This window comes from Sorangium sp. So ce834 (genome assembly GCF_051521425.1).
Classification (GTDB): Bacteria; Myxococcota_A; Polyangia; order Polyangiales; family Polyangiaceae; genus Sorangium; species Sorangium cellulosum_D.
In genome coordinates this window covers 13,468,845-13,525,063 of sequence record NZ_CP150351.1, presented here as the reverse complement: position 1 = coordinate 13,525,063, position 56,219 = coordinate 13,468,845, and the positions used below count along the sequence as shown (strand labels likewise).

The following is a 56,219-nucleotide window of genomic DNA, read 5'->3' as shown; positions in this document are numbered from 1 at the left end:
GTGGGGCAGCCCCCGGATCGAGCCGTTGTACCCGGTCGCGAGGATGCTCTTGTCGCGCACGATCACCGCGCCGACGTGCTTCCGGTCGCAGGTCGCCCGGGACGCGACGACCTCGGCGATGCGCATGAAGTATTCATCCCACGAAGCCCGGTGAGTCATCGCTCGTCTCCACGGCGGGGATCCGCGCCCGCTGCCCCCTCGGTGCCGAGGCTCGCGCCCGCTGTCCCCTCCAGAATGTTCAGGGATCCGCCCTCCGGTCCCCGCGCGAGGAGGCCCGGCGGCGCGCGCTCGCGGCCCTGGCCGAGCCGCGCCACGCGCCCTGCGGGCGCTTCTATCACGATGTCGGGCGCCGCGGGGCCCCTCCCGGACGGGCGACCGCGCGAGGCGCCTCGACAGCGAGGGCCGCCGCGTGGTAGCGCGCGTGCGTGAGCTCCACTGCCAAACCACGCCGGTCAGATCGCCGCATCCTCGTGCTCGGCTCGGGGGGGCGCGAGCACGCCCTCGCGCGCGCGCTCGCCCGATCGCCCTCGGTCGCCGAGGTCATCGTGGCGCCCGGGAACGCCGGCACGACGGCGCAAGGCGGCCCCGGCCGCGCCCCGATCCGCCGCGCCGACCTCGCCTCGCTCTCGCCCGACGAGGCGACCCGGCTCGCCGTCCGCGAGCGCGCCGACCTGGTCGTCGTCGGCCCCGAGGCGCCGCTCTGCGCCGGCGTCGCCGACGCGCTCGCCGCCGCGGGCGTCGCCGTGTTCGGGCCGAGCCGCGAGGCGGCGCGCCTCGAGGGGTCGAAGGCGTTCCTCAAGGAGTTCGCCGCCCGCCACCGGATCCCGACCGCGCCGTTCCAGATCGCGCGCTCCTTCGACGAGGCGGCCCGCATCATCCGCGAGCGCGGCGCGCCCATCGTCGTGAAGGCCGACGGGCTCTGCGCCGGCAAGGGCGTCGTCGTCGCGGCGACCGTCGACGAGGCGCTCGCGGCGGCGAAGGACATGCTCGTGGATCGCCGCTTCGGCGACGCCGGCGCGACCGTGATCCTCGAGGACGCGATCGTCGGCGAGGAGGCCAGCCTGCACGCCCTCAGCGACGGCGAGGCGATCTTCGTCCTGCCGGCGGCGCGCGATCACAAGCGCGTCGGCGAGGGCGACACCGGGCCGAACACCGGCGGCATGGGCGCGTTCGCGCCGACCGCCCGCGTCACCCCCGAGCTCACCGCCCGCGTCGAGCGCGAGATCCTCCGGCCGACGATCGACGGCATGCGGGCGGAGGGGAGGCCCTTCCGCGGCGTGCTGTTCGCGGGCCTGATGATCACGCCCGCGGGGGACCCCATCCTGCTCGAGCACAACGTCCGCTTCGGCGATCCCGAGTGCGAGGCGCTGATGGAGCTCCTCGAGGGCGACGTCGCCGAGCTCTGCGCGTCGGCCGCGGCGGGCGCGCTCGACCCCGGGGCGGCGCGCGTCGCCCCCGGCCGGCACGCGCTCACCGTGGTCCTCGCGGCGCGCGGCTACCCGACGGCGCCCGTGGCCGGCGACGTCATCCGCGGCCTCGACGCCGCGGCCGCGGTCGAGGGCGCCTTCGTCAACCACGCGGGCACGGCGGAGCGGGACGGCGCGATCGTGACCGCAGGGGGCCGCGTGCTCGCCGTCACCGCCGCGGGCGACTCGCTCGCGGAGGCGCGGGAGCGCGCGTTCCGCGCCGCGAGCGCCATCGACTTCGACGGCAAGGTGCTCCGCCGCGACATCGGGGTGGACGGAGCGCGCGCCGCCGGGTGAGGCGCGGCGCCCGCGCGGCGCCGCGCTTGACCCTCGGCCGCCCGTCGTGCCTATCGTCTCACAGGGCGCGCCACCGCCGCCCAGGCCGTCCGCCGGGGTGCGCGCGGCGACGCGGCTTGCCGGAGAGCGCATCGGCCACAGAGAGACGGGGGGCGGCGCTGCGCCGCTCCCGACGCGAGAGCGCGACACCATGGAGCCCATCGTCGATCTTGCCCCGGGCGCGGAGGACAACGCGCTCGCCGCCCACTTCGGCCGGCTCATCCGCGAGCACCTCGGCCGCGATCCGAGGCGCGTGTCCGATTTCCGGGCGCTGCGCGGCTCGGTGCTCGTCGTCGCGCAGGACACCGCCACGTCGATGACGATGCGCTTCGATCACGGGCGCCTCACCATCCACGACGGCGCCATCGGCATCCCCTCCGTCACGTTCTGCGGCGACGAGGCGGCGCTGCTCCGGCTCCCGGACATCGCGTTCCACCGCTGGCTGAGCTTCCCGAAGCTCGGCCTCTTGCACCGCCGCCAGAGCGGCCCCCTGCGCGAGCTCGCGCGGCTCGTGGCCAGCGGAGACCTCAAGATCTACGGCCTGCTCGCCCACCCGCGGCTCATCCTCACGCTGCTCCGGGTCCTCTCGAGCCACCGCTGAGGTCCGACCAGGTCGATCGCGCAGCGCCCGCCGGTGTGATACTGTACGACGGTAACGGACTTCACCGTCCGCGTTCAACGGGCGTTCTTGTGGGCTTGCAAACCTTTGCAACGCGGCCCAGAAGCTGGCTTTTGACGGCCTGTTGGGCTGTTGGTATGGCTCGATCATGGGCATCCGATTGCGCTACCTCGCCCACGATCTCGAGGTGCCGCTCGGCGAGTTCTTCATCGGACGGAGCGCCGACTGTCAGCTGTCGCTCGACGACCCGCTGGTGTCGCGCAGGCACGCGCTCTTGACCGTCGGCGAGGGCGGCGTCGCGATCGAGGATCTCGGCAGCCGCAACGGCGTGCTCATCAACGGGACCCGGATCACGGGCCGCCAGATCCTGTCGGACGGCGACAAGATCGCGATCGGGGGGCAGGAGATGTTCCTGCTCGGGGCGATCGAGCCGAGCTCGACGCACTCGCCGCGGAGCGCGCCGCTGTGGACCCGGCAGCAGAACGCGCGCACGGTCGACATGAGCGAGATGTCCTCGGGCGAGGACGACGGCGCGACGGCGATCGCCTCGCGCAGGTCGCTGCCCGGGCTGATCCCGCAGCACCCCGACAAGCGCGTGCACGCGCTGAGCCTCATCGGCAGCGTCGCCGACAAGGCGCTCGCCCTGGGGCGGGTCGACGAGGCCGAGCGCATCCTCCAGCGCTCGCTCAACGACATCCTCACCAAGGCGCGGGAGGGGGGCGTCGGCGCCGTCCAGCCCGAGCTGGTCGAGAAGGCCAGCACGTACGCCGCCCGCCTCGCCGCCGCCACCGGCCGGGGGTCGTGGATCAACTATATTTTCGAGCTGAACACGCGGCTCGAGCTCCTGCTCCCCGCCTACCTCGTCGATGAGCTGTATAGTGTCCTGCGCAAGGTGAAGGCCGTCGACATGTCCATCCTTCGTGGCTACGCGAAGCGGCTCCGCGAGCGTGCGGGAGAACGTACCCCGGCGGAGCGGTTCATCCTCCAGCGAATCGAAGGGCTCGAGCGCCTCGGCGCACTGAAATAGACCATGCCTTTCCGCCTCCGGTACTTGGCGCACGATTTCGAGCTCCCCGAAGGGCCCTTCGTGATTGGCCGGAGCGGCGACTGCCAGCTCTCGCTCGACGATCCGCTGGTGTCCCGGCGCCACGCCACGCTGCAGGTGCGCAGCGACGGCGTGGCCGTGCTCGATCTCGAGAGCAGGAACGGCGTGTACGTGAACGGCACGCGCATCTCCGGCCAGCGCGAGCTGGTCGACGGCGACCGCATCATCATCGGCAGCCAGGAGATGCTGCTCTACGGCGGCGAGGAGTCGCGGCCCCACGACGCCTACGGGGTCGAGTTCCGGCGCGCGACCGCGACGCTCGGCGCGATGGCGCTGACCGAGATGCGCAAGATGTCGGACGACCCGACGGAGCTCACGAGCCCGACGGGCGACGGCGGCTCCAAGGGCTTCCAGTCGCTGCGCCTGCTCGCGAGCCTCGCCGACAAGGCGCTCGCGATGGGGCGGAGCGAGGAGGCCGAGCGCATCCTGCAGACCGTGCTGATCGACATCCTGAGCCGCGCGCGGACGAACGTGCCGCTGGAGATGCCGGCCGCGGAGCTCGCCGCGCGCTACGCGGCCCGCCTCGCGGGCGCGACGACCAAGGGCACGTGGGTCAACTACGCGTTCGAGCTCTTCACGATCGCGCGCCGCCCCCTGCCCGGCCCCGTCGTCGACGAGCTCTACACGGTGGTCCGCCGCGTGAAGTCGCTCGATATCCAGCCGCTCAGGATCTACCTCGACGACCTGCGCCGGATGGCTCCTTCGTTCGGTCCGACCGAGCGGTTCTTGATGCAGCGGATCGAGGGTCTCGAGCGGCTCGTCGCGGCGAAGTAGCCGCCGCCTCGTCGTCCGGCGCGGCGGTCGCCGGCGCGGCGGCCCGCGGTGACGCGCGCGGGCCCGGCGGCGCGGCTGCGCGCGCGGGCGCCCGAGAGGTCGCCGGCATCGACGACGTCGGCGGCGCCGGCGCCGGCGCCCGGGAGGGCTGCGGCGGGGCCGCGGCGGGGGCCGGCGGCTCGTTGCGAGGGGCCGGCGGCTCGTTGCGAGGGCGCGCGCTCGCGCTCGCCTCTGCTTCCTGCCAGCCGAGGTTCCTCGCGGCGGCCTTCGCGATCGCGTCGCGCAGCTCGGAATCGGCGACCTTCCCGAGCTCCTGCCGCACCTCGACCGGGAGCGGCGCCTCCTTCGGCGCGGGGCGGACCTCCTCGCGCCACGGCGGGCGCGCGACCGGCTCCACCTTGCCGACGCGGAACCGGAGCGACTGCACCGCGAGGCCGCGCGCGCGGAGCTGCTCGGTGATCACGTCGCCGAGCATCGAGAGCTCCTGCGCCCACGTCGAGCTCGCCGCGCGGACGTGAAGGACGCCGCGCTCCAGCTTGAGCGGCCGCGCGCGCGCGGCGATCCGGGATCCGACGGCCGCCTCCCACTCGCGGAACGGCATCGGCGCGGTGTCGACCTCCGTCGGCGCCGAGAGCGACGACTCCCGCTGGATCAACGCGCCCAGCCGCTCGATGCCTCGGGTCCGACGCGACATGCGCGCCGAGCGTAGCAGCCCGACGGCGGCTTGTTCCGGCGGACCGCGGCGTTCAGGATCGCCCGACGTCACGGACGGCCGGCCCCCGCCGCACCGTGGCCCCGCCGCGCGCCGCGCGACAAAGACAGCCGACGGTCGACCGCAGGCGCCCTCACCCCGCCGGAACGGCCCGGAGCCGCAAGCGCGTTCACCAGCAGAAGACGAGCCCCGCGCAGAGGCGCCTCGTCCAGGGATTCCGCATCGGTACCGAAGGTGGGACTCGAACCCACAAGCCCGTGAGGACAGCGGATTTTGAATCCGCCGCGTTTGCCATTCCGCCACTTCGGCTCAGCGCTCCGAGGAGCGTGCGCTCCGGGAACCGTAGATCACCCGGCGCGATCCTGGCAACGGTCGTCGACGGTCTGACAACGGTCCGAGAGCGATCGAAGCGCGGTCCAGGCGCGGCGAGGCGCGCGCGAGCGACGGGCGAGGCGCGGCGAGGGCGCGCGGCGGCCGCGCGGCGCGAGATCACACCACGAAATCCAGCATCTGGAGGCGCGTCAGGTAGTCCTGGAGCGCGGCGGCGTACTCGTCGATCAGGAGATCGAGCCGCACCACCGCGCCGTGATCGTCGATCGCGTCGATGGTCCCGCTCACCGGGATTTCGCGCGCGGGCAGGATGAGCACGCCGCTCCAGTGCGCGCCCTTCTCGGCGTCGCGGAGGCCGGCGAGGCGCAGCCAGCCGTCGGAGAGCTCGACCACGGGGACGAGCGCGCCGCTGTCCAGGCGGACGGAGCTCTTCAGCGTGTGCGCCGGCTCGACCATGTAGTGCGAGCGCCGGTTCTTCTCGATGAGCTCCTCGAGCGTCGCGCAGATGACCTTGCTGAGCGGCGTCTCCTCGCTGTCGAGCACGAGCTCGAGCAGCCGCTTCATCGCCCGCTGCGTGCGGATGAGGTTCGCGCGGACCTCCTCGAGCCGCCGCGCGTCGCGGCGGATCTTGCCGGCCACGACGTTGAGCAGGTTGTTGTAGAACGGGTAGGCGACGTCGCCGTGCTCCTCGAAGAAGTCCTGCAGCGCGGCGACGCCGATGCGCCAGATCTCCGAGGGCTGCGTGGTCACCGCGGTCGTCGTCCGCCGGAAGCCGGTGAGCGCGCCGAGCTCGCCGATCGGCGAGATGGGGCTCAGGCGGAAGCGCGTCTCGCCCCCCTCGAGCAGCGCGACCTCGCCCTGGACCAGGAGGAACAGGTGCGCCGGCGCGCTCCCGGCCTCGAAGAGCACGTGGCCGGACGGGACCTCCTGGCGCTGGAACGCCCTCATCAGCTCGTCGAGGTGGTCCTCCGTGATTCTCTCGAACAGGGGGATCGCGTGCAGGTCGGAAGGACGGACCGCCATGGGGTGACACTCCTCTTCAACGTGGGTCGGGCCCCGCGTCCGCGGCGTTGCGAGACACGGATCCATGCGGCGCGCACGGGCTCGGCGTGGACCGCGGGGAGGGGCATCCTACTCCAGGTCCCGTCGCGAGGAAGAGGGATGGCCGCCTCGCCGAGCGGCGCGCGCCCGCGGAAGAGGCTTGCCCGGCTGGCAGGATCGGGTGGGTGCCGGTAACGTCGCGTGGGTGATGTCGTCCGTTCGTCAAGGGCTCTTCGCCGCGATGCGCCTCCTGCCGCTGCGGCTCCTCGCGCTCGGCCTCGCCCTCGCCGCCGTCGCGTGCGGCTCCGCGCCCTCGGCGGCGCCGGTCGGCGCGGAGGCGCCGCCGCCGCCGAAGCCGCGCAACGCGGCCGCGATCGCGCAGTCGATCGCCGGGGGGAAGGTCTCGGTGCTCGTCTTCGCCGACCGGACCCGGGGCCACCCGATCATGGCGCGGCTCGCGGCGCTCGACCTGTGGGGCCCCGTGCTCGCCGGCACGGGGCTCGATCCGGAGCGGGACCTCGAGCGCGCCTTCGTCACCGCGCCGCGCGCGGACGCGGCCCACGAGGCGGTGATCGTCCTCGAGCACAACGTGCCGCCGGAGCGGCTGGAGGCGGGGCTCGACACGCTCCTCTCGCGCAGCCAGCCGCCGGGCGCCGAGGAGGGCGGGCTCGGCGTGCCGGCCGTGCGCGTGACCCTCAAGGGGCACACCCGCGTGGTGGCCACCGTGGAGCCGAACTTCCTCGTGGTGCTGCCGGTCTCGCGGGCGCGCGAGGCGCGGCGCTTCATCGGCACGGGCGGCTTCCCCGATCCGGTCGGCGAGGAGGCCGCGCTCGCCGCGGCCATCGACCCGGCGCGGACGCTGCGGGGGCCGCGCGAGGCGCCCCGCGTGCCGCCGACGCTGAGATCGCTCGAGGCCGCCGTGACGCTGACCAAGGACGGCGGCGCCACGGTCGCGCTCGACGGGGCGAGCGCGAGCCCCGAGGACGCCGCCCGCGACGCGGCCTTCCTCAACGAGGAGATCGAGCGCGCGACCTCGTTCCGCATCGCCGTCGTGACGGTCCGGGTCGTCGACCCGGTCGAGTTCTTCGCCGAGGGAGACCGGGTGAAGGCGAACCGGCGCGTGACGCCCGGGGAGATCGACAAGCTCTTCGCCCTGCTCAGCGCCGTGCTGCCGCGCTAGGCTGCCGCCCGATGCGACTCGTCAAGATCGGAATCGCCAACGTCAACGCGACCGTCGGCGCCGTCCGCTCGAACACCGACCGGTGCCTCGCGCTCGCCCGCTCGATGGCGCGCGACGACGTCACCCTGGCGGTCTTCCCGGAGCAGGTGATCGGCGGCTACGCGTCCGAGGACCTCGTGCAGTGGCCCGCGTTCATCGCGAGCCAGCAGCGCGAGCTCCGCCGCTTCGCCGAGGAGACCGCGTCGCTCCGCACCGTGTTCGTCATCGGCGTGACCGTCGGCGTGGGGGGCGACCTCTTCAACGCCGGCGCGATCGTCCACGCCGGCCAGGTGCTCGCCTTCTCCCCGAAGGAGAAGCTGCCCACGTACAACATCTTCTACGAGGCGCGCACGTTCTCGCGCGGCATGCCGTTCATGGAGCTCGACGCCGACGGCGTGATCTGCGGCGACCGCATCCTCGCCTTCGATTTCGGGACGATCGCCGTCGAGGTGTGCGAGGACATCTGGTCGCCCGATGGGCCGATGCGGCGCCGCTGCTACGCGGGCGCCGAGATCATCTGCAACATCTCGGCGTCGCCGTTCCGCGCCGGGGTGACGGGCACCCGGCGCGAGATGATCGCGACCCGCGCGGCGGACAACCAGTGCACCATCGCCTACGCGAACCTGGTCGGCGGCAACGACGGGCTCGTCTTCGACGGCGGCGGGTTCATCAACCAGAACGGCCGCCCGATGCTGGAGGCGCCGCGCTTCCGCGAGGGGTACGCCGCGGCCGTGGTCGACCTCGACCGGACGACGCGCTGCCGCCGCGAGGCGAGCACCTGGCGCAGCGACCTCGAGGAGTTCCGCCGCGCCTCCCCGCACATGGTGGAGGTCCTCCGGGCGCCCGGGCAGACCGCGGACCGCTCGCGGCTCGCCTACCCCGCCCCGCCGCCGGGCACGACGCCGTTCTTGCCCTCGGCGGCGCTGCCGGCGATCTCGGCGCGCGACGAGCTGCTCGACGACTTCTACGAGGTGCTCGCGCTCGGCGTCGCCGACTACTACCGCAAGATCGGCGCCTTCAAGGGCATCGGCCTCGCGCTCTCGGGCGGCCGCGACTCGCTCCTCACGCTGCTCGTCGCCTGGCGCGCGGTGCAGCTCCTCCACCCGGGCCTCGAGGGCGAGGCGCTGCGGGCGCAGATGAAGGCGTCGCTCCACGCGTTCTTCATGCCCTCGCGCTACTCCAGCGACGCGACGCACCGGGCCGCCGCGCAGATCGCCGACGATCTCGGCGCCTCGTTCGCGGTGATCCCGATCGAGGACGCGTTCCCCCGGGAGCTCGAGGCCGCCCAGGCGATGGTCGGCGAGGGCCGGCAGCTCACCGAGCTCACGCGGCAGAACGTGCAGGCGCGCATCCGCGGCGGGCGCATGTGGAACTGGGCGAACACGAGCGGCGCGCTGTTCCTGCAGACGGGGAACATGAGCGAGAAGGCGCTCGGCTACACCACGGTGGGCGGCGATCTCGAGGGGGCGTTCAGCGTGATCGCCAACCTCCCGAAGACCGTGGTCATCGCCCTGATCGAGCGCCTCTCGCAGCGCTTCGGCTTCAAGGGGATCCAGCAGACGCTCGCCACGACGGCGGGGCCGGAGCTCGCCGAGAACCAGTCGGGGGAAGCCGAGCTCATGCCGTTCGAGGTCCTCGACGCGTGCCTCTATCTCTACGGCGCCGAGAAGCTCGCCGCCGACGAGCTGGCCGCGGCGCTCCCCAGCCTGTTCCCGGACAAGGACCCGGCGGCGCTGCGGGCGTGGGCCGAGAAGTTCGCGACCCTGTTCTCGAGATCGATCTTCAAGTGGGTGCAGGCGCCGATCGCGATCCACCTCGGCTCGCTCGATCTCGACCGGGAGCGCGCGCTGCAGCTGCCCGTGGTGCAGCGGACCGAGTGGAAGGGCGGCTGAGCCCCGCCCGGGTGCGCCCCGCGGCCGCCCTCGCCGCGCGGGGAGGCCAGCGCGTCAGTTGGGGGCCTTCTCGACCGGCGTCTGCGCCCCCTGCCGGCCGTCCTTCCCGTCCATCGGGGTGAGCTCGAGGATCTCGTGGCCAGGGGGCGCCGGCGGCGGGGCGGGGCGGATCGAGCCGTCGGCGGAGAAGCGCTCGAGCTCCTCGGTCACGCGGCGGAGGTAAGCCTGCTTGATGTGGAACGGCAGGAAGGCGCTCTTGAAGCCGGCCACGATGGTCGACTTGATCTCCTTCAGGCCGAATCCCATCTTCGTGTGGCAGTGCCAGAGCTCGTGCGACACCGTCGTGTCGGTGACGAGCCGGTTGTCGGTGTTGACCGTCACGCGCAGCCCGAGGCTCTGGTAGAGCTTGAGCGGGTGCGAGGCGAGGTCGCGGACGGCGCCGGTCTGCACGTTCGAGGACGGGCAGCACTCGAGCGGGATCCGGTGATCGTTGATGTAGTGGAGCAGGCCCCCGTCCTCGCGCAGGCGGCAGCCGTGGCCGATCCGGTGCGCGCCGCAGACGTGCAGCGCCTGCGCGATCGACTCGGGGCCGTAGGCCTCGCCGGCGTGGATGGTGCAGTTGATGTTGTTCTGGCGCACGAGCTGGAACGCCGCCTTGTGGTGCTTCGCCGGGTGGTCGTACTCGGCGCCGGCGAGGTCGAACCCGACCACGCCGCGGCTCTTGTAGGCCACCGCGAGCTCCGCCATCTCCAGCGACGACTCCGGTGAGATGTTCCGGATGCCGCAGACGATGACGTTGCTCTCGATGCCCAGCGCGTCGCGCGCCGCCCTGAGCCCCGAGAGCACCGCCTCGACGACGCTCGTGAGGCGCAGGCCGAGGCGGGTGTGCAGCATCGGCGAGTAGCGGACCTCCATGTAACGGACGTTCTCGCGCGCGGCGTCCTCCGCGAGCTCGTAGGCGACGCGATAGAGCGCCTCCTCGGTCTGGAGGACGCGCAGCGTGATGTCGAACGCCTTGAGGTACTCGACCAGCGAGCCGCAGTTCTGGCCCAGGTTCATCACCCGGCGCAGTTCCGACGGCTCGTGCGTCGGGAGCTCGACGCGGTTGCTGCGGGCGAGGTCGATGATCGTCTCGAGGCGCAAGGAGCCGTCGAGGTGGACGTGCAGATCGGTCTTGGGTAGTTGCCGGAAGAACTCCAGCGGGAGCTTGCCGGCTAGCTCGGGATGATCACTCATGAGCTATTCTGTCACCCGCCGACCGGCCGCGAAAGGCGGCGGACGGGCGCGGCGCGGCTTACGGCGCCGCCGCCGACGACGGGGGCGCCGCGGCGGACCCGCCCGACGCGCCGCGCGAACGATCCCGGCTGCCCACGACCACGGCGGCCGCGGAGACGCCGAAGAGGGCGACGAAGAGCAGCGGGAGCGGCAGGCTGAGCGGATCTCCGGCGGCCTCGCGCCGCAGCGCATCGCGGAGGCGATCGGGGTTGTAGCCGACCACGAGCCGCCGCCCGACGTAGGTGGCGGGGAGCCCGCGCGCCTCCATCCGCCCATACAGCGCGACGTCCGCGTCGATCGTGGCCTGGGTCTCCGGCGCGGCGAGGCACGCCTCGAAGCCGGCGGGGAGCCCGAGCGGCGAGAGGACGGACGCGACGCGGTCGTCCGTGAGCTTGCTGGGCGACGCGCTGTAGAGCAGCGCCGCGGCCTGCTCGCGCTTGTCCGCGGGCGCGCAGACGTAGGCCTTCGCCGCGGGGAGCGCGCCGGGGTGGCTGGGCAGCGGCACCATCTTGCGCACGTGGCGCAGCCGATCGCCGTAGGGCTCCTCCATCTGGCTCAGCTCGGGGTGCAGCCGGCGGCAGAAGGGACACTCGAAGTCGGTGAAGGCGACGACCGTGATCTTGCCAGGCTCCTGCAGCGCCGCGAGCTCCGGCGGGAGCGGCGGGATGACCGGGTAGCTGCCCCAGAGGAACGGCAGGCCGACCGCCGCCACGGCGGCCGCGCCCCACGCCGTGGTGGCCGGCAGCCCGCCCTGCGCGGCGCGATCGAACGCGGCGCGCGGCATGCGCCACGCCTGCCAGGCGACGAGCGCCGACGTGATCGCGGCGGCGAGGGCCGCGACGTCGACCGCGACGCACCACGCGCAGAACGCGCCGATCGCGAAGGCCTGCAGCCCGAGGAGCACCGTGGCGGCGAGGCCGCCGGCGGCCGAGGCCGCCGCGATCGCGACGTGGTGCCAGCGCTCCCGCGCGAGCAGCGAGGCGGCGAGGAGCGTGGTGAAGGCGGCGAGGCCGAGGTTCGGCAGCGGGACCCCGAGCAGCCGGCTGTACGGCGACACCCGGACGGCGAAGCAGCCCGAGCTGACGCCGCAGAACGCCGGGTCGCCGGCGTTCTGGTACTCGACCACGAGCGCCGCGCTCGCCGCGATGGCGACGAACAGCGCGAGCCGGAAGAGCGTGACGACGAACCGGGCGCGCCCGGCCTGCGCCTCGCCGGTCGAGGTCGCGGGCCCCTCGGCCTGGGTCGCGGGTCCGTCGCGGGGGGGCACCTCGGGGCCGGCCCGAGGCGCCTCCGCGGATTCACGCGCGCCGTGTCTGCCGCGCGCCGGACGCACCGCGAAGACGTTGCCCCTCCCGGCGAGGAAGACGAGGAGCATCAGCGCGAGGAGCAGGGCGATCGAGTTCAGCAGCATCGGTCCGTGGCGGCGCCAGAGGCGCGGGTTCGAGGCATACCGGACCCGGGCGGCGACAGCCAGCCAGAGGAGACTCGTGCTAGTCGAGTTTCATGCGTTCCCCATCTCGCGGAGATTCCCCGACGACCGGCTCCGGCGCGCGCCGCCGGGAGGCCGTGGTCGATCTGTTGTCGTCGTTCAAGCGCGCCCTGCACGCCAACGAGATCGCCGAGCGCCTCGGGGTCGAGCCGAGCCGCTACACGAAGCTGCAGCGGTTGCTCGAGGAGCTGTCGACGGAGGGAAGCATCGTCGCCCTCCCCGGCCAGCGGTTCCGCGTGAGCCGCCAGCAGGTCGAGGCGCGCGGCGCCGAGCGCGAGGGCACGCTGACCGTGCACCCGCGCGGCTTCGGGTTCGTGTCGCTCGGAGGAGCGGCCGAGGACGTCTACATCTCGCCCGAGGCGATGGGCGGGGCGCTCCACGGCGACACCGTCGCGGTGCGCATCGCGACGCGCTCGCGGCGCGGCGTGGAGGGGGAGATCGTCCGCGTGGTCAAGCGGCGCCACGCGCGCGTGGCGGGCGTGCTCAGGCGGCGAGGCAGGAGCGCCTGGCTCGAGCCGGACGACGGGCGCGTCCGCGGGCCGATCGTGATCGTGCCGCGCGAGCCGGGCGGGCCGCTCGCGCCGCCCGACGCGGAGGACGGCGCCGCGGCGGTCGTGTCGATCGCCCGCTTCCCGGACCTCCCCGACGAGAACCCGGAGGGCGTGCTCGAGGCGGTGCTCGGGACGCCGGGCGACCCGAACGTCGAGGTCGCCAAGATCCTGATGCGCGAGGGGATCGAGGAGGAGCATCCGAAGGAGGCGATCGCCGAGGCCGAGGCGTTCGGGGGCGAGGTGCCGGCCGAGGCGCTCGAGGGGCGCACCGACCTCACCCACCTGCCCATGCCGACGATCGACCCGGAGGACGCGCGCGACCACGACGACGCGGTCTGGGTGATCCGCGAGGACGACGGCTCGTACCGGGCCTGGATCGCGATCGCCGACGTGTCGCACTACGTGCGGCCGGGCAGCGCGCTCGACCAGGCGGCGCTCGGGCGGGGCAACTCGATCTACCTGCCCGATCGCGCGATCCCGATGCTGCCGCGGGCGCTGTCGTCGAACCTCTGCTCCCTCCTGCCGGGCGTGATCCGGCTCTGCCTGTGCGTCGAGGTCGAGCTCGACCCGACCGCGACGGTGCGGCGCGCCCGCGTCATCGAGGGGTACATCCGGTCGATCGCGAAGCTCACCTACCCCGGCGTGGCGCGCGCGCTCGGCTTCACGCCCGATCCGCCGCGCAGCCCGGAGGCCGAGGCGCTCAGGAACGACCTCCAGGTGATGTGGGACCTCGCCCGGCTGCTCCGCGGCCGGCGGATGCGGCGGGGCGCGCTCGACCTCGACCTGCCCGAGGCGAAGGTGGTGCTCGATCCGTCGACGGGCGCGCCGGTCGACGTGCAGAAGCGCAGCCACGACCCCGGGGTGGCGAAGGCCTACCAGCTCATCGAGGAGCTGATGCTCCTGGCGAACGAGACCTGCGCGCAGTTCGTGGTCGACCAGGGCATCCCCACCGTCTTCCGGTACCACGCGCCACCGGACCAGGCGAAGCTCGAGCGCTTCGCGACGATGTGCGGGGAGCTCGGGCTCGCGTTCGATCCGGAGGACGCGGCCGATCCGAAGCGGCTGTCGTCGTTCCTGAGGAAGCTCGACGCGCACCCGCAGAAGCAGGTGCTGCACATGCTCCTGCTCCGCGCCATGAAGCAGGCGGTGTACGACGTGGCCAACGTGGGCCACTTCGGGCTGGCCTCGAGCGCGTACCTGCACTTCACCTCGCCCATCCGGCGGTACCCGGACATCACCGCCCACCGCGCGATCCGCGCGGTGCTGCGCGGCGAGCGCGTCGACCGGAGCGAGGCGGCGCTCGAGCGGCTGCGCGAGGCGGCCATCCTGGCGTCGGAGCGCGAGCGCAAGGCGATGGAGGTGGAGCGCGAGGTGGTCGACCTGCACCGCGCGCTGGTCATGCGCTCCCGGCTCGGGGACACCTTCGAGGGCACCGTGACGGGCATCGTGGGGACGGGCGTTTACGTCAACATCGAGGATCCCTTCGTCGACGTGCTCGTCCGCATGGAGTCGCTCGGCCCGGACGATTACGAGATCGACGACGAGGGGCTGCGCGTCATCGGCCGCCGGTCGGGGGACCGGATCGCGATCGGCGACGCGATGCTCGTGCAGATCGAGGACGTGGCCATCCTCCGGCGCACCATCTACGGCCGACGGCTCGCCGGAGACGCGATGTCGGACGAGCCGAAGCCGCGCCGGCAGCGGCGCGACGCGGACGCACGGACAACTCGTCGTGTCAAGGCCAGCAAGAGCACGAAGCCCGCCAAGGGCATGAAGGCCGGCAAGGGCGGCAAGGGCGGCAAGAGCGCGAAGGGGCGAAAGAAGCAGCGATAGCAGGGCGCCCGAGGGCAGGGCGCTCCGCCGGCATTCCCGCCGGCATTCCCGCCAGCGAGTGCCGCTCGGACGCACGAGCCCGCAACACCGATCGAGCCGCGCTCACGCGCGCGGACAAGCGCGCGAAACCTCCTCGAAATCACCGAGATAGGCCCTCGAAACCAACGAGGCCGGCCCGCGGCGCGCGCGGCTCGGTTCGCCCGCGGCGCGCGTCGACGCGAGATCCACAATCGCACATCCTCCGCGCCTCCTTCGAGCCTCCGTCGAGCCTCCGTCGTGCCTCCGTCGTGCCTCCGTCGTGCCTCCGTCGTGATCGAGTCGCGACCAAAAAAGGGCGGGTTCCTGCATTTCCCTTGCATTCAGAAAATCGCCATGGTCTCAACTTATTCATTCTAGGAGAGAGGTAACCAATGCCGAAGCCGACGTATCCCGCCTACAACGCTGGTGACTTCCTGGTCGATTACGAGGAGAAGGTCTTCGAAGACGTCAAGGCGAAGCCGGGCGAGAAGGCGCTGGTCACCTTTCACACCGTGGCCTTCGAGGGCTCGATCGGCCTCGTCAACGTGCTGACGGCGATCCGCCTTCAGCGTAAAGGGTTTGAGACATCCATCTTGCTGTACGGCCCGGGCGTCACGCTGGGGCTGCAGCGCGGGTTTCCGAAGCTCGGCAGCGAGGCGTTCTCCGGGCACCTCGCCGTGAACCAGCAGATCGGGCGGTTCATGGAGGAGGGCGGCAAGGTGTACGCGTGCCGGTTCGCGCTGCAGGCGCTCTACGGCCACGGCGAGCACGCGTTGATCCCGGGAATCAAGCCCATCAGCCCGCTCGACGTGCTCGACATCCAGCTGATCCACCGCCGGGAGAACGCGTTCATGGTCCACTCCTGGACGCTCTGACCCGAGCGCCGTCCATGGAGTACAACCGCAAAGTCCGGGCGGCCGCGGTGCAGGCCAGTCCCGTCCTTGGCAGCAGGGACGGGACGACCGAGCGAGTCGTCGCCGCGATCGCCAGGGCCGCGAAGGAGGGCGCCGAGCTCTGCGTCTTCCCCGAGGCGTTCGTCCCGTATTATCCCTACTTCTCCTTCGTGCTCCCGCCGCCCGCCATGGGGAAGGAGCACATGCGCCTTTACGACGAGGCGGTCACCGTCCCCGGCCCGGTGACGCGGGCCGTGGCCGCCGCCGCGCGCGCGCACGGGGTGGTCGTGGTGCTCGGCGTGAACGAGCGCGATCACGGCACGCTGTACAACGCGCAGCTCGTCTTCGACAGGGACGGCGCGCTCGTGCTCCACCGGCGCAAGATCTCGCCGACCTACCATGAGCGGATGATCTGGGGGCAAGGCGACGGCTCGGGCCTCAGGACCGTGGACACCGCGGTCGGGAGGCTCGGCGCGCTCGCGTGCTGGGAGCACTACAACCCGCTCGCGCGGTTCGCGCTCATCGCGCAGCACGAGCAGATCCATTGCAGCCAGTTCCCCGGCTCGCTGGTCGGGTCCATCTTCGCCGAGCAGATGGAGGTGACCATCCGGCACCACGCGCTGGAGTCGGGCTGCTTCGTGGTGAACGCCACGGCCTTCCTGACGCCGGAGCAGGTCCGGGAGATCGCGCCGAACGAGCAGATCCAGGGCGTGCTGCGCGGCGGGTGCATGACGGCGATCGTGACGCCGGAGGGCGCGCACGCGTGCCCGCCGGTGACCGACGGCGAGGGGATGGCCGTCGCGGACCTCGACTTCGCCCTGATCACGAAGCGAAAACGGATGATGGACGCGGCGGGGCACTACGCCCGGCCCGACTTGCTGCGGCTTTGGATGGACACGGCAGAGCGACCGATGATGCTCGGCGCGGGCAGCTCCAAGGCCTCCTCCCTCGATCCTGCGGCGGTGGACCATGGATACCCAGACGCTGATCACCGAGCTCCAGTCGTTCGGCCTGAGGCTGGCTGAGGCCCCCGAGGGCGCCCCGGGCGCGGGCGCCGCGGCGCCGGGCGAGCCCGCGCCGCCGACGTCGGAAGGCGGCGAGGGCGGCCGCGCGGCGTGGACCTCGCGCCGCGGCGGGGCGGGGCCGACCCAGCACGTGGCGGCCACGCTCCGCGGCGCCACGGTGATGATCCCGATCCACACCGACCAGGCCGCGGCGTCGCCGTTCGTGGCGCGGATCGGGCGCGACGGCGCGGGCATCGTCGAGCGCGACGGCGACGAGCTCGCGCCGATCGCCCTCGTGAAGGCGCCGCGCTTCTACGCCCTCTCGACCAAGGACGGCATCCCCTACCCCAAGATCGCGCTCTTGCACGGGGCGGACGTCCTCGCCTCGACGGTGCTCCAGACGTGCATCCGGTACTCGGAGCGCGACAAGGCCTGCACGTTCTGCGCGATCGGGCAGTCGCTCGCGGCCGGGCGCACCACCGCGAAGAAGACGCCGGAGCAGCTCGGCGAGGTCGCCGAGGCGGCGGCGCGGCTCGACGGGGTGCGGCACGTGACGCTGACCACGGGCACGCCGCGGTCGCCCGATCGCGGGGCGGCGCACCTCGCCGACTGCGCGCGCGGCATCAAGGCGCGCGTCGACCTGCCGGTGCAGGCGCAGTGCGAGCCGCCCGACGATTTCGCCTGGTTCGAGCGGATGCGCGCGGCCGGCGTCGACAGCCTGGGCATGCACCTCGAGGCGGTCGAGGACGAGGTGCGCGCGGCCGCGATGCCGGGCAAGGCCGAGGTGAGCGTGGCCCGGTACTTCGAGGCGTTCGAGGTGGCCGTGCGCGTGTTCGGCCGCGGCCAGGTGTCGACCTACCTCATCGCGGGGCTCGGCGACTCGCCGTCGTCGCTGCTCGACGCGAGCGAGCGGCTCATCGCGATGGGGGTCTATCCGTTCCTCGTCCCGCTCGTGCCCATCCCGGGGACGCCCGCGGCCGATCGCGCGCCGCCCTCGGGGGAGCTCATGCGGGCGCTCTACGCGCACATCGGCCCGCTGCTCGCGCGGGCGGGGCTGCGATCGACCGACGTGAAGGCGGGCTGCGCCCGCTGCGGCGCCTGCTCGGGGCTCTCGGGCTTCGAGGCGGAAGGCCGGGCCGCGGCGCCGCCGGACTCCGGCGCGGCATGGACACCAACCTCGGAGAGCTCCGATGACGCCTCAGTACAGCTTCGAGCTTGTGCAGACGCGGGACACGTATCTCGCGTACCTCCGCTTGCGCCGGGCCACCTTCTGCGACGAGCAAGGGCTGTTTAAGACGACCGACGAGGACGACTGGGACGCCTCGGCGTTCCCCATCGCGGCCGTGCTGCGCGGGGCGCCGGGCGGCGAGGCGGTCGTCGGCGCGGTGCGCATCTACGAGGCGGAGCCCGGCCTCTGGTACGGCGGCCGGCTCGCCGTCGAGCGCGCCCACCGCAAGCAGGGCGTGGTCGGCCGCGGCCTCGTCCACAAGGCGGTCACCACCGCCCACGGCTGGGGGTGCCAGCGGTTCCTCGCGCTCGTCCAGGCGGCCAACGTGCCGTTCTTCGAGAGCATCCACTGGCGCTCCCTCGAGGAGCGGTCGTTCCGCGATCGCCCGCACCACCTGATGGAGGCCGACCTCGCGAGCTATCCGCCGAGCGACGAGCCCCGCCCGCCGCCCGGGCAGAGGTTCCGTTGATGCTCGCCGGCATCGCGGCCGAGCTGCGGGGCGCCCTCGGCATCCTCGCGAAGCGGGACGTGCAGCTCCCGGCGCGGTACCTGTCCGGCGAGCCGTGCGCGGGCGGCGCGATCGGCGCAGGCGGCGCGATCGGCGCGGTCCATCGGCCCGCCGCGCTCGGCGACGACTGCGCGGCCATCCCCGACGGCGACGGCTACCTGCTCCTCGCCGCCGAAGGGATCTGGCCGACGTTCCTCGAAGGAGACCCGCGGTTCGCGGGCTACAGCGCCGTGATGGTCAACGTCAGCGACGTCTACGCGATGGGCGGCCGCCCCATCGCCGTGGTCGACGTCGTCTGGGGGACCTCGGCCGGCGCGCTGGAGCCGGTCTGGGAGGGCATGGTCGCCGCGTCGCGCGCCTACGGGGTGCCGATCGTCGGAGGCCACACGAGCGCGCGCAGCCCGTACAACGCCCTCGCCGTGGCCATCGCGGGGCGGGCGCGGCGGCTCATCACGAGCTTCGCCGCGCGCCCCGGCGACGTGCTCGTCGCGGCGATCGACCTGCGCGGCAGGATGCACGCGGAGCACCCCTTCTGGAACGCCTCGACGGGGACCGACCCGGCGCGGCTCCGCGGCGACCTCGAGGTCCTGCCCGCCCTCGCCGAGGCGGGCCTGTGCGACGCGGGCAAGGACATCAGCATGGGCGGCGTCGCGGGGACGCTGCTCATGCTCCTGGAGACGTCCGGCGTCGGCGCGGTGCTCGACGTCGCGGCCGTCCCGCGGCCGGGCGACGTGCGCGATCCGTCGCTCGCGCGCTGGCTGCTCGCGTTCCCGAGCTACGGCTTCCTGCTCAGCGTGCGCCCCGACGCCGCCGGCGCGGTCCTCGCGGCCTTCGCCCGGCGCGGCATCGCGAGCGCCGCGGTCGGCGCCGTCGACGGCTCGCGGCGGCTCACCCTCGAGGCCGCCGGCGAGCGGCAGACGCTGTGGGACCTCTCGGCCGAGCCGCTCACCGGCTTCGCGGGCGAGGGCGCGCGATGAGCGCCGGCGACGCGCCCGGCGCGCCGCTCTCGGTCGCGCTGCTCACCTACTCGACCAAGCCGCGCGGCGGCGTCGTGCACACGGTGGAGCTCGCGGAGGCGCTCCACGACCTCGGCGTCTCGGTCTGCATCTACGCGCTGAACAAGGACCAGGGCGGCTTCTACCGGCCGCCGCGCTGCCCCGCCGTCCTCGTGCCCGCCGCGCCCCCGCCGGAGGGGATCGACGCGGTCGTGCGGCAGCGCATCGCGGAGTTCGAGGCCGGGCTGCGCCGCCTCGGGGCGCGGCACGACATCTGGCACTCCCAGGACTGCATCAGCGCGAACGCGCTCGCCGCGCTGCGCGCCGAGGGGCGCGTCCCCCACTTCCTCCGGACGGTGCACCACCTCGACGACTACGACAGCCCCTACCTGCGCGACTGCCAGGAGCGCTCGGTGCGCGAGGCGGACGCGTGCCTCGTCGTCAGCGAGGCGTGGCGGAGGACGCTCCGGGCCGATCTCGGCGTCGACGCGGCGATCGTCCCGAACGGCGTGAGCCTGCGGCGGTACTCGCCGGCGCCGGACGCGCGCGACGCGGAGCTCCGGGCGCGGCTCGACGCGACCGGGTCGCCGCTCTACGTGACCGTGGGCGGCGTCGAGCCGCGCAAGAACTCGATCGGCCTGCTCAAGGCGTTCCTGTCGGTCCGGAGGCGGCTGCCCGGGGCCCAGCTGATCATCGCGGGCGGAGAGACGCTGTTCGATTACGCGCCCTACCAGCGCGAGTTCGAGGCGATCGCGCGGGAACACGGCGTCTTTCCCGCGCCCGCGGGCGCGCCTGCGGCGGGGGCACGGGCCGCGGGCGCGCCGCCGCCGCTCGTCCTCGCGGGCGTGCTCCCCGACGCGCTGATCCCGCCGCTCTACCGCATTGCCGACGCGTTCGTATTTCCGTCCGTCCGCGAGGGGTTCGGGCTCGTCCTGCTCGAGGCGATGGCGTCGGGCGCGCCGGTGGTGAGCTCTGCTCAACCTCCCTTCACCGAGTTCCTCCGAGACGGGGAGAGCGCGCTGCTCGTCGATCCCTCGAGAACAGAGGATCTCGCGGCCGCGATGGAGGCTATCCTGGAGGGAGGCGTGAGGCGGCGCCTGCGCGCGGCGGCGATCGAGGCCGCGGCGCGGTACACGTGGGAGCGCTCGGCGCGCATCGCGGCCGGCGTCTACCGCGAGTTCCTCGGATCCCGCCATAACTAGGACGAGCGACGTATGCCGGAGATGCGCTTCGTGATCGAGTGGCCGAGCGGCGAGCAGCAGGTCTGTTACTCTCCGTCGCTCGTCGTCAAAGAACACCTCGACGTCGGGGAGAGCTACTTCATCGACGATTTCGTGTCGCGTTGCCGGAAGGCGCTCGAGATCGCGAGCGAGCGGGTCTTCAAGAAGTACGGGTTCCCCTGCAGCCTGGCGCGGGCGGAGGCGGCGCGCATCGCGAGCGCGGCCGCGCGATTCCGCGGCCAGAGCGGGGCCAAGGTCCGGGTCCTCAAGTTCGTCGAGTGACGGAAGGAGCACGGTATGGTGTCGAAGTCGAAGATGGAGCGCCTCCTCAGCGAGCGCCAGTTCCTCGTGTCCGCCGAGCTGACGCCCCCGCGTCACTACGACCTGGAAAAGCTCTTGAAGCACGCCCGAAACATGGCCGGGTGCGTCGACGTGGTGCAGATCAACGATCACCTGCTCTCCCAGGCGCGCTGCGCCAACATGGCAGTCGGCCATTTCGTCAAGCAGGAGGGGCTCGAGCCGGTGCTCCAGTTCTCGCTCCGCCACAAGAACAGGATCGCGCTCCAGGGCGACCTGCTCGGGATGGCGGCGCTCGGGCTCTCGAACATCATCATCCTGGGCGGCTATCCGTGCGCCATCGGCTCGGATCCCGACGCCAAGGAGGTGAGCGACGTCGACAGCTACGCGGCGATCGAGCTGACCCGCCGGATGACGCGCGAGGGGAAGCTCTACAATGGAGACGTCATCTCGCCGGCGCCCTACTTCCACGTCGGGACCATCGATTTCCCGTGCGCGGAGCAGGCGATCGCCGGGGCGATGGACCGGCTCAGCGCGAAGATCGACGCGGGCGCGAGCTTCATCCAGGTGCAGGCGGTGTTCGAGCTCGCGCCGATGCGCCGCTGGATGGCCGCGGTGGTCGAGCGCGGGCTCCACGAGCGCGCCCACTTCATCGCGGCGATCTTCCCGTTCGCCGGCGTGGACCGGCTGAGCTTCTTGCAGAAGGTGCCGGGCCTCGTGGTGCCGGATCACCTGATCGAGCGCGTCCGCCGGAGCGGCGACGCCGAGGGGGAGAGCTACCGGATCACGCTGGAGCTCATCCGCGGGCTCCGCGACGTCCCCGGGCTCTCGGGCATCCACATGCGCTCCATCGGCGCGGAGGACTGGGTGCCCCGGCTGGTCGAGGAGGCGGAGCTCCGGCGGGCGGCGTGAGCCGGGCGGCGTGAGCCGCTCCGGGCGGGGCTCACGCCTTGTGCGCGATCCAGAGCAGCGCGAGGCCGTTCATCCTGCGCTCGCGGCGATCGATCTCGAAGCCCGTGCCGCTCAGATCGGCGCCGAGGCGGTCCTCGGTGTGGCGGTAGGTGACCTCCGCCGCGTCGGCCCACGCGAGCATCGCGTGCGCCGTCGGCGGGTTGTACCGGTGGCCGCGCAGGTAGCCGGCCATCGCGACGCGGTTCATCACGGGCGCGGGCTCCAGGAGCGCGAGGCGGCCGCCCGGGCGGAGCACGCGCGCCGCCTCCGCGAGCACCGGGCCCGGCTCGGGCACGTGCAGGAGCAGGTTCGACGCGGTCACCACGTCGAACGAGGCGTCGGGGAACGGGAGCCGCGTCGCGAGCGCCTCCCGGAAGGTCACGTTGTCCAGGCCGAGCGCCTTCGCCCGCTGCGCGGCGCGCTCGATCATCGCCGCGGTCGCGTCGATCCCGACCGCCTCGTGACACCGGCGCCCCATCTCGCGCGTCAGGCGGCCGGTGCCGCAGCCGAGGTCGAGGCACCGCTCCTCCACGCCCGGATCGACCAGCGTGACGAGCTCGTCGATGAGCGTCGCGTACGGGCCCTCCGCCTGCATGCGATCGAAGAAGTCGACCAGCTCGTGGAACGGGGTCGCCTGCTCCTTCGCCGCGTACCGATCGCGCCACCGCCAGACGTCGTCGAGCGCCTGGTACGTGCCCCGGTAGTACAGGAGCGGCGCGCCCGCCTCGCCCCGGCCGGACGAGAGCGCGCGGCCGACATAGATGATGTGATCGCCCCCGTCGTACGCGTGCTCCACCTTGCAGTCGATGAAGGCGAGCACGTCCTTGAGGATCGGGCTGCCGGACTCGGCCACGTGCGCCTCGGTGAGCACCGCCTGCCGATCGATGTCCGTCCCCTTGCCGGCGAACAGGTCCGAGATGTCCCGCTGCTGCTCCCGCAGGATGTTCACCGCGAAGACGCCCGACGCCTCGATGGCCGCGCTCGTGCGCGAGCGCCGGTCAGCGCAGAACAGCACGAGCGGCGGATCGAGCGAGACGGCGCTGAACGAGTTCACCGTCATCGCCTGCGGCGTGCCGTCCTGCACCGTGGTCACGAGCGTGATTCCGGTCGCGAACTGGCCCAGCACCTTCCGGAACTCCGCGGGATCGAAGAGCATAGGCCATAGTACGCGCTCGGCGAGCACCCGGGATCCAGGATCTGCGCCGCGCGCGCGCTCTCGTCCATCGCCACCCCGCGCGCACCTCACCCGGCGTCGCGCCGCGCGAGGTCCGGCGCGAACGCCGGTATGCAGAGGGCGAAGTACTCGCTCTCCTCGTCGAACGGGTTGCTGTAGCAGACGCGCTGATCGGGCTCCGTCCAGATGGCCTGCCCGGCGGAGAGGTCGACCGTCTCACCCGCGATCTCGACGCGCATGCGGCCGCGGATCATCAGCGTCAGCTCGCCGAACGTGGGCGTCTGCGCCGGCTCGCTCCACCCGGGCGGCGCCACCATGTGCGCCAGGCTGAACCCGTCCGTGCCGGTGTTCACGCGGCCGAAGAGCTCCTCGATCAGCTTGCCGCCCGGCACGGGGATGCGGGTAGCGGACGTGACGAGACGGTAAGGGCGCGCCATCGGGGACCTCCAGATCAGAACGCGCGCGTCCGATCGTCGGACACGCGGTAGAGCTGCATGAGCAGGTGGCGGCCACCGTACGGCTGCAGGTAGCGGAGCGCCGCGGCCTTGTTCGCCACGAAGCGGTGATAGCGCCGCGCGGGCACGGCCACGAGATCGCCCGCGCCGACCCAGATCCGCATCCACTCGTCGTTCATGCAGCGGACGTCGTAAAGGGCCTGCCCCTCGAGGAAGAGCCGCACCTCGTCGCCGAGGTGGCAGTGCTCGTCCGCCTCCCGCGCGCTCTCCGCCTCGTCGCGAGGATTGCTCGTGTCGCGGCGGACCTCGTCGTGCTCCGTCCACCCGCGCTCCGCATGCACGCGCTGCAAGGCAAGCGCAGCTGCGCCCGGGTCGAACGTGCCGCACCGGATCCCTTCCGCCTGGAGCTCCGCCTCGGTGAACTCGATCTCGCCTTCAGCGCTCATTCGGATCGCACGCATGCGCACCCTCCGGGACTGGGCTCTTCGACCTCTGCGCGCGCGCGACGTCAAGACGCTAACCGCGTCCAAGCAGCCACATCAGACCTGCGATGCTGAGAGCCAGCACACCCAGCGCGAGCAACGCAATGAGCGCCTCGGTGAACCCCCACCCGCTGCCCTGCACGACGCGCGGCGCCGCCGCGGCAGGCCGCGCGAGCGGCGATAACGTGCTCGCGGAGGCAGGTGACGGCGTCGGCGTGGAAGTCGGCGAGGATGACGTCGCGGACGCCTCCTCGGGCGAAGGAGGCTCGACGGCCGTATCAGGAGAGAGCGGCTCGCACGGGCTGCGCTCGATCTCCGCGAGCGCCTCGGCGGCCGGATGCTCGAACACCAGCCGATCGGCCGAGATCGCCAGCACCTGTCCAGGCCGCCACACCGTATCGAACTGAGGCACCGGAGCGCCGTCGAGCGAGGCGCCGGAGCGCGATCCGAGGTCCTGCACTGAGAATTGATCGCCCCTGCGCGTAATGGCCACATGGCGGCGGGAGACGTCCGGGTCGTCGAGGGTGAGATCGGCGTCCTTGGCGCGCCCGACGAAGTAGGGCCGCCCGGGCGCCTCCACGCGCAGCGCGCGGCCGAGGTCCGGGCCGTCCACGACGACGACGCGCGGCGTGGGATCCTCGCCCTGGGCGGCGAGGCCGCGGGCGACGAGCTCGAGGGCGAGCTCCTTGGCGGCCGCGGCGGGGGACGCCTTCGGGACCGCCGGCTCGATCCGGAGCGCGAGCCACACGCGCCCGATGCGGATGCGGTCGCCGGTGCGCAGCGGCATGGCCGTGCGCGGGGCGATGCGCGTCTTGCCGAGGAAGGTGCCGTTCTCGCTGCCCTCGTCGAGGAGCAGGTAGGTGGCGCCGCGCTGCCGGATCGACGCGTGCCGGGGGCTCACGCTCGTGTCGGGGAGGCGGACCTCGCAGCCCTCGGCGCGGCCGAGGATGATGCGGGGCGCGTCCAGGGTCAGCGAGAGCTCGCCCTCCTTCCCCGCCCCGCCGGGCGAATCCCCCGCCCCGCCGGACGAGAGCACCACGATCGTTAGCGCCATCGACGCTGCCTCTGCGCGGAAGGGCCGCGGGGGGTCAAATCGCCGCCGTGCGACGCATCCGCTCGGTGGCGCTGACGAGCTGCCGCACCGCCTGATCCTGCTGCCGCGCCGCCTCCTCGATGCGCTTGCCGGCCTCGATGAGCTGCTCGCCGCCGCGCGTCTGGCTGCGGTGCGAGGCGTTGAGGCTGTGGACCTGGTTCGAGATCTGCTCGATCGCGCTCGTGATCTGGCGGCCGCCGCGCGCCTGCTCCTGGCTCGACCGCTCGACGTGCTGCGTGATGGTCCGCATCTTCTCCGCGCTCTTCATGATGAGCTCCGAGCCGCGCGCCTGCTCGGCCGTGGCGGCGGCGATCTGCTGCACCGTCTCGGCGATGCGGCCGATCGCGTCCGTGACCTGCTTCGACCCCTTGGCCTGCTCGACCGTGGCCCGGGCGATGGCGCGCACCATGTTCGTCGACTTCTGTGAGCTCTCCAGGATCTTCTTCAGCGCCCGCTCGGCCTCGTTCGACACCTCGACGCCGCGGTCGACGTTGTGCGCGCCGCGCTCGACGGCGGCGATCGCGTTCTTCGACTCGGACTGGATGGTCTTGATGAGCTCCGCGATCTCCTTCGTGCTGCCGCCGGCGCGCTCGGCGAGGTCCTTGATCTCGTCGGCGACGACGGCGAAGCCCTTGCCGTGCTCGCCGGCCTGGGCGGCGATGATCGCGGCGTTCAGCGCGAGCAGGTTCGTCTGCTCGGCGACGTCGTCGATGACGGCGAGGATCTGCCCGATCGCCTCGATCCGGAAGCCGAGGTTCGAGATGACGGCCACGGCCTCCTGGCTCGACTCCTTGATGCGGTAGATCTCGCCGATCGTCTTCAGGATGGCCTCGGCGCCCTTCTCGGCGTCGGTCGCCACCTCCTCCGAGAGCCGGGCCGTCTCGTTCGCGTTCGACTGGACCTGGTCGATGGAGACGTCCATCTGGTTCATCGAGGAGCTCGTCTCCTCGGCCGTCAGCGCCAGGGCGTCGACGTTCTTCGCGACCTCGCGGATGGAGTAGGCCATCTCCTCGATCGACGAGACCGTCTCGCGCACGCTCGACCCGAGCTCGCCGACGTTCTCGGCGACCTCCTCGTTCGTGGCCGTCATCTCGAGGATGCTCGAGCTCGACTCCTCGGCGCTCGACGCGAGCGACTCGACCGACTGGGCGATGTTGGCGAGGGCGGTCGTCATGTCGCGGATGTACACGGTCGCCTGCTCGCTCGCGTGCATGACGCTGCTCACGCCGTCGCTCAGCTTGGGCAGGAGCTCGTCGAGCAGCACGGTGGCCTGCGCCAGCTCGGACCGGCGCTGCTTGTCGCGCAGCTCGGACTGGGTGACGCGCTCCGCGATGCCGGTGAGCTCCGAGTAGAGGCGCGAGAGCTCCGGCGGCGCGCCCGGGGGGACGCGCACCCGCTCGCCGGCGGTGGCGCGCAGCACGGCGTCGACGAGCGCGTCGACGTCGATGTCGGGGCCGCGCTGCGCGAGGTCGTTCACCTTGCGGGTGAGGCTCGTGCACTCCCGCTCGAGGGTGTCGCGCTCCTTCACGAGCCCGTCGCGCTCCTTCACGAGCCCGTCGCGCTCGCGGCTCAGGCTGTCCCGCTCGCGCTCCAGGGCGTCGCGCTGCCGCTCGACCCCGTCGCGCTCGCGGCTCAGGCTGTCCCGCTCCCGCGCGAGCTTGTCGCGCTCCTCGGCGAGCGCGTGGCGCTCCTCCGCGAGCTCGGCCTGCCGGCCGGCCAGCTCGGCGATCTGCTCGTAGGTCTCCGCGATGTCGGCGGGGGCGCCCTCGGGCAGCTTGGGCCGCTTGCCCCGCGCGGCCGCGCGGAGCGCGTCGCGCAGGCCCCCGAGGGGGACGCCGCCCTTGCCGGCGAGGCTCGCGTACACCACCGCCACCGCCGCGGAGAAGCCGAAGAACATGAACAGCTGGCCCGAGAACTCCGCCAGCGACCTCGACGCGAAACTCAACCCGAGGCCGACGAGCGCGAGGACTACGGCGATGGGGATGGAGAGCTGCTTGGAGTTCATTTCGTGCGTTCCAGCGCGGTCGAGCGGCGGCGCGCGCGTGGGCCAGCGCGCACCCGACGACCCCGAGGACGACCGAGCGTAAGAGGCGAGTGCCCCCCGGTGCAAGGAGAGCGCGCGGCAGAAGCGCGGCGAGGGCCCGCGGGCAGGCGAGCCGCGGACCGAGCGCTCCCTGGGCAGAGGCGCAGGGGCGGCCGCGCGGCCAGGGGCGGCGTGTGGGGAAGTCGCGAGGAACTTGGACGATCTCGACCCGATGGCGTATGCACGGAGACGGCGGCGGAGAAGGACCGCCGCGGGGGCTCGGCGCGGGCGCCGGTTCCTCTAGGTTCGATCCTGAACACCGCCGCAGACCGCGGCGGCCGCCCGGCCGTCCTGGCCACCGGGGTGGCCACGCGGCCGGGCGGCCGTGGCCGCCCCGCCATGCCCCTCGCCGCTCGCCTCCTGCTCGCCTTCGGGCTCGTCGCGATCATCGCGACGGCGTTCGTCGGCCTGACGTTGCGCGAGGCGTCGCGCGAGATCATCGAGAGCGGCTTCGCCGATCGGATCGACGCGGCGCACGCCGGGGTCCGGCAGCAGCTCGCGTGGGAGGCCGAGGCGCTGCGCGATCTCCTGCCGCCGTTCTGCCAGCACGACACGTTCGTCGACAAGGCCCACGTCGAGCTGGAGCGGGCCAAGGGCGACCCGGACGCGATGGACCCGACGAGCCGCATCGCGCTGCGCCGCCTGGTCCCGAGCCAGGCCATGGCGCTGCGCCTCGACGAGCTGTCGCTCGTGGCGGGCAACGGGAGCGTCCTCGCGGCCGAGGACGCCTCGCGCATCGGCGCCCGCGACCCGCGGCTCGCGGAGGCGATCAAGGCCCCCGGGGGCGCGCCGCGGCTCCGGCCGGCGAAGGCGGGCGGCGAGCCGTCGCTGGAGGTCCACTGCGCCCTGTCGCGGCACGGGGTGACGGTCGGCCTCGTGGGGGCGCGGCGGATCGGCCCGGTGCTCGCGCGCATCGGCGACGCGTACCACGTGCGGCTCACGGCGGCGCCCGAGGGGGAGCCCGCGCCCCGGAGCGGCGAGGCCGAGGTGGTGCGCGTCCTCGACTTCCCGGAGATCCCGGGCCTCGGCGTGGTCGCCTCGGTGTCGCGCGAGCCGCTGAGGCAGGCGCTGGCCCGGCTCGATCGCTCGATCGCGCTGACCGGCGCCACGGTGCTGGCGATCGCCCTCGGGATCGCGGTGGTGCTGGCGCGCAGCCTGTCGCGGCCGATCGCGGCGCTGGCCCGCGAGACGCGCGAGGTGATGAGCGGCGCGCCGCGGCGGGTGGAGGGGCGCGGGGGGCGGGAGATCGCGGATCTCGCGGCGGCGTTCAACGCGACCATCGACGAGCTCGCCGCGATGCGCAAGCGCCTGGCGGCGACGGAGCGGATCGCGGCGCGGCGCGAGGTCGCGCGGCAGATCGCCCACGAGATCAAGAACCCGCTGGCGCCCATCCGGGCGGCGGTGGAGACGCTGCGCCGGCTGCGGCAGCGCGAGGACCCGGCGTTCGACGACTACTTCGAGGAGGCGACGTCGACGGTGCTGAACGAGGTGCACCGGATCGCGAACATCGTGACCGAGTTCACGCGGTTCGCCCGGCTGCCGGCGCCCAACCCGGAGCCGGTGGATCTCGTGGCGCTCGCGCGCGGGGTGGTCACGCTGCACGCCGCGCCGGCGGGCGAGGAGACGGGCGGGACGGGCGGCGCGGCGCCGTCGCGGGTCGAGCTCGTGGCCGAGCCGATCCCGAAGGTCTCCGCGGACCGGGACCAGCTGATCCAGGTGCTCACGAACCTGGTCCAGAACGGGCTGGAGGCGGCGGGCGCGGTCCGGCGCGACCCGCGCGTCTCGGTGACGATCGGCCCGCTGCCGAACGATCGCGTGCGGATCGTGGTGCGCGACAACGGGCCGGGGGTGGCCGACGACATGGTGCCGCGCCTGTTCGAGCCGTACGCGACCAGCAAGGAGAAGGGGACGGGGCTCGGGCTCGCGATCGCGCAGCGGATCGTGTTCGAGCACGGGGGGGAGATCAGCTACCGCAAGGCCCAGAAGGGGGGCGCGGTCTTCGAGATCTGGCTGCCGGTCGGGGGGCCGCCGCTCCTGGAGAAGCCGCCGGGGGACACCACGGTGCGGCCGAGGGCGCCGGACGTGCCGTGACAGGGGCGCCGCCCGCGGGCGGCGCCCCCGTCGCGTCGCGGGGCCCTCTGACTAGAGCGGCTGGTTGTCGTACTTGCAGGCCGAGCTGCAGCCGTCGCCGCTCGTGTTGTTCCCGTCGTCGCACTCTTCGTAGGGGCTCTGCCGGATGCCGTCGCCGCAGTGCGGCCCGTACTTGCACCCCGGCGCGCACTTGCCGTAGCCGCCGGTGTTCTTGCCGTCGTCGCACTGCTCGGGGCCGTTGACCACGCCGTCGCCGCAGCGCGGCCCGTACTTGCACAGCGGGCCGCACTCGCCGTAGCCGCCGTCGTTCACGCCGTCGTCGCACTGCTCGCCGAGGTGGGCCTGCACCACGGAGTCGCCGCACTGGGCGCCGAGGCGGCAGTTGCTGCTGCAGCCGGTCGCCTCGTTCGGGGGATCGCACTGCTCGCCCCACTCCTCGTCGATGCGGCTGTCGCCGCACCGGGCCGCCGGCGTGCAGTCGGGGAAGCAGCTCCCGTAGAAGCCGTCGTTCACGCCGTCGTCGCAGGTCTCGGCGCCGTTGATGACCGCGTCGCCGCAGTACGGACCGTAGGTGCAGGAGGCGCTGCACCCGTTGTACGCGCCGGTGTTCATCCCCTCGCCGAGGTCGCAGTCCTCCTCGTCGGGCTGCACCACGCCGTCGCCGCACCGCGGGCCGTAGAGGCACATCGGGGCGCACTCGCCGTAGCCGCCGTCGTTGCGACCGTCGTCGCACTCCTCGCCGTAATTCGACTGCACCACCGCGTCGCCGCAATGCGCGCCGAGCTGGCAGCCCACGCAGTTCGGGTCGGTGGGGTCGTCGCACTCCTCGCCCCACTCCTCGTCGACGCGGCCGTCGCCGCACCTCGACGCAGGCGTGCAGTTCGGGTTGCAGGTGCCGTAGAAGCCGTCGTTCTTGCCGTCGTCGCACTGCTCGGGCCCGTTGACCACGCCGTCGCCGCAGGACGGCCCGATCTCGCACGCGGTCGTGCAGCCGCCGTAGCCGTTCGCCGTGTTGCCGGAGCCGAGATCGCACGCCTCGTACGGCGCGTTGACCAGGCCGTCGCCGCAGCGGGGCGGGGCCACGCACCCCGGCGCGCACGCGTTCGAGGCGTTGGCGTAGGTGCTGTTGTTGACGCCGTTGTCGCAGGCCTCGGGGCCGTTCTTCACGCCGTCGCCGCAGTAGGCGCCGAGCTGGCAGTTGTTGCACTGGCCATAGCCGGTCCCGTTCGCGCTGCCGTCGTCGCACTCCTCGCCCGGCGTGACGACCGGCGGGTCGACCCCGCACTGCGGCGTGCACACCGACGTTCCGGCGCTGAAGCCCGCCAGCGTGAGCTGGTAGTTCGACCCGGTGACGTGGCGCTCGGCCTGGAACACCGCGATCTCGTAGACCTTGCCCGCCTCGAGGTTGAGGTTGACGGGGTAGGGGGCGCGGTTCGGGCAGTTGTTACCGGTGCAGGGGGTCACGAGGGCGGTGCCGTCGTCCCGGATGGTCACGCTCTCCTGGATGCGCTCGTGGATGCCGCCGATGTCGACGGTCAGCGTGTTCTTGATGAACACCCAGACGTCGTCGTCACCGTAGAAGGTGAGCACCGGGTCGGGCGCGGCGGGGTTCGGGTTGAACTGGAACCAGTACCGGACCTCGCTCGTGAAGTAGAAGTTGTGCCCGCCGTCGCGCGTCCGCTCGTGCCCGGTGGCGACGAGGCTGCCGAGCGCGGGATCGGCGCCGGGCGGGTCGATGTCCACCGGCCAGAACGGGCTCCGCTCGTACACGAACCTGCCGGGGGTCGTCTCGAGCAGCTCGATCGTGGTGAGGAGCGTCCGGTTGTACGTCTCGTTGTCCCGGTACCACCACTGGAAGTTGGTTTGCCCCGAGGTATAGCCGTTGCTGCGGGCCGGCTCGAAGTAGCCGAGGCCGTACGCGTTCACGGGCTTGCCGTCGGCGTCGAGCGTCGGCTGGACGGTGCCGTCGAGCTGCGCGCCCGAGGAGGGGGTGATCTCGAAATCGAAGTGTCCGATGATGCCGTCCGTCAGGCGGGCGTCGCACTGGCTGTTGCTCACGCTGCGGTCGTAGCTATCCGGGCACCAGCCGATGAAGTCGCGGATGACCATCGGCAGCCGCATCTCTGTGGGCGCCACGGTGCAGACGTAGCCCGGCTCGATCCGGCAGTCGGCGGAGCAGCCGTCGCCGCTCTCGGTGTTGCCGTCGTCGCACTGCTCGGTGGCGTCGCCGGGCAGGAGGATGCCGTCGCCGCAGATCGAGAGGCACGCGCCGGCGCTGCAGTCGGGCTCGCGCTTGCAGTCCGGCGTGCAGCCGTCGCGCCAGTTGCCGTTGCCGTCGTCGCAGACCTCGGTGCCCTCGCGGACGCCGTCGCCGCACACGGAGCGGCCCGTGCAGTCCTGGGGCTCGCGATTGTCGCACACCCGGCCGGGCTCGATCCGGCACCGATCGTCGCAGCCGTCGCCGGAGACGAGATCGCCGTCGTCGCACTGCTCGGCGCCGACCTTGATCCCGTCGCCGCAGACCGTCTTGCAGGGGAACCCGACGCGCGAGCAGTCCCACCCCCTCTCGACGGTCCGGCAATCGGCGCTGCAGCCGTCGCCGCTGGCCGGCTCCTCGCCGTCGTCGCACACCTCGTCGCCGCCGATCACGCCGTCGCCGCACACGGGGGGCGGGGGCGGCGTGCACGCGCCGCCGGCCGGCGGGCACGTCCAGCCGAGCTCGATCTTGCACTGCGCGGTGCAGCCGTCGCCGCCCGCGGGCGACGCCCCGCCGCCGTCGTCGCATTGCTCGCCGACCTGCACCACGCCGTCGCCGCAGAAGGTCCTCACGGTGCAGGGTTGGCCCGGCCTGCAGACCCAGCCCTCCTCGAGGCGGCAGTCCGCGGAGCAGCCGTCGCCGCTCTTCGGCACCGCCTCGCCGTCGTCGCACTGCTCGCTGCCGTTCACGCGGCCGTCGCCGCAGCGGTAGAGCAGGATGCACGGCTCGCCCGGCCTCGGGCACACGTACGACGGATCCCGCACCTGGCAGTCGGCGCTGCAGCCGTCGCCGTCCGCGGCGTTGCCGTCGTCGCAGAGCTCTCCCGGCTGCACCTCGCCGTCGCCGCACTCGAGCAGCCGCTCGCAGGGCGACCCGGGCGTCGGGCAGTAGTAATAAGGCTCCTGCCGGCACAGGCTCGAGCAGCCGTCGCCGCTCGCGGTGTTGCCGTCGTCGCACCCCTCGCCGGTCTCCTTGGCGCCGTTGCCGCAGACCGGCAGCGGCGTGCACGGCAGACCGGGCCGGCTGCACTGATATCCCGGCTCGCGCTTGCACTGGGCGTCGCAGCCGTCGCCGGACGCGGGCGGATCGTCGCCGTCCTCGCACTCCTCCGAGCCGTTCACGCGGCCGTCGCCGCACCGGTAGAGCAGGATGCACGGCTCGCCCGGCCTCGGGCACACGTACGAGGAGTCGACGTAGAGGCAATCGGCGCTGCAGCCGTCGCCGTCCGCGGTGTTGCCGTCGTCGCAGAACTCGCCGGGGTGGAGGATGCCGTCGCCGCACGCGATGGTCAGCCGGCAGGGCTGGCCGGGCGTCGTGCACTCCCAGTAAGGCTCGATCTGGCACTGCCCCGAACAGCCGTCGCCGGGCAGGGTATTGCCGTCGTCGCAGGCCTCGGCCTCCTGGTTCTTCTCCCCGTCGCCGCAGGCGGGATCGGGCGGCAGAAAGCACTCGGGCGGCGGCTCATCGACGTCGCACGGATCCGGCTCGCCCGCGCCGCTGCCGCCGAGGCCATGGCCGCTGCCGACCGTGAACTCCGGCACGCCGCCGGCGCCGCCGGAGCCGGGCCCGCCGGTGCCGGAGCCCGCGCCGCTCCCGGAGCCCGTGGGGCCGCTCGAGGACGAGTCGCCCCCGCCGCAAGCCGCCGTGATTTGAAGCAATCCCAACGCCAAAGCCAGATAAGAGGTTCTCAAGCCCACAGCCACCTCGATAACGCACGTTGCGCTCAGCAGAGGCCAACGGCGCTAGGATGCACCATATCGTAAACGCGCCTCACACCTCTAGCGGTAAATCACACCTCGTTGTCTTTACCGTTTCGCCGTTTCGCCGTGCGGCTGTGCTCGGCGCGCCCCGCTGCCTTGGCCTTTCCCTTTCCTGTCCGTCGTCGTGATCGTCGTCCTGCCCGCGCAGGCCGAGAGCCGCGCGAAGGGATGACGCACCTGACGCGACGCAGGGTGCCGGCGGGGGGTTGACGGATAGCTGCTGAGGCGAGCGCGGCAGGGCTTCCTGCTTGACAAAGCCGGCGTTCCGGCTCGTCCGCGCGCGACGCGGCGTTCGCGCCACAGTGTCGCGAGCCGCGGGGAGAGCTTGAGACAAATCGCCGCGGCGGAGTCGGCCGTGGGCCTCGGCGCTCTGGCTCGCGCCGGAGGACGAGAGGGAGCGATAGCGCCGCCGCCTCGCGCCGCTGGCCAGCTCATCCATCCTCCGCGCCGGCCGCCGCGCCGGCGGCCGGGCGCGGCGCCCGAGGGCACGGGAGATGAATACCGCGCCGGCATGCACGCACGCTGGGCCCTTCCTCTCGCCGTGATCACCGCGCTTCCGCTCGGCTGCCGGGCGGAGCGCCGGGTCGAGCAGATCGCCGAGGCGACCCCGCCGCCGGCTCCGGGGCCGCTCGACGTGCCGCCCTCCGCCCGCGAGGCGGTCTCGCTCCAGGAGGGCTTCGCGCCGATCGTGTCGCGCGTGAGCGCCGCGGTCGTGAACGTCTCCTCGGTGCGGTTCGTGCGCCCGCCGGCGCCCGAGCGCGTCCCGTTCTTCTCGAACCCGTTCTTCCGCGAGTTCTTCGGGATGGGCGGCGACGGGCGCGACGGCCAGGGCGGCCAGGAGGGCCAGGCGCCGGGCCCGCTCGTGCAGCGCGAGCAGAGCCTCGGATCGGGCGTGATCGTGTCGCGCGAAGGCCACGTGATCACCAACGCGCACGTGGTCGAGGGCGCAAGGGAGGTGCGCGTCGCCGTGCCGGGGAGGCAGGAGATGAAGGCGACGGTCGTCGGCGTGGACCCGAAGACCGACGTCGCGGTGCTGAAGCTCGCGGGGGGCGAGTTCGCGTTCGCGCCCTTCGGCGACTCGGACGCGGCGCGCGTGGGCGACTTCGCGCTCGCGATCGGCAACCCGTTCGGCATCGGCCAGACCGTCACCCAGGGGATCATCAGCGCCGTCGGCCGCGGCAACATGGGGATCGTCGACTACGAGGACTTCCTCCAGACCGACGCGGCCATCAACCCGGGCAACTCGGGGGGCGCGCTCATCAACATGGCGGGTGAGCTCATCGGGATCAACACGGCCATCCTCACGCGCGGCGCGCAGGGCAACCAGGGCATCGGGTTCGCCGTGCCCTCGAAGCTCGCGCGCGCGGTGATGGAGCAGATCATGGAGCACGGCCGCGTGATCCGCGGCGCGCTCGGCGTCGCGATCCAGGACGTCTCGCCCGGGCTCGCCGAGGCGCTCGGGCTGCCGCCGGACACGCGCGGCGCGGTGGTCAGCGACGTGTCCGAGGGGAGCGCCGCCGACAAGGCCGGCCTCCGGCGTGGGGACGTGATCGTCGCGCTGCGCGGGGAGCACCTCGCCGACGGCCGCGACCTGCGGATGCGCATCGCCGAGACGAAGCCGGGCACCCGGGTCGAGCTGCGCGTGCTCCGCGACGGGCGGAGCCTGGAGCTCGCCGCGACCCTCGACGAGCTGCCGGAGCCGAAGGCGGAGGCGCCCACGCCGGCGCCTGCGCCGACGGGCGCGCTGGGGATCGAGATCGCCGCGCTCTCGGACGACCTGCGGCGGCGGTTCGAGATCCCCGGCGACGTGAAGGGCGCGCTCGTCGTGGGGCTGAGCCCGGGCAGCCCGGCCGCGCGGGCGGGGCTCGGCCCGGGGGACGTCATCCTGGAGGTGAACCGGAAGCCGGTGACGGCCCCCGAGCAGCTGAAGCAGGAGATCGACGCCACGGACAAGCGGCCGGTGCTGCTCCTGGCGTGGCGGGAAGGGCGGACGCGCTTCGTGCTCGTGGAGCGGTGAGCTCGGGCGGCGCGCGCCGCGCCGGCCCCGCTCAGCCGGCGATCACCATGATCTCGGTCGCCTTGATGAGCGCCTGCACCTCCTTGCCGACCGAGAGCCCGAGCTCCTTCACCGCGTCGCTCGTGATCACCGCGACGAGCTCCGTGCCCCCCGGCCCCTCCATCACCACCTTGGCCATCACGTCACCGACCACGATCTCCGTGATCTTCCCGGGAATCTTGTTCCTGCCGCTGATCTGCATCCCCTCACCCCGGGGGATCGTAGTGCCGAGCTGCCCGATCGTCCCCGCGCGGGCCGCCGAGCGTCTGCGTCTCACGGCCACGAGTAAGTTAGGATGGCTAACTAATCGTTCCGGCGCGGGCCGCTGCCAGGAGCCCCACGGTCGCGCGTAAGTTAGTAAGGCTAACGGATCGTTCCGCGCGGGCCGCTGACGGCAGGCGGGCGCCGCGGCCGTTCAGGCCGGGAGCGGCTGGCCGCCGGCCCTGCCGGGCCGCCGCCGCGCGACCTCGATCCCGGAGATGCAGACGGCCAGCCACATGCTGCCCGCGGCGAACCCCGCGAGCACGTCGCTCAGGTAGTGCACGCCGAGGTACATCCGGCTGAAGCCCATCGCCACGGTCCAGCTGAGCGCGAGCGCGACGAGCGCAAGGCGAGCGCGGAGCGTCTGGAGGAACAGGAGACCGAGGTACGAGAGCATGCCGAACGTGACGAATGTGCCCATCGAGTGCCCGCTCGGGAAGCTCCACCCCGCCGCGACCGCGAGCGGCTCGTCGAACAGCGGCCGCGGCCGCGCGAACAGGGCCTTGAGCGCCTGGTTGAGGAGCCCGCCCCCGGCGAGCGCGATCAGCCAGCCGACCGCGAGGACCCGCTGCCGCCGCATCAGCAGCGCCGCGGCCACGGCGATCGCCAGCATCGTGAGCGCCCAGCCGCTGCCGAGGCGGGTGAAGGCGCCGAGCGCCGTCACGCCGGCGCTGCTCGACGACGCGTGGAGGGCGCGCGCGAGCGCGAGGTCGACCTGAACGATCCACGCGTCGCCGCTCACCGCCTCCGCGATCGCGACGAACACGAGCGCGGCGAGGGTGAGCGCGAGGCCGAGGCCGAGGTGGATCACGAGGTACTCGGACGCGGAGAGATCGCGGAGCACCCGCGCGATCGCGGGGAACCGGGCCGAGAGCCGCTGCGTGATCGGGTGCTCGGCCGCCGCGCGGTAAGCCCGGGCGGCCCGCCCCCACAGCGCGCGGGCGTGGCGCTCGGAGAGGCGCGCGACCGCGACCAGCCCGAGGAGGACCCCCACCGTCCCGGCCAAGAGCAGCGCGAGCAGCAGAACGGGCCGCGCGCCGACCGCCGAGGCGAGCTGATCCGCGCGGAGATCCAGCGCTTCCATGCCCGGAGCTCTAGCACGCGGGCCGCCCGGTCCGGTGCGGCCGCGCCCCTCGCCGGCGCGCGGTGCAGCGCGCGCGGCGGGTCGCGCTCACGGGGTGAGCGACACGATGGCTTCCGGCGCCGAGACCTTCGGACGTGGAGCATGTCGATGACACCACGAGGTCCCCGTCAGCGGGGCGCACTCGGTCTTCCTCCGCCGCGGCGCGGGCGCGCTATGCTGGGGACCTCGCGCGAGCGACGTCGCTCCGCCGGGGGAGCCGGAGAGGGACGAGAGAGGGAGTGATGGCGAAGCTGATTCTCGAGCCGTACGCTGCGCAGGCCGCCCGCTGGCCCGCCGCGGGGCGCCATATCCTCGCGCAGTTCGACGCCGCGACCATCGTGGTCTACCAGGCGTACCGGCCCTCGATCGCCCGCCACGCGGCGCTGCACCAGCGCCTCGGAGGACCGGAGTTCAGCTTCGGCCGCATGAGCTGGATCAAGCCGAACTTCCTCTGGATGATGTACCGCTCGGGCTGGGGCACGAAGCCCGACCAGGAGGCGGTGCTCGCCATCCGCCTCCGGCGCGCTGGGTTCGACGCGATCCTGGCGGCCGCGGTGCCGTCGAGCTTCGTGCCCGAGCTGTACCCGGACCAGGAGGCGTGGAATCGCGACCTGAAGCGCTCGGACGTGCGGCTCCAGTGGGATCCGGATCACCATCCCTCGGGCGCGCCGGTCAACCGGAGGGCGATCCAGCTCGGGCTGCGCGGCGCGGCGCTGCGGCGGTTCGCCGAGGAGTGGACGGTGGGCGTGGAGGACATCTCGGCGCTCGTGGCGGAGCAGCGAGAGGCGCTGAGGGGCCAGGGCGCCTCGGGGCTCGTGATCCCGCGGGAAGAGGTGTACTGGCCGGCGGAGGCGGAGGGGGCGAGGCGGGTCGGGCTCGAGCGCTGGGCGGGCGGAGAGGAGCGAGGTCGATGAACGACGGGAGAGCCGCCCGCGCGGCGGCAGGCCTCAGCGGCGCATGAGCGGCCGTCCGACCATCCTCGAAGTACCGCCGCGCTTTCGCGTGGTCACCGGCCCATGGAACGCGGAGGCCGACGAGCGCACCATCGTCCTCGGCCCGAGCCACGCCTTCGGCGACGGCCGGCACGAGAGCACGCGGATGTGCCTTCAGGCGCTCGCGGCGTTCGCGCCGCGAGGCGGCTTCCGCCTCCTCGACGTCGGGAGCGGGACCGGCATCCTCTCGATCGCCGCCGCGAAGCTCGGCGGCGAGGCGATCGGGGTCGACATCGACGCCGCCGCGATCGCGATCGCGGCGGAGAGCGCCCGGCGGAGCGCGGTGGAGGCGCGCGTTCGCTTCACGACGACGTGGCCGGATGGGGGCTTCGAGCTCGTCGTGGCCAACATCCTCCGCGACGTGCTCACCGAGCTCGCCCCCCTCATCGCGGCTCGCCTGGCGCCGCTCGGCACGCTGATCCTGTCGGGCCTCGTGTCCACCGACGTCCCGGAGATCGTCGCGCGGTATGCGCCGCTCCTCGCCGGACAAAGGCCGGAGATCTTCGAGCGTGGCGCGTGGCGTACGCTCGTGTGGCGCCTGGCCGCCCGACGAGATCCCTAGTCCCCTCCCCTCTCGCCTCGGCGCCTGTTCAGCGTCTGGCTCGCCGCCGCGCTGGCGGAGCCGCCTTGGAGGCTCTACCGCTGATCCGGGGCGACCTCCCGCAGTCGTGCTAACGGTCGACGGCGTCCATGACGGCCTGCCACTCCGGCGAGAACGAGCCGTCGGTGCGCCGGATCTCCGACCCTGTGTCCCACAGCACGGGGACGATGCCGCGAGACAGCGCCGCCTCCACCACCGACTGCATCCACAGCCTCCGTGACGCCGGCTCACGGGGGTACTTCTCGCCCAGCGTGACGGCGAACTCGCCGAGGATGACCGGGATGCTCCGCTCAGCGCTGAACGCGCCGAGCTTGTCGAACAGGCCCTTGAGCTCCGCCTTTTCGGCATCCGTGCCCCACGTCGTCCTGGGAGAGCCCCAGGACTCCACCGTGTCGAGGCCGCAGAAGGTGTAGGGTGTGTAGTAGTGGATCGAGAGGAAGAGGCTCTTCGTGCCGGCCGGATCGGTCGGCACCTTGAAATCGCTCACACAGGTCCTGTCGATGTCCGTCACGAAGCCGGCGATGAGCAGGGCGCGGCTCGCGTTGTAGCCGCCCTGCTCGCGCACGGTGGTGACGAAGAGCTGGTTCATCTCGTTCAGGGCGGCGTAGTCCGGCGTCCCCCCGTCGTGAACGCCGTTGACCCAGTAGTTCCCCTCCTCGTTCATCCCCTCGAAGATCAGCTTGTGACCGACGCCGCTGAAGGCCGTGGCGATCTGGGTCCAGTAGGACGCGAACTTGGTCTTGACGTCGTCGGTGAGCTTGTACTTGTTGGCGTTGGCCTCGTTGTAGATCCAGCCCCCGTCCCAGTGGATGTTCACGATCGAGTACATGCCGGCGGCCTCGATCCAGCCCACCACGTCCTTGACTCGGGCCATCTTGGCAGCGTCGATCGTGCCGTTGACGGCGTAGGTGTCCCAGGCCACGGGAACGCGCACCGTCTTGATCCCATGGCTGGCCATGCCGTCGATGAACGCCTGCGTAATCAGCGGCTGGCCCCAGCCCGTCTCCCAAGCGGTGGTGTTCTCCAGCGTGTTGCCGATGTTGGCCCCGATGCCCATGTCGGCGACCATGGCTGCGGCATCCGCCGGCGTCGCCGATCCGCCGGTCCCGCCGGAGCCCCCCGTTCCTCCCATGCCGGCGCCGCCCGTCCCCGCGCCGCCCGTGCCTGCGCCGCCCGTGCCGGCACCGCCCGTGCCGGCACCGCCCGTGTCGGCGCCGCTCGTGTCCGTGCCTCCGCTGCCGCCTCCGGCGTTCCCGCCCGAGCTGCTCTCCGAGGAGCATCCCAGTGCGACGAGCATCAATAAGGGGGCCGTGAGGTTGAGCCAAGGCGCGGCTGCAGAGCGGCAAACGTGAAGGAAGGCCATGAACGACACGATATCCCACCTCGCCGCGAATGACAACCTCGACCTCGGCCCGATCCGACCCGGCTCGAGCACGATTTCAGAGGCCATCGTTCGGCGCTCTCAGAACTGGGTGAAGAACTCCCAGGTCACCTTAGGTATCCAGGTCGTGGTGCCATTGTCGCCGGTCCCGCCGTCGGCATGAGCGGCGATGTGCCCACCATCGAATGTGCACACCTTGACGGGATACCCGGCCCTGCACCCCATGAAATCATAGCACAGATGCGACTTGCTGCCCTGCGTCGTCGTGGGCACCGTCTCCGGTATCGTGCACCCGTTGTCCTCGGCGTGCCCCAGAGCCGCGTACTCCGCCCCTCTCCCCGCTCCCCCGTCCCATGACGGCCTTTCAGGGCAAGGCAAGAGGATATCCGCAGCGCGGAATGTGAACGTTCACATGGCCGGCGTCAATCACAAACTGGCGCGCGGCGATCGCCCGCGGGCGCGAGGTCCGCGTCTGGCGGGGACTGGCGGGGAACGGAGCGGGCGACGCGGCGTGACCGCGCCGTCGACCCTCATGCTCGCGTCACCGGCGCCAGCCACACCGACGCAATGCGGCGCAGGCGTGCCGTGCCGACGCCGCCGCAGGGGCGAGCGGCACGCTACCCGCGGTCGCTCGCCTCCTTCTCCGCGGTTCGGCGATGTACCGGCGGTCTCGAGGGCACAAAGGCCGGGCGCGTCGATGCGTGGCGTCGACGTCGTGTGACCCTGCGCTACACTCCCGCGCAATTCAAAGGAGATCGCTCGCCATGGAGTACCGATCGCTAGGAACCAGTGGGCTCAAGGTCCCCGTGCTCTGCCTCGGCGCCATGACCTTCGGGGAGGCGGACGAGAAGTCGTTCATGCACAAGGTCGGCTGTGATGAGAAGACGTCGTTTGCGATCATGAGCCGAGCGCTCGAGCGAGGCGTGGGCTTCATCGACACCGCCGACGTCTACGGGCAAGACGGGCTGTCCGAGCGCGTGGTGGGCGCGTGGATGGCGGAGACGAAGAGCCGCGATCGCGTGGTGCTCGCCACCAAGTTCCGTTTCCGCATGGGCGAAGGGCCGAACTCCTCCGGCGCTTCCCGCTACCGCATCGTGCGGACGGTGGAAGACAGCCTGCGGCGCCTCAAGACCGATCGCATCGATCTCTACCAGATCCACATGCAAGACATCGACACGCCGGAGGAGGAGACCCTCCACGCGCTCGACGATCTCGTGAGGGCGGGCAAGGTCCTCTACCTGGGCGCGAGCAACTACGCGGCGTACCGCCTCACCGACAGCCAGTGGATCTCGAAGACCGAGCACCTCCATCGGTTCGTCGCGCTGCAGATGCAATACAGCCTGCTCGTGCGCGACCTCGAGCGCGAGCATATCCCGGTGTGCAAGCAGTTCGGCATCGGCGTCCTCCCGTGGTCGCCGCTCGCCTCCGGGTTCCTGTCCGGGAAATACGTGAAGGGCCAGCCGCCGCCGGAAGGCGTGCGCCTCGAGAAATGGAAGCAGCGCTTCGCCGATTACGACAACGACCGCGGCTGGCGGACGCTCGACGCGGTGAACACGATCGCGAAGGAGAAGCAGACCACGCCCGCGGCCATCGCCCTCGCCTGGCTGCTCGCCAAGCCGACGGTCACGTCGGTCATCTTTGGCGCGCGCTCGCTCGAGCAGCTCGACGACAACCTCAAGGCCGCCGACGTGAGGCTCTCGGCCGAAGAGGTGCAGAGGCTCGATGACGCGAGCGCGTTCGAGCTCGGGTATCCCTACAACTTCATCGGGAACGTCCAGAAGCGCTGGTGAGCGCAGCGAGCGCGCCTCCCCCGTCGCCTGCAGTTCGTCGATCGGCGACCAGAACGCCGGCGGCGCGGGCAGGTCCGGATAGAGGGTGCCCGCCGGATAGTCGGCCAGCGCGAAGCCGCTCTGCAGCGCGGCGCGATGGGCGAGCGAGGCTCGCCGCGCGACGCGCGGCTGGTTGACGCCTCGCTCCGCCTGGATGTAATGGGCACCCGATGCATCGCGCCCTCGCCACCGCTGCACTGCCGCTCCTCTTGCTCGCGTGCGCCACCGCCTCGCCACCGCCCTCCGCGCCGCCCGCGCCCGCAGCGCCCGCGCCGGCGGCAGCTGCGGCGGCGCCCGACGCGCGCGCGCAGCAGGCGCTGGGGGAGCAGCTCGTCGCCGCGTTCAACGATGCCTGGAACCGCCACGACATGGATGCGTTCGCCGCCCTGCACGCCGAGGACGCGGACTTCGTGAACATCTTCGGGATGTGGTGGCACGGGCGCGCGACCATCCGGGAAAACCACGCTGGCATTCACAAGACCGTCTTCCGGCAGAGCCGCCTCGAGAGCGTGCGTGTCGAGACGCGCTTCGTGGCGCCGGACGTCGCGGTGGTCCGATGGGCATGGGTGCTGACAGGCGTCCTCACGCCCGACGGCCAGCCTGTGCCCGACATGCAGGGCATCCTGGTCCACGTGGCGCGGCTCGAGGGGGACCGGCTCCAGTTCGTGACGACGCAGAACACGCAGGCGACCGCCGACGCTTTCCGCGTGGTGCGCGGCACGGAGCCGCAGGTCAGACCGGCCCAGTAGCGCCGCCTCGTCATCCCCGAGCGCGACAGCGCGGCTCGAGCTGCGCCAAGGCGGAGCGCCGCGCGCGGTAGGCAGGGTCGACCCCGGTGCGCCGCCGCGGCCGGTCGCCACGAGGCGCGCCCCCCACCGGCGCTCGACGAGCCGAGCCGAGCCGTCAGCTCGCCATCGCCGCCTCGCCCCGCCGCGGCCCCTCCCCTGCCCCCGAGAGCGCCGACCGGAAGCTCTGGATCGTCGCGTAGAGCCCCTGCCGGAGCGCCACCCTCGGCTCGAACCCGAGCGCCCGCCGGGCCAGCTCGATCGCCGGCCGCCGCTTCCGCGGATCGTCCTCCGGCAGCGGGCGGAACACGATCCGGCTCGCGCTGCCCGTGAGCCGCACGATCTCCTGCGCCAGCTCGAGCACCGTCACCTCCACCGGATTCCCGAGGTTGACAGGCCCCATCTCCACCGGGTGCTCCATGAGCCGCACACACCCCTCCACCAGATCGTCGACATAACAGAAGCTCCGCGTCTGCGCCCCGCTCCCGTAAATCGTCAGCTCCTCCCCCCGCAGCGCCTGGACGATGAAGTTGCTCACCGCGCGCCCGTCGTCGATCGCCATCCTCGGCCCGTACGTGTTGAAGATCCGCGCGATCCGCCCCGACGCCCGGCCGTGACGGTGGAAGTCCATCACCAGCGACTCCGCGCAGCGCTTGCCCTCGTCGTAACAGGCGCGCACCCCGATCGGGTTGACCCGGCCGAGGTAGCCCTCCGGCTGCGGGTGCACCTCCGGGTCGCCGTACACCTCGCTCGTCGACGCCTGAAGCAGCCGCGCGCCGTGCCGCTCGGCGCACTCGAGCGCGTGCAGCGTGCCCATCACGTTCGTGATCGTGGTGCGCACCGGGTCGCTTTGATAGCGCGCGGGGCTCGCCGGCGACGCCAGGTTGTAGACCCGGTCGATCTCGTAGTCGAAGGGCAGCGTCACGTCGCGCTCGACCAGCCAGAAGCGGCTGCTCCTCATCAGGTGGGCCACGTTGGCCGGCGAGCCCGTCGAGAAGTCGTCGAGCGCGATGACCTCATGGCCGTCCGCGAGGAGCCGCTCGCACAGGTGCGAGCCCACGAAGCCGGCGCCCCCCGTCACCAGGATGCGCATGCTCCTCCCCACCGATCTCCCGTTCGCGTCCACCATCGGAACACCTCCGTTGTCGCAAGCCCGCCCCTCGCGGAGCGGCGAGACCACACCCGCCCGCCCGCGCCGCGCCTCACACGAGCGGGCTCCGGTGATGCGCGGGGTCGCAGCGGCGGACCCCGGACGCCGCGCCGCTCCGCTCGAGCTCGTCCTCCTCGTCGCCCGCGAGCCAGAACGACGGCCGCAGGAGGAGCTCGTCGATGAGGTCGAGGAGCGCGTCGACGCGGTGCGCGCACGTGTGGCGCGAGAGCACCGTCCGACGCCCGTGCTCGGCGACGCCGCGCGCGAAATCGGGGTCCGCGAGGAGCGCGCGGAGGTGCTCCGTCATCTCGGCGCCGGTGCGCGCGACCAGGTAGTCGCGGCCGGGCGAGAAGAGGCGCTCGGCGTCGATCCACGGCGCGCTCACGAGCGGGATCCCGCACGCGAGCGCCTCGAACGGCCGGATCGTGGGGATGCCGGGGAGCAGCGCGGCGTACGGCCGCCGCGGGACGTGCACCGTGACGCGGGCGCGCGCGAAGGCGTCGGGGACGAGGTGGTTGGGGAGCCAGCCGGCGTACTCGATGCCAGCGTCCGCGAGCGCCGCGAGCGCGTGGTCGGGGTAGCGCACCCCGTGCACGCGCGCGCGCAGCCCGAGCGCCCTCACCGGCTCGATCAGGAACTCGCGGAGCTCCGCCGTCCGCTCGCCGTCCCCGAAGTTGCCGATCCACACGAGATCGCGCTCCTTCTCGACCCCCGGCAGCGGCCGGAACACGCGCGCGTCGGCGGCCTCGTGCCACACCACGGCGCGCCGCGCGACGCCGCGGCGCAGGTAGAGCTCGCAAAGGCTCTTTCCGAAGCCGAGCACGCAGTCGTACCCCGTGAGGTCGCGCCGCACGATCGCGGCCGGATCGGTGAGCAGGCGGTGGTGCGTGTCGTGGAACAGCAGGCGGTAACGATCGGTGCGCGCGCGGTGCTCGCCGAGGCGCCGCACCAGCTCGGGGTCGTTCCGCTCGTGGACGAGCACGACGTCGACGCCCGCGAGCGCGGCGTCGATGTCGAGCGCCGAGGGCGCGTAGCGGCGCGGGCAGAGGCGCGGGTACACGGCGGCGGCGTCCCGGTCGCGGGCGGCCGCGAGGCGCTCGGCGCTCGCGGCGTCCTCCGGCTCGAAGGCGAGGACGTCGTGGCCGCGGGCGTCGAGCTCCGCCGCGATCCCGCGGAGGAAGTGCGCGTGCCCGTGGTCCCAGTCGGAGAGCAAGGAGTGGCAGAAGAGGGCTATTCGCATGGTGTCCCGCAAGGCGTGGGCGTCGAGGGGGGGCAGGCCCGCGAGGCGGCCTCCGGCCGGGCCGAAAGCGCGACGGCGTAGACCTCGAGGTAGCGGCGGGCCATGGCGCGCGGGCTGAAGCGCACCGCGCGCCGGCGGGCGAGCGCGCCGAGCGCCTCGCGGCGCGCGGCGTCCCGGATGAGCTGATCGAGGGCGCGGAGGAGCGCGCCGGGGTCGTCCGCGGGGACGTAGACGGCGGCGTCGCGCCAGAGCTCGCGCAAGCTGGGCAGGTCGCCGAGCACGAGCGCGCAGCCGGAGAGGCCGGCCTCGAGGACCGACATGCCGAACGGCGCGTACCGCGCCGGGAAGGCGTAGATCGCGGCGCGGCCCATCCACCACGCGAGCTCGCCCTCGTTCATCCACCCGAGCGAGCAGAGGCTCTCCCCGGCGCGCCGGCCGACGCCGCCCGGCGCGACGTCGCTCCCGGCCACGAGCACGGGCCACGGCAGGCGCGGCGCGACCTTCTCGAGCGCGGCGAGGTTCTTGGCCTCGTCCCAGAGCCGGCCGGCCGCGAAGACGAACCGCTCCTTCGGGGCCGGCGCGAACCGCCGGCGGTCGCGCGCGTGCGGGATGACGTGGCCGCGCCCCAGGCCGAGCGCGCCGTACTCGCCCGCGAGGGCGCTCAGCATGGCCGCGCTCGGCGCGACCACGGCCTCGGCGGCGCGGAGCCCCTCCGCGACGCGCGCCCGGTAGCCGTCGTGCCGGACCGGCGCCGGCCGGCGGTGGACGGCGCGCCACCACGACAGCACGCAGGCGTGCGCCACGACGACGCGCGGCGCCCGGAACGGCAGGGCGGCGTGGCAGTAGCCGTTCAGGTGGACGACGTCGGGCCGCGTCCGCTCCTCCAGGTCGAGCAGCCAGTCGCCCGCGGCCGCGACGTCGTCCCAGGGGTCGTCCATCCACTCGAGCCGATAGGCGCTCTCGACGAGCTCGAGCCCCGGGATCGCGGCCGCGGCCGCGCGCGCCGCGGACGACAGCGGCCCGCCCATGACCGCGAGCGCCGTGGCGACGCCGGCGCGCGCGAGCCCGGCGGCGAGCTCGAGCGCGTAGGTCCACACGCCGCCCTGCGTGTCGGCCGTCATGAGCACCCGGCCGGGCCGCGGCGCCGCCGCGCCGGGGAGGTCGCCGTCACCATGCGCCATGCTCGAGCTCCGGGAGCGGCAGCGGCGGGCCGTCCTGCAGATCGCTGAGCGCCCGGTGCTCGGCGATGTAATGGGCGTGCGCTCGCTCCCAGGCGCCGTCGTCGGGCGCGCCCCACCGACGGGCGTACGCCGGGGAGCCGGGGTACGGGAACGTCGGGACCGGCTCGTTCGCCCACACGCCGAGCCCGAGGAGGCGCTGCCGCCACGACGCCGCCTCGGCCGGGTCGTCGGCGTGCGCGTGGATCAGGCTCGCCTGGACGAACGGCACGCTCCGCCGGGCGTGGACGAGTAGCCCGGTGAGCTCCTCGACCGACGCGCCGCACCGCCTCCCGGGCGCGCCGCTCCCCTCCGCCGGGGCGCGCTCGACGCCGGCCTCGATCGAGACGCAGCCCGCGCGGCCGAGGAGGTCGAGCATCTCGCGCGACCAGGCGTCGATCCGGATCTGGACGCCGAACACGACGTCCCGCGCGCAGAGCGCCTCGAGGAGCGCCCGGTCGGGCAGGAAGAGCTCGTCGATGAAGTAGACGTGGCGGACGCCCTGGGCGAGGAGCGCGTCGAGCTCGTCGAGCACGGTCGCGAGCGGGCGCCGCCGGGGCTTGTCGCGGAGGCGCGCCGCCGCGCAGGAGGCGCAGGGGTGGGGGCAGCCGCGCGAGGTCTCCATCTCGGCGCTCGGCCCGTCGGGCACGGCGTCGAAGCGGTGGTGGTGGTGGGCGTGGCGCGCGATCGTCGCGGCGTCCCACCGCAGGGCCGGCAGCGTCCTCATGCAGGCGGCGTACGGGCCGCCCTGCACGTGATCGACGCCGTTCCTGCGGTAGGCGATCGACGGGATCTGCCAGAAGCGCGACTCGGGCGCGCCCGCGAGCAGGGCGAGGATCTCCTCGCACTCGCCGAGGACCACGACGTCCACGCCGAGCTTGCGGAGCGCCGCGCGGGGCGTGGCGGAGCCGTGGGGCCCCACCGCGACGAGCAGGCCGCCGTGGCCCCGCAGCGCGGCGGCCGCCGCCATGGGCACGCGCAGCTCGGGCGGCGGGCAGCGCCAGAGGAGGTAGCTCGGCGCCGTGGTGATCACCGTCATGTCCGGGCGGAGCGCGGCGACCTCGGCGCGCACGGCGCCGAGGTCGATCCCGCGCGCCTGCGCGTCGATGAGGGCGGCCTCGTGGCCGGCGCGCTCGAGCAGCGCCTTCGCGTACCCGAGCTCGAGCGGCAGGTGCGGCTCGCGGCAGCCGGCGTAGACGCTGCCCTCGAAGCGCCAGGGCGGGTTGACCAGCGCGACCTTCACGAGGCGACCCCCAGCCGCCGGTCCGCGTGGCCCAGCCGGACGGACGCGGGCACGTCCCCGTAGACGGCCCCGAGGCGCTCCTCGACCCCGAGGCGCCATCGATAGAGCGCGCGCAGCCCGTCGCGGAGCGCGACGCGCGGCGCCCAGCCGGTGAGCGCCTGGAAGGCGCGGCAGTCGGAGACGTAGTAGCGCTGATCGCCCGGCCGCCACGCGGCGAGCGAGACGACCGGGCGGCGGCCGTCGAGCTCGGCGATGAGATCGAGCAGCTCGACCGGGCTCACCGCCCGCTCCGGGCCGCCCCCGATGTTGAAGGCGCAGCCCGAGGCGGGCTCGAGCTCGCGCCGCGCGAGCAGGAGGGCGTCGACGAGGTCCTCGATGAACAGCGCGTCGCGGACCTGCAGCCCGTCGCCGTAGAGGGTGATCGGGTCGCGGCGGATGGCGCGCGCGACGAGGTGGGCGATCCACCCCTGGTCCTCGTTGCCGAACTGCCGGGGGCCGTAGATGCAGCTCATCCGGAGCACCGCGGCGCGGAGGCCGAAGGTGCGGGCATAGTCGAGGACGTACTGGTCGGCGGCGCCCTTGGAGCAGCCGTGGGGGCTCCGGAGATCGAGCGGCTGCGCCTCGGAGATGCCGTGCTCGCGCGCGCGCTCGCAGAGGGGCTGGTACCGGTCCTCGCGCCGCTCGAGCGGGAGGTCGGCCAGCGCGCCGTAGACCTTGTGGGTCGAGGCGAAGAGGAGCGGCGGCGGGCGATCGAGCCGCCGGAGCGCCTCGAGCACGTTGAGCGTGCCGCGCGCGTTCACCTCGAAGTCGAGCGCCGGGTCCGAGATGCTGCGCGTGACGGCGACCTGCGCGGCGAGGTGGAAGACGAACGAGGCGCGCCGCACGGCGTCGCTCACGGCCTGCTCGTCGCGGATGTCGCACAGGAGGAGCTCCACGCCGTCGCCGTGGCGCTCCCGGAGGAGATCGACGTTCCGCTCGACGAAGGCGCGCGAGAGGTTGTCGAGGACGAGGACCGGCTCCCCCTCGCGGAGGAGCCGATCGGCGAGGCTCGATCCGATGAAGCCGGCCCCTCCGGTGATGAGGACGGGCGGCTTCACAGCGAGAGCCCCCTCGCCTCGAGCTCGGCGCGCGCCTGGGCGGCGCCGTCGCGCGCGACCTGCCCTTCGATCCAGCCGGCGAGCTCGAGGAGCCCGCGCTCGAACGGGACGGACGGCGCGAACCCGAGGACGCGCCGCGCCTCGCGGGTGTCGGCGAAGCAGTGCCGGACGTCGCCCACGCGGCACCGGCCGGTGATCTCGGGCTCGATCTCGCGCTTGCCGAGCGCCCTGCAGAGCGCCTCGGCGACGTCGCGGATCGAGCGCGGGCGGCCGCTGCCGATGTTGAGCGCCTTGCCGGCGGCGGCGTCCTCGGCGAGCGCCTTCGCGCAGGCCTCGGCGACGTCGCGCGCGCTCACGAAGTCGCGCTGCTGGAGCCCGTCCTCGAAGACGAGCGGAGGGCGGTTGTTGAGCAGGCGCGAGGCGAAGATCGCGATCACGCCCGTGTAGGGGTTGGAGAGCGCCTGGCGCGGGCCGTACACGTTGGCGAGGCGGAGCGCGACGACGGGGATGCCGTAGGCGCGACCGGCGATGAAGCAGAGCCGCTCTTGATCGTACTTGGAGAGGGCGTAGACGGACTCGAGGGCAGGTATCTTGTCCTCGGGCGTCGGCACGGGGACGAGGGGCTCGCCGTCCGCGGCGCAGATCTCGAAGGCGCCGCGCTTCAGCTGCTCGACGGGCCGGCTCCGCGGGGCGACGAGCTCGCCGCTGGCCCGGCGGTAGAGGCCTTCTCCATAGACGCTCAGGCTGGAGGCGACGACGAGCCTCCGCACCGGCTGCTCGGCGAGGGCCTCGGTGAGCACGGCGGTGCCGACGGTGTTGACGGACGTGTACCGCTCGACGCGGTACATGCTCTGTCCGACGCCCACGGCGGCGGCGAGGTGGACGACCGCGTCGACGCCGCGGAGGGCGCGCCTCATGGCGTCGCGGTCGCGGACGTCGCCGACCATGAGCTCGACGGCCGGGTCGAGGTGGGCCGGGCGTCGCCGGTCGGGGCCGTGGACCTGGGGTACGAGGCAGTCGAGGGCGCGGACGCGGTGGCCTGCGCGGAGCAGCTCGTCGGCGAGGTGGGAGCCGATGAATCCGGCGCCACCCGTGATCAGGACATGGTCAGGCATATCATGCTCCGTTCCGGTCTGGACGAGCAGCGGGCGGCGCGAGAGAGCACCTCGCGAGCGGGCGGCGCAGGACGGCGCGGCGGACAGAGCGCCCGCGCGCCGCGATCTCCCCCCGGCTCCGCGCCTCGCTGCGCTGGAGTCTCCGAGGGGACACCGATTAACATGCGGTCCTGAGGCTCGCAATCCGATCGGGGGCGCTTTGTCATGCGGCCGATGTCGCGCCTCGCGCGCTCCCTGGACAGGGTACGGAGCCGCCGGACGACGGCGCAGACTCGATGTGTCGCAAGCAGCGTTCGACAGGAAGAGCGATGTTCGCGCGAGCTCCGCGCGGGCGATGAGAGCGGCCGGGGACGACGCCGGGAAGGAGCGGGCGCCCTCGGCGCGGGGCGGAATCGCGGCTGCGCGACGGCGTCGTGGAGGGGCGCGCCCGGGCGGGCGAGCGCGCCCGATCGGCCCGGGGACATGCCGCTGGCTCCGATCTTGCCGAGGCGAGAGGAGGCGAGGAGGAAGGGGGCGAGCGTGCTGGGATTTCCGCTCTGGATCCGACTGACCCACCTCTTCAACTTCCTGTTCCTGACCCTCCTCCTCCGCAGCGGGATCGAGATCCTCGGAGGGCACCCGAAGCTCTACTGGAGCGACGACGCCCTGCCGGGCAGCGAGTGGCTCCGATTGACCCGGAAGACGCTGCCCAGCGGCGAGCCGTGGACGGCCGAGGACGAGATCCAGCCCTGCTCGCCCTGGCTCGCGATGCCGGGGCGGAACAACCTCGGCCTCGGCCGGCACTGGCACTTCTGGTCGGCCCTCGGCTGGGTGGCAGTGGGGCTCGTCTACGTGGCGCTGCTCGTGGCCACCCCGCAGTGGCGGCGCCTCGTCCCGACGTCCCTTCACATCTTCGCGGACGCCTGGCGCGCCCTCACGACCTACCTGCGCCTGGAGCTGCCCCCCGAGGGCAACCCGTACAATCCGCTCCAGCAGCTCACGTATTTCGTGGTGGTCTTCGTGCTCGCCCCGCTGCAGATCGTGACGGGGCTCATGATGTCGCCGGCGCTCGGGGCGCGGTTTCCGTGGTTTGCTCGTCTGCTCGGCGGACGCCAGGCCGCTCGCAGCCTGCATTTCCTCGGGCTCGTCGCCTTTTCCCTCTTCCTCTTCGTCCATGTCGCCCTCGTCGTCGCCCACGGATTCGGCGCGGAGATGGCGAATATCGTCCTCGGCAGCGAGGCCGCGTCGCGGCCGCTCGCCGTCGCCCTGGGGCTCGCCGGCATCGCGCTCGTCGCGGCGCTCCACGCGGCGGGGACCCTCTATTCCCTGCGGCGGCCGGCGCGCACGAAGAGGCTGCTCGAGATCGGGGTCGACCCCCTGCGGCGCGCGCTGTTCCACCACTGGGCGCCGCGCCAGCGCCGCGACCGCATCTCCGCAGTTGCCCGGACGAACGGGCGCCCGCCGCGGAACGAGGCGTACCGGCGCCTCGCCGAGGGCGGCTTCGCGGCGTGGCGGCTGGAGATCAAGGGGCTCGTGGCGAAGCCAGGGAGACTATCGCTCGAGGACCTGCGCGCGATGCCGCCGAGGACGCAGTCGACCCTGCACGTCTGCATCCAGGGGTGGAGCTATTTCGCCGCGTGGACCGGCGTCGCTGTGTCGGACCTCCTCGATCGGCACGAGCCGCTGGAGAGCGCGCGCTACCTCGTCTTTCACACCCTCGACGAGAAGTGGGAATCTCCCGGTCACGGGCATTACTACGAGGTCATCGATCTGGAGACGGCGAGGATGCCGCAGGTGATCCTCGCCTACGAAATGAACGGGCAGCCGCTGCCGATCCCGCACGGCGCGCCGCTGCGGCTGCGCGTGGAGCACCAGCTCGGCTACAAGATGGCGAAGTGGGTGTGCGCGATCGAGCTCGTGGAGGATTTCCGCCACATCGGGAAGGGACAGGGCGGTTGGCGGGACGACGTGCTGAACTACTACCCATCCGACGCGGGCATTTGACGCGGCGACGCAAGCCCGCGGCGAGGCCGATGGCCCCGCGCGCGAGGCCTGCGCAGCCGCTGTTCGATCGCGTCGCGCAGCACGACGGCCTGGTTGTGGAGCTCGTCCCTGGCTCCATACACGAGCGTGATCGTCCCGCGCCTCGCCCGGTCGACGAGCTCGTCGGCGAGCCCCGCCGCCGGCTGCCGGCGGAGCTCGTCGCGGTAGCGCGACGCGAACCCCTCCCACCGGCTGGCGTCGTGACCGAACCATCGGCGGAGCTCGTCGCTCGGCCCGAGCTCCTTCAGCCAGGCGTCGATCGCGAGCGCGTCTTTACGGACGCCGCGCGGCCACAGGCGATCCACGAGCACCCGGTACCCGTCGGCCGCCTCGGGCGGCTCGTAAGCCCGCTTGAGGCGGACCGCTCCCGCGCTCTTGCCGCCGGCGGGCGCGGCCCGCCCCCTGCCCGTCGCCGTCCGCTGCCTCGTGCTGGCCATGCGCCTCCCCCGTGCACATTGCAAGCCTTGCACGCTGCAAGCCGCGGGCCCACACGCCGTGACCCGCGGCCGAGCACGGAGGGGCTCGGCCGAACCGCAGGCGAGGCGCTCGTCGTCGCGCCTCGCATCGGCTCGACCCCTCGAGGCGAGGGATCCGGGGAGGGCTCTGCGCGAACTTTGGCGGAGGCTCAGCTCGCGGTCGGCTGGCCGGTCAGGCGCAGATAGATGTACGCGTAGCCGAGGGCCGCGATCGGCCCGGCCACGAGCGTGCCGACGCAGCAGGCGAGCATGCCCGCCACCACGAGCGCGAAGACGAGCAGGGCATAGACGAAGATGCCGCCCTTGTGGCCGGTCGTGATTCGCCAGCTCTCCTTCATCGCGTCGACGGCGCCCAGGTTCTTATCGACGATGCACATGTTCGTCATGCTCAGGCCGAGCGCGAGGAGGATGCCGGGGACGAGCAGGAAGACCATGCCGACGCCGATGGCCAGAGAGGTCAAGATCTGGGCGCCCAGGATGGACATGAACCACCGCCCGCCGCCGAGGATGTCGTTGAACGCGTACGGCTGGCCGCGCGCCACCTTCAGGAGGAGATTGGACATGCCTCCGGCGAAGTAGCTGCCCACCACGAAGCCGACGAGCTGCATGAGGACCTGAATGGACGACCCGACGGCCGGCGCGTCGCTCGCGAGCGCCGCCTGGATGCCACCACCGATGACGTTGGGGAAGCCCGCCGCGAGCCCGACGACGGCCACGGCGCCGATGATCACCGCGGGGTCCCGCTTCACCCGCTCCCAGCCGAAGGACGCGGCATCTCCCGCTCCCCACGACGTCGGGCCGCCCATGCCAGGCGGCGCACCGTAGGGGCCTCCGCCCGGCGGCGCACCGTAGCCCCCGCCGCCAGGAGGCGCACCGAACCCGCCGCCAGGCGGCTGACCCCAGCCGCCACCACCAGGAGGCGGGCCCCAGCCGCCGCCAGGAGGCGGCCCGTAGCCGCCGCCAGGAGGCCCGCCACCAGGAGGCGGCCCGTAGCCGCCGCCAGGAGGCCCGCCGCCAGGAGGCGGCCCGTAGCCGCCCCCCGGAGGCTGACCGTAGCTACCGCCCGGCGGCTGACCGTAATTGCCGCCCGGCGGCTGGCCATAGCCGCCGCCCGGCTGTCCCGGCGGCTGGCCATAGCCGCCGCCCGGCTGCCCCGGCGGCTGGCCGTAACCGCCGCCCGGCTGTCCCGGCGGCTGACCGTAACCGCCGCCCGGCTGTCCCGGCGGCTGACCGTAACCGCCGCCCGGCTGTCCCGGCGGCTGACCGTAACCGCCACCCGGCTGCCCCGGAGGCTGGCCGTAGCTGCCGCCAGGCTGGCCCGGCGGCTGACCGTAACCGCCGCCCGGCGGTGGGCCGTAACCGCCGCCGCCCGGTGGCTGACCGTAACCACCACCGCCCTGACCGCCCCCTGATCCGCCGCCCCAGCCACCTTGGCTCATCTTGTCTCCACCGGGTGTGAATTCCAGCGATGCCCGACCCAACCACCGCCACTATACGTGGAGGGCGCCGGCACGGAACAACTAACTTCTCTCTACGCAGCCAGCGCCCCGTAGTCCCCCGCACCGCCGCGCAGGATCGGCCGTCGAAAACCTGCCGACATTGCGAGCAGCGTCGTCACGACAGATTGCGCAGGGCGTTTCTCGATGGACGGCAATCGACGCATCGAGGTCCATTGCGGGACACGCGCACGAAACGGAAGAGCACGAGACCGAAGAGCACGAAACGATGACGGATCACCTCGACAGCACGCCGCTCAGGCAGAGCCCGGCGACGCTGCTCGTGAACGAGGTCCCGTCCTCGCGCTTCACCTCGGCGGAGTTGCCCTTGAGCGGCGACAGAAACACCCCCTCGACAACCCCGGCCCCCTGCTTCGCCGTCACGAAGCGGCCAACGAGAGCCCCCGGCGACACCGCCTCGACCGGCGCCCCAGGCGCGATCGCCTGCTCCTCGGGCAGCTCCGCGCGCCGGAACCCCCCGAACCGCACCGCCGTACCACCATCCGCTTTTGGCACAATTTTACCGATGCACTGCCCAACCGGGGTGCTGACGGCCGCGTAGCGCACGGTGGCGTCGATCGGCTGCCGCCGTGATTCGCCCACGAGGACGGCGGCGACGGCGAGGACGAACGCGGAGATCGGGACCACCACCGCGGTCGCGACGACCGCAGCGGCGGCGCCGGACGTCGCGCGGCCGAACGAGGCGAGCTCGGCGCTCACGGCCTGCTCGAACGACCGCAAGATCACCACCTGCCGCGCGCGCACGCGCTCGAGGACCGCCGGCGCGATCAGGTTGTCGGCGGCGCAGAAGCCGCACCGCGCGACCGCGCCGTCGCCGCCGCCGAGCGGCGCGCCGCACACGTGGCACGCCGCCGGCTCGCCCGGGGCCGCCGGCGGGCGCGCGGCGCACGCCTCCTCGATCCGCCGCTGCCGCCGGCGCACGAGCGCGAGCACGGCCGCGCCCGTCCCGACCGTGCCCAGCCACGCCGCCACCACCATGCCGCCGGTGACCAGGTTCCCCTCGGGATCGGGGCTGACCCAGACCCCGAGCAGGATGATCGCGGCGAGCGCCGTGATCGGCACCGACGCCAGCGAGAACACCACGACGAGCCGCGCGTGCCGCCGCGACGCGGTGACAAGCATCCGCCGCAGCGCGTCCGAGAGCTGGCGCCGGCGAGCGTCGGTCTGGAAGACGACGTGCGCCGCGGCGCGCAGGCCCTGCGCCGCCTCCGCGGGCGGCGGACCGCGGTAGTGGCACGCCGCGCACGCCACGAGATCCGGGCTGGCGAGCGATACCGGCGCTGGGCGCCCGCAACGCGGGCAGTGCACGGCGAGCATCGGCCGATTCTACGCCAGCCGCGTCTCGGCGCGTCAAGGCGCCCCGCCGCGCGCCAGGCGGAGCGGCTCACGATCGCGCGGCCTCGACCGGCGTGCGGCCGCGGCCGCCCTCAGCGCGCCCGCCGCGCCGCCTTGCGCGCGCGCTTCCCCGCCGGCGCGAGCTCGCGGAGCGCCGCCGACAGCGACGAGAACGTGGCCAGGACGCCGAGGTCGACGCCGACGAGGCTCATCGCGATCTCGGGGCGCACGCCGACGAGATAGACCCGCGCCCCGAGCAGCGCGGCCGCGCGGCTGGTCACCCCCAGCGTGTCGGCGACCTGGGCGTCCACGAACGGAACGCCCGTGAGATCGAGCAGCACGCGGAGCGCCCTGTGCCGGCTCACCCCCTCGGACACCTTCTCGAGCACCTGCCGGGCGCGGCCGGCGTCGATCATCCCGATCAGCGGCACGAGCAGCACGCCGGGCAGCAGCGGGATGAGCGGACAGCCCAGCTCGCGCACCGTCTCCGAGAGCGCGCGCTCGATCGCATACGCCTTCTGCAAATCGGCGTGCTGCGCCGAGAGCGACTCCACCAGCGCGTCGCGCTCCAGCGCCGCGCCGAGCAGCGTCCCCCAGATCGCGACCGTGCCCTCGTCGCCGGTCATGGCGACGTGCGTCGGGCCGACGAGCACCAGGATCCCCCAGTCGCGCCGCGCGGAGCGGATCGGCAACAGCAGCACCATGTGCGTGCCGTCCGTGGCCGAGGGCGGCAGCATCTCCACCGGCGGAAACGCCTCCACCGGGCAGCGGCTGCCGATCGGCGGGGTCGGGCTGCCGTCGCGGCTGTAGGCGCCGGCGACGACGAGGCCCGCGCGCGCCTCCGGGTCCTCCCACAAGGCAAGGCTGCCCCACACCACCGTGGTCGTCGCGAGCCACGAGAGCGACCGCGACGCCTGCTGCGTGCCGCCGAGCAGGGCGAAGCTCACGTCGTAATTGGTCCTCGCGAGCACCCCGAGCGTCTGGACGACGTGCGTCTCGGCCTCGAGCCGGGCCCGCGCCATCGCGAGGCGCGCGAGCTCCAGGTAGGCGTCCACCCGCCGCCTGGCCGCGGCGTCCAGGGGCGCGTCGCGCCGCTCGTGGAGCTGGCCCAGCAGGCGGATCGCCGCCAGCAAGGTCCCCAGATCGGGCGTGATGTCGACCGCCTGCCGGCAGGCGCACCTGAGCTCGGCCGCCGAGGGCAGCGCGGCGCCCTGGAGCGCCGCGAAGTAGCCGTCGACCACCGACGCGACCGCCGGCCAGATCTCGCTCGGCGGGGTGTCGGGCGGGAGCGGCCGGGGAAGGAGCAAGAGCTCGACCATCTGCCGCGCCACGGCGCCGCGCGCGTCCTCCTCGGACGCCGCGTCCTCCCGGTCGAGGAACTCCTCGACCGTGTGGCACCCGCACGAGCTCCGCACGACGAGCGCGTTGTCCGTGTGCACGCCCTCGGCCGGGAAGGGCTCGCCGGCGACCATCGACACGATGAGCTCGCACGCGGCGCTCCCCATCATCTCGAACCGCTGGCGCACGGTGGTCAGCGGGGGATCGACGCCCTGCGCGTCCACCACATCGTCGAAGCCGACGATGGCGAGATCCTCGGGGATGCGGACGCCCGCCGCCTTCAGCAGCGG

General features: G+C 73.0%; 47 protein-coding genes and 1 tRNA gene (2 of these 48 cut by a window edge). 23 read left to right on the top strand and 25 right to left on the bottom strand.

Features of this window, described 5'->3' with window-relative positions; genetic code table 11:
- Nucleotides 1-159 carry the 5' end (the start) of a deoxycytidylate deaminase gene (locus WMF20_RS49520; RefSeq protein WP_129580783.1) on the bottom strand. It extends 282 nt beyond the left edge of the window, so 159 of the gene's 441 nt are visible here — the first part of the coding sequence; it begins with the start codon at nt 157-159; its stop codon lies beyond the left edge, outside the window.
- Nucleotides 160-470: 311 nt separating this feature from the next.
- Here WMF20_RS49520 and purD point away from each other — a divergent pair, with 311 nt between their 5' ends.
- The 4 genes from purD to WMF20_RS49500 all read left to right on the top strand — a co-directional run bounded on the left by purD (nt 471) and on the right by WMF20_RS49500 (nt 4,300).
- Nucleotides 471-1,763, top strand: a complete 1,293-nt coding sequence (gene purD / locus WMF20_RS49515) for a phosphoribosylamine--glycine ligase (protein WP_437609062.1) — start codon at nt 471-473, stop codon at nt 1,761-1,763.
- Nucleotides 1,764-1,953: 190 nt separating this feature from the next.
- Entirely contained in the window at nt 1,954-2,403 is a 450-nt protein-coding gene (locus WMF20_RS49510) for a hypothetical protein (RefSeq protein WP_437609060.1), read from the top strand.
- Between the two features lie 166 nt (nt 2,404-2,569).
- Nucleotides 2,570-3,448, top strand: a complete 879-nt coding sequence (locus tag WMF20_RS49505; RefSeq protein ID WP_129580782.1) for an FHA domain-containing protein — start codon at nt 2,570-2,572, stop codon at nt 3,446-3,448.
- A 3-nt stretch (nt 3,449-3,451) separates the two neighbouring features.
- On the top strand, nt 3,452-4,300 hold the full coding sequence (locus tag WMF20_RS49500; RefSeq protein WP_061626907.1) for an FHA domain-containing protein: 849 nt from the start codon (nt 3,452-3,454) through the stop codon (nt 4,298-4,300).
- Here WMF20_RS49500 and WMF20_RS49495 read toward each other — a convergent pair.
- The 3 genes from WMF20_RS49495 to WMF20_RS49485 all read right to left on the bottom strand — a co-directional run bounded on the left by WMF20_RS49495 (nt 4,191) and on the right by WMF20_RS49485 (nt 6,365).
- A complete protein-coding gene (locus WMF20_RS49495) occupies nt 4,191-4,994 on the bottom strand; it encodes a DUF721 domain-containing protein (RefSeq protein WP_437609058.1) in 804 nt (267 codons plus the stop codon). The genes WMF20_RS49500 and WMF20_RS49495 overlap by 110 nt on opposite strands.
- A gap of 244 nt (nt 4,995-5,238) precedes the next feature.
- A tRNA-Leu gene (locus WMF20_RS49490) sits at nt 5,239-5,321 on the bottom strand.
- A 180-nt stretch (nt 5,322-5,501) separates the two neighbouring features.
- Nucleotides 5,502-6,365, bottom strand: coding sequence for a Crp/Fnr family transcriptional regulator (locus WMF20_RS49485; protein WP_437609056.1), 864 nt, complete (start codon nt 6,363-6,365; stop codon nt 5,502-5,504).
- Between the two features lie 199 nt (nt 6,366-6,564).
- Between WMF20_RS49485 and WMF20_RS49480 the strand changes: the two genes are divergently transcribed.
- Together WMF20_RS49480 and nadE are read left to right on the top strand one after the other, a co-directional pair.
- Nucleotides 6,565-7,563: a hypothetical protein gene (locus tag WMF20_RS49480; RefSeq protein ID WP_437609054.1), complete on the top strand. Its 999-nt coding sequence runs from the start codon at nt 6,565-6,567 to the stop codon at nt 7,561-7,563.
- A gap of 11 nt (nt 7,564-7,574) precedes the next feature.
- Nucleotides 7,575-9,494, top strand: coding sequence for an NAD(+) synthase (nadE, locus tag WMF20_RS49475; protein ID WP_437609052.1), 1,920 nt, complete (start codon nt 7,575-7,577; stop codon nt 9,492-9,494).
- Nucleotides 9,495-9,548: 54 nt separating this feature from the next.
- On the opposite strand, the gene add is transcribed toward nadE, so the two are convergent.
- Complete coding sequence (add, locus tag WMF20_RS49470) at nt 9,549-10,730, bottom strand: adenosine deaminase (protein WP_437609050.1); 1,182 nt, start codon at nt 10,728-10,730, stop codon at nt 9,549-9,551.
- Nucleotides 10,731-10,788: 58 nt separating this feature from the next.
- A complete protein-coding gene (locus WMF20_RS49465) occupies nt 10,789-12,180 on the bottom strand; it encodes a vitamin K epoxide reductase family protein (protein ID WP_437609048.1) in 1,392 nt (463 codons plus the stop codon).
- A gap of 92 nt (nt 12,181-12,272) precedes the next feature.
- On the opposite strand from WMF20_RS49465, the gene rnr reads away from it, so the two are divergent.
- The 9 genes from rnr (at nt 12,273) to WMF20_RS49420 (ending at nt 21,717) form a co-directional block, all read left to right on the top strand.
- Nucleotides 12,273-14,642: a ribonuclease R gene (rnr, locus tag WMF20_RS49460; RefSeq protein ID WP_437609046.1), complete on the top strand. Its 2,370-nt coding sequence runs from the start codon at nt 12,273-12,275 to the stop codon at nt 14,640-14,642.
- A gap of 410 nt (nt 14,643-15,052) precedes the next feature.
- The gene (locus WMF20_RS49455; RefSeq protein WP_020742060.1) at nt 15,053-15,535 is read left to right on the top strand and encodes an MSMEG_0572/Sll0783 family nitrogen starvation response protein; all 483 of its coding nucleotides are present in this window, start codon (nt 15,053-15,055) and stop codon (nt 15,533-15,535) included.
- A gap of 14 nt (nt 15,536-15,549) precedes the next feature.
- Nucleotides 15,550-16,578: a Nit6803 family nitrilase gene (locus WMF20_RS49450; protein WP_129580775.1), complete on the top strand. Its 1,029-nt coding sequence runs from the start codon at nt 15,550-15,552 to the stop codon at nt 16,576-16,578.
- Nucleotides 16,523-17,851 (top strand): MSMEG_0568 family radical SAM protein, encoded by a 1,329-nt coding sequence (locus WMF20_RS49445; RefSeq protein WP_437609044.1) that lies wholly within the window; start codon nt 16,523-16,525, stop codon nt 17,849-17,851. The genes WMF20_RS49450 and WMF20_RS49445 overlap by 56 nt, the downstream gene beginning before the upstream one ends.
- Nucleotides 17,748-18,254 (top strand): MSMEG_0567/Sll0786 family nitrogen starvation N-acetyltransferase, encoded by a 507-nt coding sequence (locus tag WMF20_RS49440; RefSeq protein ID WP_437609042.1) that lies wholly within the window; start codon nt 17,748-17,750, stop codon nt 18,252-18,254. The genes WMF20_RS49445 and WMF20_RS49440 overlap by 104 nt, the downstream gene beginning before the upstream one ends.
- Nucleotides 18,254-19,270, top strand: a complete 1,017-nt coding sequence (locus WMF20_RS49435) for a sll0787 family AIR synthase-like protein (protein WP_437609040.1) — start codon at nt 18,254-18,256, stop codon at nt 19,268-19,270. Before WMF20_RS49440 ends, WMF20_RS49435 begins: the two co-directional genes overlap by 1 nt.
- On the top strand, nt 19,267-20,490 hold the full coding sequence (locus tag WMF20_RS49430) for an MSMEG_0565 family glycosyltransferase (RefSeq protein WP_437609038.1): 1,224 nt from the start codon (nt 19,267-19,269) through the stop codon (nt 20,488-20,490). Before WMF20_RS49435 ends, WMF20_RS49430 begins: the two co-directional genes overlap by 4 nt.
- Nucleotides 20,491-20,502: 12 nt before the next feature.
- Entirely contained in the window at nt 20,503-20,790 is a 288-nt protein-coding gene (locus tag WMF20_RS49425) for an MSMEG_0570 family nitrogen starvation response protein (RefSeq protein WP_437609036.1), read from the top strand.
- A 15-nt stretch (nt 20,791-20,805) separates the two neighbouring features.
- Nucleotides 20,806-21,717 (top strand): methylenetetrahydrofolate reductase, encoded by a 912-nt coding sequence (locus WMF20_RS49420; RefSeq protein WP_129580769.1) that lies wholly within the window; start codon nt 20,806-20,808, stop codon nt 21,715-21,717.
- 31 nt (nt 21,718-21,748) lie between these two features.
- Here the strand turns inward: WMF20_RS49420 and WMF20_RS49415 are convergent, their stop codons facing one another.
- The 5 genes from WMF20_RS49415 to WMF20_RS49395 form a co-directional block, all read right to left on the bottom strand.
- Nucleotides 21,749-22,912, bottom strand: a complete 1,164-nt coding sequence (locus WMF20_RS49415; protein ID WP_129580768.1) for a flavin reductase — start codon at nt 22,910-22,912, stop codon at nt 21,749-21,751.
- A gap of 86 nt (nt 22,913-22,998) precedes the next feature.
- Nucleotides 22,999-23,367 (bottom strand): cupin domain-containing protein, encoded by a 369-nt coding sequence (locus WMF20_RS49410; protein WP_129580767.1) that lies wholly within the window; start codon nt 23,365-23,367, stop codon nt 22,999-23,001.
- Nucleotides 23,368-23,381: 14 nt separating this feature from the next.
- Nucleotides 23,382-23,831, bottom strand: a complete 450-nt coding sequence (locus WMF20_RS49405) for a 1,2-dihydroxy-3-keto-5-methylthiopentene dioxygenase (RefSeq protein WP_129582077.1) — start codon at nt 23,829-23,831, stop codon at nt 23,382-23,384.
- Nucleotides 23,832-23,901: 70 nt separating this feature from the next.
- A complete protein-coding gene (locus tag WMF20_RS49400) occupies nt 23,902-24,921 on the bottom strand; it encodes an FHA domain-containing protein (protein WP_437609033.1) in 1,020 nt (339 codons plus the stop codon).
- A 34-nt stretch (nt 24,922-24,955) separates the two neighbouring features.
- Complete coding sequence (locus WMF20_RS49395; protein WP_129580765.1) at nt 24,956-26,965, bottom strand: methyl-accepting chemotaxis protein; 2,010 nt, start codon at nt 26,963-26,965, stop codon at nt 24,956-24,958.
- Nucleotides 26,966-27,382: 417 nt separating this feature from the next.
- Between WMF20_RS49395 and WMF20_RS49390 the strand changes: the two genes are divergently transcribed.
- Nucleotides 27,383-29,134, top strand: a complete 1,752-nt coding sequence (locus WMF20_RS49390) for a sensor histidine kinase (protein ID WP_437609031.1) — start codon at nt 27,383-27,385, stop codon at nt 29,132-29,134.
- A gap of 51 nt (nt 29,135-29,185) precedes the next feature.
- Here WMF20_RS49390 and WMF20_RS49385 read toward each other — a convergent pair whose 3' ends face one another.
- Nucleotides 29,186-33,049 carry a DUF4215 domain-containing protein gene (locus WMF20_RS49385; protein ID WP_437617246.1) on the bottom strand — a complete coding sequence of 1,288 codons (3,864 nt, stop codon included), beginning with the start codon at nt 33,047-33,049 and terminating at the stop codon, nt 29,186-29,188.
- Nucleotides 33,050-33,662: 613 nt separating this feature from the next.
- Between WMF20_RS49385 and WMF20_RS49380 the strand changes: the two genes are divergently transcribed.
- Nucleotides 33,663-35,168 (top strand): Do family serine endopeptidase, encoded by a 1,506-nt coding sequence (locus WMF20_RS49380; RefSeq protein WP_437609029.1) that lies wholly within the window; start codon nt 33,663-33,665, stop codon nt 35,166-35,168.
- Between the two features lie 31 nt (nt 35,169-35,199).
- Here the strand turns inward: WMF20_RS49380 and WMF20_RS49375 are convergent, their stop codons facing one another.
- Both WMF20_RS49375 and WMF20_RS49370 read right to left on the bottom strand, forming a co-directional pair.
- The gene (locus WMF20_RS49375) at nt 35,200-35,484 is read right to left on the bottom strand and encodes a TOBE domain-containing protein (RefSeq protein WP_437609027.1); all 285 of its coding nucleotides are present in this window, start codon (nt 35,482-35,484) and stop codon (nt 35,200-35,202) included.
- 138 nt (nt 35,485-35,622) lie between these two features.
- The gene (locus tag WMF20_RS49370) at nt 35,623-36,552 is read right to left on the bottom strand and encodes a phosphatase PAP2 family protein (protein ID WP_437609025.1); all 930 of its coding nucleotides are present in this window, start codon (nt 36,550-36,552) and stop codon (nt 35,623-35,625) included.
- Between the two features lie 281 nt (nt 36,553-36,833).
- On the opposite strand from WMF20_RS49370, the gene WMF20_RS49365 reads away from it, so the two are divergent.
- Nucleotides 36,834-37,505: a DUF4291 domain-containing protein gene (locus tag WMF20_RS49365; RefSeq protein WP_437609023.1), complete on the top strand. Its 672-nt coding sequence runs from the start codon at nt 36,834-36,836 to the stop codon at nt 37,503-37,505.
- A gap of 43 nt (nt 37,506-37,548) precedes the next feature.
- Nucleotides 37,549-38,145 carry a 50S ribosomal protein L11 methyltransferase gene (locus WMF20_RS49360; RefSeq protein WP_437609021.1) on the top strand — a complete coding sequence of 199 codons (597 nt, stop codon included), beginning with the start codon at nt 37,549-37,551 and terminating at the stop codon, nt 38,143-38,145.
- Nucleotides 38,146-38,254: 109 nt separating this feature from the next.
- Here WMF20_RS49360 and WMF20_RS49355 read toward each other — a convergent pair whose 3' ends face one another.
- A complete protein-coding gene (locus WMF20_RS49355; RefSeq protein ID WP_437609019.1) occupies nt 38,255-39,481 on the bottom strand; it encodes a glycoside hydrolase family 5 protein in 1,227 nt (408 codons plus the stop codon).
- A gap of 64 nt (nt 39,482-39,545) precedes the next feature.
- Between WMF20_RS49355 and WMF20_RS49350 the strand changes: the two genes are divergently transcribed.
- From WMF20_RS49350 to WMF20_RS49340, 3 genes are all read left to right on the top strand, one after another.
- Entirely contained in the window at nt 39,546-39,728 is a 183-nt protein-coding gene (locus WMF20_RS49350; protein ID WP_437609017.1) for a hypothetical protein, read from the top strand.
- Nucleotides 39,729-40,329: 601 nt separating this feature from the next.
- The gene (locus tag WMF20_RS49345) at nt 40,330-41,355 is read left to right on the top strand and encodes an aldo/keto reductase (RefSeq protein WP_437609015.1); all 1,026 of its coding nucleotides are present in this window, start codon (nt 40,330-40,332) and stop codon (nt 41,353-41,355) included.
- A gap of 209 nt (nt 41,356-41,564) precedes the next feature.
- Nucleotides 41,565-42,143, top strand: coding sequence for a YybH family protein (locus WMF20_RS49340; protein WP_437609013.1), 579 nt, complete (start codon nt 41,565-41,567; stop codon nt 42,141-42,143).
- A 154-nt stretch (nt 42,144-42,297) separates the two neighbouring features.
- On the opposite strand, the gene WMF20_RS49335 is transcribed toward WMF20_RS49340, so the two are convergent.
- The 6 genes from WMF20_RS49335 to WMF20_RS49310 form a co-directional block, all read right to left on the bottom strand.
- On the bottom strand, nt 42,298-43,308 hold the full coding sequence (locus WMF20_RS49335) for a UDP-glucuronic acid decarboxylase family protein (protein WP_437609011.1): 1,011 nt from the start codon (nt 43,306-43,308) through the stop codon (nt 42,298-42,300).
- Nucleotides 43,309-43,381: 73 nt separating this feature from the next.
- Entirely contained in the window at nt 43,382-44,569 is a 1,188-nt protein-coding gene (locus WMF20_RS49330) for a CgeB family protein (protein WP_437609009.1), read from the bottom strand.
- The gene (locus tag WMF20_RS49325; RefSeq protein ID WP_437609007.1) at nt 44,560-45,750 is read right to left on the bottom strand and encodes a glycosyltransferase family 4 protein; all 1,191 of its coding nucleotides are present in this window, start codon (nt 45,748-45,750) and stop codon (nt 44,560-44,562) included. Before WMF20_RS49325 ends, WMF20_RS49330 begins: the two co-directional genes overlap by 10 nt.
- Complete coding sequence (locus WMF20_RS49320; protein ID WP_437609005.1) at nt 45,737-47,029, bottom strand: TIGR04295 family B12-binding domain-containing radical SAM protein; 1,293 nt, start codon at nt 47,027-47,029, stop codon at nt 45,737-45,739. The genes WMF20_RS49325 and WMF20_RS49320 overlap by 14 nt, the downstream gene beginning before the upstream one ends.
- Nucleotides 47,026-48,126 (bottom strand): SDR family NAD(P)-dependent oxidoreductase, encoded by a 1,101-nt coding sequence (locus tag WMF20_RS49315; RefSeq protein ID WP_437609003.1) that lies wholly within the window; start codon nt 48,124-48,126, stop codon nt 47,026-47,028. Before WMF20_RS49315 ends, WMF20_RS49320 begins: the two co-directional genes overlap by 4 nt.
- Nucleotides 48,123-49,241, bottom strand: a complete 1,119-nt coding sequence (locus WMF20_RS49310) for an NAD-dependent epimerase/dehydratase family protein (protein ID WP_437609001.1) — start codon at nt 49,239-49,241, stop codon at nt 48,123-48,125. The genes WMF20_RS49315 and WMF20_RS49310 overlap by 4 nt, the downstream gene beginning before the upstream one ends.
- A 519-nt stretch (nt 49,242-49,760) precedes the next feature.
- On the opposite strand from WMF20_RS49310, the gene WMF20_RS49305 reads away from it, so the two are divergent.
- A complete protein-coding gene (locus WMF20_RS49305) occupies nt 49,761-51,224 on the top strand; it encodes a molybdopterin-dependent oxidoreductase (RefSeq protein ID WP_437608999.1) in 1,464 nt (487 codons plus the stop codon).
- Here the strand turns inward: WMF20_RS49305 and WMF20_RS49300 are convergent.
- The 4 genes from WMF20_RS49300 to WMF20_RS49285 all read right to left on the bottom strand — a co-directional run.
- On the bottom strand, nt 51,200-51,700 hold the full coding sequence (locus WMF20_RS49300) for a DUF488 domain-containing protein (protein ID WP_437608997.1): 501 nt from the start codon (nt 51,698-51,700) through the stop codon (nt 51,200-51,202). The genes WMF20_RS49305 and WMF20_RS49300 overlap by 25 nt on opposite strands.
- A gap of 188 nt (nt 51,701-51,888) precedes the next feature.
- Nucleotides 51,889-53,178: a hypothetical protein gene (locus WMF20_RS49295; protein ID WP_437608995.1), complete on the bottom strand. Its 1,290-nt coding sequence runs from the start codon at nt 53,176-53,178 to the stop codon at nt 51,889-51,891.
- Between the two features lie 294 nt (nt 53,179-53,472).
- On the bottom strand, nt 53,473-54,573 hold the full coding sequence (locus tag WMF20_RS49290) for a hypothetical protein (RefSeq protein WP_437608993.1): 1,101 nt from the start codon (nt 54,571-54,573) through the stop codon (nt 53,473-53,475).
- A 110-nt stretch (nt 54,574-54,683) separates the two neighbouring features.
- A protein-coding gene (locus WMF20_RS49285) for a substrate-binding domain-containing protein (RefSeq protein ID WP_437608991.1) crosses the window boundary here: on the bottom strand, nt 54,684-56,219 show its 3' portion. It continues 771 nt past the right edge of the window; 1,536 of the gene's 2,307 nt are visible here — the last part of the coding sequence; its start codon lies off the right edge, out of view — the gene reads right to left on this strand; the stop codon is at nt 54,684-54,686.

What these genes read in the sequence shown, in the direction of transcription:
- WMF20_RS49395 (WP_129580765.1), bottom strand. Translation starts at nt 26,965, where the DNA reads ATGAACTCCAAGCAGCTCTCCATCCCCATCGCCGTAGTCCTCGCGCTC.
- WMF20_RS49510 (WP_437609060.1), top strand. Translation starts at nt 1,954, where the DNA reads ATGGAGCCCATCGTCGATCTTGCCCCGGGCGCGGAGGACAACGCGCTC.
- WMF20_RS49500 (WP_061626907.1), top strand. Translation starts at nt 3,452, where the DNA reads ATGCCTTTCCGCCTCCGGTACTTGGCGCACGATTTCGAGCTCCCCGAA.
- WMF20_RS49340 (WP_437609013.1), top strand. Translation starts at nt 41,565, where the DNA reads ATGCATCGCGCCCTCGCCACCGCTGCACTGCCGCTCCTCTTGCTCGCG.
- WMF20_RS49380 (WP_437609029.1), top strand. Translation starts at nt 33,663, where the DNA reads ATGCACGCACGCTGGGCCCTTCCTCTCGCCGTGATCACCGCGCTTCCG.
- WMF20_RS49425 (WP_437609036.1), top strand. Translation starts at nt 20,503, where the DNA reads ATGCCGGAGATGCGCTTCGTGATCGAGTGGCCGAGCGGCGAGCAGCAG.
- WMF20_RS49345 (WP_437609015.1), top strand. Translation starts at nt 40,330, where the DNA reads ATGGAGTACCGATCGCTAGGAACCAGTGGGCTCAAGGTCCCCGTGCTC.
- WMF20_RS49330 (WP_437609009.1), bottom strand. Translation starts at nt 44,569, where the DNA reads ATGCGAATAGCCCTCTTCTGCCACTCCTTGCTCTCCGACTGGGACCAC.
- WMF20_RS49440 (WP_437609042.1), top strand. Translation starts at nt 17,748, where the DNA reads ATGACGCCTCAGTACAGCTTCGAGCTTGTGCAGACGCGGGACACGTAT.
- WMF20_RS49295 (WP_437608995.1), bottom strand. Translation starts at nt 53,178, where the DNA reads ATGAGCCAAGGTGGCTGGGGCGGCGGATCAGGGGGCGGTCAGGGCGGT.
- WMF20_RS49485 (WP_437609056.1), bottom strand. Translation starts at nt 6,365, where the DNA reads ATGGCGGTCCGTCCTTCCGACCTGCACGCGATCCCCCTGTTCGAGAGA.
- WMF20_RS49310 (WP_437609001.1), bottom strand. Translation starts at nt 49,241, where the DNA reads ATGCCTGACCATGTCCTGATCACGGGTGGCGCCGGATTCATCGGCTCC.
- WMF20_RS49405 (WP_129582077.1), bottom strand. Translation starts at nt 23,831, where the DNA reads ATGAGCGCTGAAGGCGAGATCGAGTTCACCGAGGCGGAGCTCCAGGCG.
- WMF20_RS49290 (WP_437608993.1), bottom strand. Translation starts at nt 54,573, where the DNA reads ATGCTCGCCGTGCACTGCCCGCGTTGCGGGCGCCCAGCGCCGGTATCG.
- add (WP_437609050.1), bottom strand. Translation starts at nt 10,730, where the DNA reads ATGAGTGATCATCCCGAGCTAGCCGGCAAGCTCCCGCTGGAGTTCTTC.
- WMF20_RS49465 (WP_437609048.1), bottom strand. Translation starts at nt 12,180, where the DNA reads ATGCTGCTGAACTCGATCGCCCTGCTCCTCGCGCTGATGCTCCTCGTC.
- WMF20_RS49450 (WP_129580775.1), top strand. Translation starts at nt 15,550, where the DNA reads ATGGAGTACAACCGCAAAGTCCGGGCGGCCGCGGTGCAGGCCAGTCCC.
- WMF20_RS49360 (WP_437609021.1), top strand. Translation starts at nt 37,549, where the DNA reads ATGAGCGGCCGTCCGACCATCCTCGAAGTACCGCCGCGCTTTCGCGTG.
- WMF20_RS49455 (WP_020742060.1), top strand. Translation starts at nt 15,053, where the DNA reads ATGCCGAAGCCGACGTATCCCGCCTACAACGCTGGTGACTTCCTGGTC.
- WMF20_RS49400 (WP_437609033.1), bottom strand. Translation starts at nt 24,921, where the DNA reads ATGGCGCTAACGATCGTGGTGCTCTCGTCCGGCGGGGCGGGGGATTCG.
- nadE (WP_437609052.1), top strand. Translation starts at nt 7,575, where the DNA reads ATGCGACTCGTCAAGATCGGAATCGCCAACGTCAACGCGACCGTCGGC.
- WMF20_RS49435 (WP_437609040.1), top strand. Translation starts at nt 18,254, where the DNA reads ATGCTCGCCGGCATCGCGGCCGAGCTGCGGGGCGCCCTCGGCATCCTC.
- WMF20_RS49445 (WP_437609044.1), top strand. Translation starts at nt 16,523, where the DNA reads ATGGATACCCAGACGCTGATCACCGAGCTCCAGTCGTTCGGCCTGAGG.
- WMF20_RS49355 (WP_437609019.1), bottom strand. Translation starts at nt 39,481, where the DNA reads ATGCTCGTCGCACTGGGATGCTCCTCGGAGAGCAGCTCGGGCGGGAAC.
- WMF20_RS49390 (WP_437609031.1), top strand. Translation starts at nt 27,383, where the DNA reads ATGCCCCTCGCCGCTCGCCTCCTGCTCGCCTTCGGGCTCGTCGCGATC.
- WMF20_RS49410 (WP_129580767.1), bottom strand. Translation starts at nt 23,367, where the DNA reads ATGGCGCGCCCTTACCGTCTCGTCACGTCCGCTACCCGCATCCCCGTG.
- WMF20_RS49495 (WP_437609058.1), bottom strand. Translation starts at nt 4,994, where the DNA reads ATGTCGCGTCGGACCCGAGGCATCGAGCGGCTGGGCGCGTTGATCCAG.
- WMF20_RS49300 (WP_437608997.1), bottom strand. Translation starts at nt 51,700, where the DNA reads ATGGCCAGCACGAGGCAGCGGACGGCGACGGGCAGGGGGCGGGCCGCG.
- WMF20_RS49325 (WP_437609007.1), bottom strand. Translation starts at nt 45,750, where the DNA reads ATGGCGCATGGTGACGGCGACCTCCCCGGCGCGGCGGCGCCGCGGCCC.
- rnr (WP_437609046.1), top strand. Translation starts at nt 12,273, where the DNA reads ATGCGTTCCCCATCTCGCGGAGATTCCCCGACGACCGGCTCCGGCGCG.
- WMF20_RS49430 (WP_437609038.1), top strand. Translation starts at nt 19,267, where the DNA reads ATGAGCGCCGGCGACGCGCCCGGCGCGCCGCTCTCGGTCGCGCTGCTC.
- WMF20_RS49350 (WP_437609017.1), top strand. Translation starts at nt 39,546, where the DNA reads ATGAACGACACGATATCCCACCTCGCCGCGAATGACAACCTCGACCTC.
- WMF20_RS49420 (WP_129580769.1), top strand. Translation starts at nt 20,806, where the DNA reads ATGGTGTCGAAGTCGAAGATGGAGCGCCTCCTCAGCGAGCGCCAGTTC.
- WMF20_RS49370 (WP_437609025.1), bottom strand. Translation starts at nt 36,552, where the DNA reads ATGGAAGCGCTGGATCTCCGCGCGGATCAGCTCGCCTCGGCGGTCGGC.
- WMF20_RS49415 (WP_129580768.1), bottom strand. Translation starts at nt 22,912, where the DNA reads ATGCTCTTCGATCCCGCGGAGTTCCGGAAGGTGCTGGGCCAGTTCGCG.
- WMF20_RS49365 (WP_437609023.1), top strand. Translation starts at nt 36,834, where the DNA reads ATGGCGAAGCTGATTCTCGAGCCGTACGCTGCGCAGGCCGCCCGCTGG.
- WMF20_RS49505 (WP_129580782.1), top strand. Translation starts at nt 2,570, where the DNA reads ATGGGCATCCGATTGCGCTACCTCGCCCACGATCTCGAGGTGCCGCTC.
- WMF20_RS49335 (WP_437609011.1), bottom strand. Translation starts at nt 43,308, where the DNA reads ATGGTGGACGCGAACGGGAGATCGGTGGGGAGGAGCATGCGCATCCTG.